Below are 57671 nucleotides of genomic sequence, written 5' to 3' on the forward strand. Positions count from 1 at the left end.
GCGCCGCCGGTCGCTGCTGCCGTACCTGCTGCTCGCCCCGGCCGTCGTGCTGGAGCTGGCGGTCCACGTCGTCCCGATGCTCGTCGGGGCGTGGATGAGCCTGCGGGAGCTGACCCAGTTCCACATCCGCGACTGGTCCACCGCGCCCTTCGTGGGCTGGGATAACTACCGCGTGGTGCTCGACGTCGACTCGGCGGTGGGGGCGCAGCTGCTGCACTCGTTCGGGGTGACCGTCGGCTACACGGTGGCCTCGGTCGGGCTCTCCTGGGTGCTCGGCACCACCGCCGCCGTACTGCTGCAACGCCCCTTCCGCGGCCGGGCCGTGCTGCGCGCGCTCTTCCTCACCCCGTACGCGCTGCCCGTCTACACGGCCGTGATCACCTGGAGCTTCCTCTTCCAGCGGGACACCGGACTGGTCAACCACGTGCTGGTCGACCAGCTCCACCTCCTCGACGACCGGCCGTTCTGGCTGATCGGGGAGAACAGCTTCGTCGCGCTGCTGACCGTCTCGGTCTGGCGGTCCTGGCCGTTCGCCTTCCTCTGCGTCATGGCCGGCCTGCAGAACATCCCCGGCGAGCTGTACGAGGCCGCCGCCATGGACGGGGCCGGATTCTGGCGGCGGCTGCGCTCGGTGACGCTGCCCATGCTGCGCCCGGTCAACCTGGTGCTGGTGCTGGTGCTGTTCCTCTGGACCTTCAACGACTTCAACACCCCGTACGTGCTCTTCGGCGGCTCGGCGCCGGAGCAGGCGAACCTGCTCTCCCTGCACATCTACCGCAGCTCCTTCAAGACCTGGGACTTCGGCGCCGGGTCGGCGATGTCGGTGGCGCTGCTGCTGTTCCTGCTCCTGGTCACCGCCGGCTACCTGCTGGTCACCAACCGCCGGAGGAACGATGCGTGAGACCGCCGCCGAGCGCTGGGCCCGCCGGATCGTGCTGACCCTGCTCGCGCTCTTCGTGCTCGTCCCGCTCTACGTCATGCTCAGCTCGGCGCTCAAGCCGTTGCAGGACGTGCAGGGCGCCTTCACCTGGTGGCCCCGGCGCCCGACCGCGCAGGCCTTCGTCGACATGTGGTCGACCGTGCCGCTGGGCCGCTACCTGGTCAACAGCCTGGTCGTCTCGACCGTGGCGGCGGTCTTCTCGGTCACCGTGGCGATCTTCGCGGCGTACGCCGTCAGCCGGTACCGCTTCCGCGGCCGGGGGCTGTTCTCGGTGACCGTGCTCTCCACCCAGATGTTCCCCGGGATCCTCTTCCTGCTGCCGCTGTTCCTGATCTACGTCAACCTCGGCACCGCCACCGGCATCCAGCTGTACGCCAGCCGCACCGGGCTGGTCATCACCTACCTGACGTTCTCCCTGCCGTTCTCGATCTGGATGCTGGTCGGCTACTTCGACTCGATCCCCCGCGGCCTCGACGAGGCGGCGCAGGTCGACGGCGCCGGCCCGCTCCGCACGCTGTTCCGGGTCATCCTGCCGACGGCGGTGCCGGGCGTCGTCGCCGTCGCCGTCTACGCCTTCATGACCGCCTGGGGCGAGGTGCTCTTCGCCTCGGTGATGACCGACGAGGGCAGCCGCACCCTCGCCGTCGGCCTCCAGGGCTACTCCACCCAGTTCAACGTCTACTGGAACCAGGTGATGGCCGCGTCGCTGGTGGTCAGCGTCCCGGTGGTGGCCGGCTTCCTGGCGTTGCAGCGCTACTTCGTCGCCGGCCTCACCGCCGGCGCGGTCAGGTGAGGCCGTGACGGCCGCACACGAGGCCATGTCGGCCGCACATCCGAAGGAGAGCCCACCCGTGCCGGACCTGTCCACGCTGCCGCCCGACTTCCTCTGGGGGGTCGCCACCGCCGCGTACCAGATCGAGGGGGCCGTCCGCGCCGACGGCCGCGCGCCGTCCATCTGGGACACCTTCTGCGACGTGCCGGGCGCCGTCGACAACGGCGACACCGGCGCGGTGGCCTGCGACCACTACCACCGGTGGCCGCAGGACGTGGCGCTCATGCGGCAGCTCGGGGTGGACGCGTACCGGTTCTCGGTGGCCTGGCCCCGGGTGCGGCCCGACGGCGTCGGCCGGGTCATCCGGAAGGGCCTGGACTTCTACGACCGGCTGGTCGACGCCCTGCTGGCGGCGGGGATCCGCCCGTTCGTGACGCTCTACCACTGGGACCTGCCGCAGGCGTTGCAGGACCGGGGCGGCTGGCCGGAGCGGGACACCGCCGAGGCGTTCGCCGACTACGCCGCCGTCGTGGCCGCCCGCCTCGGCGACCGGGTCGCCGACTGGACTACCGTCAACGAGCCGCTCTGCGTGTCCTGGATCGGGCACCTGGAGGGTCGGATGGCGCCCGGCGAGCGGGACCTGGCCAGGGCGGTGCGCGCCTCGCACCACGTCCTGCTCGGGCACGGGCTGGCCACCCGGGCGATCCGGGCCGCCGCCGCCCGGCCCGCCTCCGTCGGGATCGTGCTCAATCCCAGCCCCTGCGAGCCGGCGAGCGACCGGCCCGAGGACGTGGCCGCCGCCCGGCGGATGGACGGCCACGTCAACCGGTGGTGGCTCGACCCGCTGCACGGACGCGGCTACCCGGCCGACATGGTCGCCACGTACGGCGTCGAGCCGCCGGTGCGGGGCGACGACCTGACGGTGATCGCCACGCCGACCGACTACCTCGGCCTGAACTACTACTTCCGTCAGGTGGTGGCCGACGACCCGGCGGGGCCGGCGCCGTACGCCCGGCAGGTGCCGGTGCCGGGCGCGGTGCACACCGCGATGGACTGGGAGGCGTACCCGGCCGGGCTGGAGCAGCTGCTGGTCGCGGTGACCGAGGAGTACGCCCCCGCGCGGGTGGTCGTCACCGAGAGCGGGTCGGCGTGGCGGGACGAGGTCACCGCCGACGGCACCGTCGAGGACCGGGAGCGCACCGACCACCTGGAGCGGCACTTGGCGGCGTGCGCGGCGGCGGTCGACCGGGGCGTGCCGCTGGCCGGCTACTTCGTCTGGTCGCTGCTCGACAACTTCGAGTGGTCGTACGGGTACGACAAGCGCTTCGGGCTGGTGCACGTGGACTACCCCACCCAGCGCCGGACGGTCAAGGCGAGCGGCCTGCGCTACGCCGACCTGATCCGCGCCCACCGGCGGCGTACCGGACGGCTGACGCCCTCCCGGTGAGCCGGCGACGATCCGCCGGACCCCTCGGAGTCCCGGGTCCCGCCGCCCGGGACTCCGAGGGTCACCCGCCGGGCGGGGTCAGCAGAACCAGCCGTCCTGCACCCAGCCGCGCCGGTTGACGTGCCCGTAGGCGAAGCCGTAGACGTATCCGCCGCTGCGCGGCCCCTCGACGAGGAACGTCTGGCCACGGTAGAGGGTGCCCATCCACGCCCCGACCGGGGCGGTGCGGACGAAGAGGTCCTCGGCGCACACCGTCTCCCGTTGCCCGATCGTCCCGTTCGCGGCGTGCCCGGCCGACGGCGTGACCGCCAGGACGGCGCAGACGGTCGCCAGCAATGCGCCCAGCCGGCGCGGCACTCCCCCGCTCACCACGAGTCGTAGCCCCCGATGCACTCGCTGCGCACGTAGCCCCAGTCGTTGGGCCCGAAGTCGAAGGTGGCGGCCCAGCCGTTGTAGACGGGGTGCGCGCCGGGTGTGTGGCCGATCTTGTTGCCGTACTCCAGCGTGCGCTTGAGCCCGTGCGGGCCGCTCGCCGAGTCGTAGTTGGCGTAGAAGCTGGCGCTCTGGCAGACGATCACGGCGTGCCGCGGCACGACCGGGCCGGCCTGCGCGCCGGTGGCGCCCAGCGTCGCCAGGACCCCGCCCGCCGTCAGGACGCCGACCGCGCGGATCACCTGTGTTCGCATCGACACCTCCGGGGTGGAAACCTTCCTTCCCGCCACCCTAACGAATACGTCGAAAACCTTCTATGCCTGCGATCCCTCGCGTCCTCGTGCCGGTGTCGCGCATGCCGATAGGGTCGGGGCCCATGCGGACGAAGCAGGAACTGGGCGCGGCCATCCGGCGGGACCGGCGGGCCGCCCTCGTCGTCAACGCCCACTCGCGCCGGGGCCGTCAACTGCACGAGCAGGCCCGGGCCCGGTTGACGGCGGCCGGCTTCCGCCTGCTGGGCGACCACCCCGTCGAGCAGCCCGGCCAGCTCGAACGCGTCCTCGCCGCGGCCGTCGACCTCGGGCCGGACCTGCTGGTGGCCGGTGGCGGGGACGGCACCCTCAGCACCGCCGCGCGGCTGCTCGCCCACCGCGACGTGGCGCTCGGCCTGCTGCCGCTGGGCACCACCAACAACTTCGCCCGCACCGTCGGCGTCCCGCTCGACCTCGACCGGGCCGTCGACGTGCTGACCGGCGGCACGGTGATCGACGTCGACCTCGGCCTCGCCGGCGACATGCGGTTCACCAACCACGTCGGCGTCGGCCTCTCCGCCGACATCATGCTGCGGACGCCGCCGCGCCTGAAGCGGGTCACCGGCCGGCTGGCGTACCCGCTCACCGCCCTGGCCCTGCTGGCCCGGCACCGCCCGCTGCGGGTCACCGTCCGGGCCGGGGACGCCCGGCACGAGTTCCGCACCCACCAGGTGTACGTGGCCAACGGCGGCTTCCACGCCGGGCGCCCGATCGCCGCCGACGCCGACGCCGACGACCGGCTGCTGGTCGCGTACCCGGTCGGCGGCGCGAACCGCCGTGGGCTGCTGCGCGACACGGCCCGCAACGCGGCGACCGGGCACCGGCGCTCCGTCGGCGACGCGCCGTTCCTCGCCGTCGGGGAGCTGTGGCTGGAGACCGACCGGCCGGCGCGCGTCGAGGTCGACGGCGAGCTGTGCGGCCGTACGCCGATCCGGATCGGCCTGGACGCCAACGCGCTGCGCGTGATGGCGCCGGCCGGGAGCCCGGACCGCTGACCCGCGCGGCCGGCCGGGGCGCTACTCCGCCCGGTCCGCCGCGTCGAGGGTCGCCAGGAAGTCGGCGACGAGGTCCTCGGTGTCCTCGATGCCGGTGGAGACCCGGACGAGGCCCTCGCCGATGCCGGTGGCGGCCAACTGCTCGGCGTCGACGATCCCGGCCCACATCGAGCGCGGGTGCACCACGAGGGTGCTGACGCTGCCCAGGCTGGCCGCCCGCTTGGCCAGGCGCAGGCCGTCGAGCAGCCCGGCCGCCGCCCGCCCGTCGCGCAGCTCGACGCTGAGCACCCCGCCGAAGCCGGTCATCTGCCGGCCGGCCAGCTCGTGCTGGGGATGCGTCGGCAGCCCCGGGTAGCGGACCCGCCGCACGGCGGGGTGGCCCTCGACCGCCCGGGCCAGGGCCAGCGCGTTGGCGTTGTGCCGGTCCACCCGCAGCGACAGGGTGCGGATGCCGCGCAGCAGCAGCCAGGCGTCGATGGGGCCGAGGGTGCTGCCGGTGACGATGGCGGTCTGCCAGACCCGGTCGACGAGGTCGGCGGAGCCGACGATGACCCCGGCCGAGACGTCGGAGTGCCCGCCGAGGTACTTCGTCCCGCTGTGCCACACCAGGTCGGCGCCGAACTCCGCCGGCCGCTGGTTGACCGGGGTCGCGAAGGTGTTGTCGACCGCGACCAGCGCGTCGTTGGCGTGCGCCAGCTCGACGACGGCGGCCAGGTCGGTCAGTTCGAGCAGGGGGTTGCTCGGGGTCTCCACCAGGACCAGCCGGGTCTGCGGGCGCAGCGCCCGGACGAAGGCCTCGGTGTCGGTCTGGTCCACCTGGGTGAAGGCCACCCCGAAGCGGGCCAGCAGGCCGGTGACCAGGGACGTCGTGCCGCCGTACGTGCTGCGCTGCACGATGACGTGGTCCCCGGCGGAGAGCAGGGCCAGGGCGATCGTGCTGATCGCGCCCATCCCGGAGGCGGTGACCAGGCCCGCCTCGGCGCCCTCCAGCTGGGCGACCACGGCGGCGACCTGCGCGTGGTTCGGGTTGCCGTAGCGCGTGTAGAAGGCGTTGCCCCGGGTCTCGGTGGCGACGGCGGCGAACTGCTCGTCGGACTCGGCGCTGAAGGTGGCGCTCTGCACGATCGGCGGCGACACCGCCCCGCCCGGGCTCAACCCGTCGTCGCCGTGGACAGCGATCGTGCCGGTGCCGGTCACAGGTTCTCCTTACGTGGTGGGCTGCCGGCCGGGGCGGCGGGTCGGACAGGTTCCGCGCGGTCCAAATCGGCCTCGGTAAGCGGGTCCGCGCCGCGCCGGCCCCCCGGTGCCGCGCCGGGTCGGTCAGCCACCCCTGCTGATCCGCAGGGTCAACACGTCCGTACGGACCGTTATGTGGCCGTGGAAGAACGCCACGTCCTGGGCGCTGTAACCGATCTGGGTGGCGCTGATCAGCGGATGCCCGGCCGCCACCCCGAGCCGGGCCGTCGCCACCTCGTCGGCGAGCACGGCGGTGAACTCGATCTCGGCCCGGCGCACCGGCATGCCGGTCGCGTTGGCCAGGAACTCGAACATGTCCAGGTCGATGCTGACCAGGCCGGACGGATCCAGGTCATGCCCGGCGACGCGCATCGGCAGGTGGTCGCAGATCCACACCGCCGGCACCTCGTCGACGGCGAAGAGCCGGTCGACCCGCCACACCGGATCGCCCGGGGCCAGGCCGAGCACCTCCGCGCAGTCGGCCGGGCAGGTGGCCCGGCTGACCTTGGCGTCGGTGAGGGCGGGGCGGTGACCGGAGGCGGTGATCCGGTCCCGCAGAGCCGTGACGTCGCCAAGCGACACCGGCACCCGACCGGCCGGCTCGTGCACGAACGTGCCGATGCCCCAGGTGCGCTTCACCACGCCCTCGGCGGCGAGCTGACCGAGGACCTCCCGGACGGTGGCCCGGCTGACCTCCAGCAGGTCGGCCAGCTCACGCTCGTTGGGCAGCTTGTCCCCGGGCTGGAACTCGCTGCCGATCAGCGCCATCAGCCGACTCTGTGCGGTCTGGAGCGCGGTCTCACGCCGAGCCATCCACCTTCACCTCTTCGCTCCGCGCCGCGCCGCTGCGGCCGTACGGAGTGTAGTAGTAGTCGTCGTGCGCCGACGGGCCCGGCGACCCGGGCCCGCGCCCCGGTCACCAGACCTGTTCGAGCACCCGGATGGTGTTGCCCCCGATGACCTTGGCGATCTCGTCGTCGGAGTAGTCGTGCGTGACCAGCCAGCCGACGATGTTGCCGAACGCCTCGCCCGGGTTCTCCACACCGGCCACGTACTCCACCCGGGGGTGCTCGGGTCGCTTGCCGGCGTCGTGCGCGTAGTTGCCGGCGTAGACGTTGTGCACGCCGACGTGGTCGCCGAACATGGTGTCCGGCCCGAACGTGACGTGGTCGATGCCGACGAGGTCGACGCAGTACGTGAAGTGGTCCATCACCGACTCCAGCGAGTGGTGCGGGTGCGCCGCCGACAGGGTGGTGTGCGGGGCGGCCTCGATACCGATCACCCCACCCCGCTCGGCGCAGGCCCGGATCACCTCGTCCGGCTTCATCCGGGCGATGTCCCAGACCCCCCGCGCCCCCGCGTGGGTGATGAAGACCGGCACCCGGCTCGCCTCGATCGTCTCCAGCGAGGTCCGGTCGCCGGAGTGCGACACGTCGATGGCGATGCCGAGCTTGTTCATCCGGTCCACCGCGCGCCGCCCGAAGTGGGTCAGCCCACCGTCGACCCGTTCGGACAGCCCGCCGCCGAGCATGTTCGCCTGGCTGTAGGCGATGCCGAGCTGCCGGACGCCGAAGCCGTAGAGGATGTCGATGCGGTCCAGCTCGTTCTCGATCGGGCTGCTGCACTCCAGACCGGCGACCAGGGCCAGCCGACCGTCCCGCTTGGCCGCGTGGATGTCGGCCAGCGAGGTCGCCAGCACCACGAAGTCCTGCTTGTACAGGTCACTCAGCCGCATGCCGAGGGCGTAGACCAGGTCGTTCCACTTCCAGCCGTTCTCGCTGGTGACGCAGGACGCCCCGGCCATGAAGTTGTCGAAGACGGCGGTCAGCCCGGACCGGGCCAGCCCCTCGTAACCCGTGCGCTGCCGGGCGGTGCGGTTGTAGGCCCGCAGCTCCCGGACGTCCTCCGGCAGGATCACCGGGTGCTCGTGCAGCGAGATCGCGATCTGCTCGGTCAGCAGCCGGGTGACCCGCTGCCGCTGCGCGTCGGTCAGGCCGAGGTCGTACTCCGGCACCCGGCCGATCTCCGGAGCCAGAGCGAACTCCCGGTAGTCCGAGTGCGGCTCCAGGTACGAGTACGACTTGTGTCCCTGGTACCGCGGGGCAGGCTTCTGTAGCAAGGCTCACTCACTCCTTCGTGGGACGGTGTCGGGCGCGTCACGCGGCCAACGGGTAGTGGCAGGCCACCGGGTGTTCGTCGCCGGCCAGCGGCGGTTCGGTGGTGGCGCAGGCGTCCGTGGCCTGCCAGCAGCGGGTCCGGAAGCGGCACCCGGACGGCGGGTCGACCGGGCTCGGCGGGTCGCCGGCGAGCAGGATCCGCTGCCGCTGCACGCGCCGGGCCGGCTCCGGCACCGGCACCGCCGACAGCAACGCCTTGGTGTACGGGTGGCGGGGCTGGTCGTACAGCGGCGCGCCGGGGCCGGTCTCGACCAGCTTGCCGAGGTACATGACCGCGACACGGTCGGAGATGTGCCGCACCACCGACAGGTCGTGGGCGATGAAGACGTACGCCACCCCCAGCTCCGCCTGGAGCCGTTCCAGCAGGTTGACCACCTGCGCCTGGACCGAGACGTCGAGCGCGGAGACCGGTTCGTCGCAGACGATCACGTCGGGTTGCAGGGCGAGCGCCCGGGCGATGCCGATCCGCTGGCGCTGCCCGCCCGAGAACTGGTGCGGGTAGCGGTCCAGGTGCAGGCTGCCGTCCAGGCCGACCAGGTCGAGCAGTTCCCGGATCCGGTCCAGCCGGCGGGCCTTCGGCAGCACGTCGGGGTGGATCTCGTACGGCTGGAGCAGAATCTCCCGGACGGTGCGGCGCGGGTTGAGCGAGGTGTACGGGTCCTGGAGCACGATCTGGATCCGGCGGCGCAGCGCACGCAGCTCCCGGCCCCGGGCCCGGTGCACCACCGCGTCGCCGAAGCGCACCTCGCCGGCGGTGGGCCGTTCCAACCCGACCAGCATCCGGGCCAGGGTGCTCTTGCCGCAGCCGGACTCGCCGACCACGCCGAGGGTCTCCCCCCGGCGCAGGTCGAAGGAGACCCCGTCGACGGCCCTGACCACGCCGCCGCTGCGCAGCGGCACCCGGCCCTTGACCGGAAAGTGCTTGACCAGGTTGTCGACCCGGAGCACGACGTCATCGCTGGGTGGCATGCAGCACCTCCGCGTGGTGGTGGCAGGCGCTGGCGCGGCCGGCGGGCAGCAGCTCCAGCGCGGGCAGCGCGGTCCGGCACTCGTCGGTGACCCGGTGGCAGCGCAGGTGGAAGGGGCAGCCGGTGGGTAGCCGGGCGGGATTGGGCGGGGCGCCCGGGATGGCGTAGAGCTGCTCGTCGCGGCGGTCGACGCGGGGCATCGAGGCGAGCAGGCCCTCGGTGTAGGGGTGGGCCGGACCGTCGAAGATCTGCTCGACGGTGCCCCGCTCCACGATCCGCCCCGCATACATCACGGCCACGTCGTCGGCCACCTCGGCCACCACGCCCAGGTCGTGGGTGATCAGCAGCAGGGACATCCCGCTGTCCCGCTGGATCTCCGCGATCAGCTCCATCACCTGCGCCTGGACGGTCACGTCCAGGGCGGTGGTGGGCTCGTCGGCGATCAGCACGGCCGGCTCCAGCGCGATCGCCAGGGCGATCATGATGCGCTGCCGCATGCCGCCGGAGAACTGGTGCGGGTAGTCGCGTACCCGGTCCTTCGCCGCCGGGATGCGGACCCGGTCGACCAGCTCGACCGCGCGGCGGCGGGCGTCGGCCCGGGACAGTCCACGACGGACCCGCAGTAGCTCGGTGAGCTGGTCGCCGACGGTGAAGACCGGGTTGAGCGCGGCCATCGCGTCCTGGAAGACCATGCCGATCTCCTCGCCGCTGACCCGGTCGCGCTGCTTCGGCTCGAGCGTGAGCAGCTCGCGGCCGCGCAGCGTGACCGAGCCGGTGACCCGGGCGGGCGGGACGTCCAGGATGCCCATCACCGCCTGCGCGGTGACGCTCTTGCCCGACCCGGACTCGCCGAGGATGGCCAGTGTGCGCCCGGCCGTCAGGGTCAGCGACACGCCGTTGACGGCGTGCACCGGCCCGGTGCCCCCGGGGAACGACACGTGCAGGTCGGTGACCTGGAGCAGCGGGTCCATCAGCGGATCCCCGCCTCGTCGAGGAAGTCCCGGACCACCCGCTGGAACAGCTCCGGTTCCTCCAGCTGCGGGGAGTGCCCGGAGTTCTCGAAGACCACCAGCCGCGCGTCCGGGATCCCGTCGGCGATCGCCTGCGACGCCGCCACGGGGGTACGCCAGTCGTGCCGTCCGACCACGACCAGCGTCGGGCAGGTGATGTCGGCCAGCTTCGGCTTCAGGTCGTAGCGCGGCATGTTCTGCCCGAACGCGGCGTTGTGGGTCCGGTAGTGGAACCGGGTCTGGGCGAGCCGGGCCGCGTCCTTGGCCGGGTCGTGCTGGTGGTCGTAGAGCGGCAGGATCGCCCGCCAGTACTCACGGAGCTGGTCGTCGCTCTCGAACCGGCCGGTGCCGATCCGGTCGATGGCCCACTGCGGGATCACCGTCCGGTCGGTGTTGCGGGCCCGCTCGACGGCCAGGTGGTCGTGGGCGGTGTCGGCGGCGGTGTCCCGCAGGATCAGCGCGGAGACCCGGTCCGGGTGGGCGATCGCGTACTCCAGGGCGATGAAGCCGCCGTACGATCCGCCGGCCATCACGATCTTCTCGTGGCCGAAGTGCTCCCGGATGGCGTCCACGTCGGCCACCCACTGCTCGTGGGTGAAGGGCTCGTCGTCGCTGGACTCCCCCGAGCCCCGGGCGTCGAAGACGATGACGCGCAGCCGGTCGGCGAACGGCCCGAACGACCGCTTCGGCTCCGACCGGGAGCCGAGGCCGGGCGCGCCGTGGTGCACGATCATCGCCGGCCCGTCCTCCGGGCCGAACGCCTCGACCACCAGCTCGGCACCGTTGATCTTCATCGGACCCCCTCAATGACGTTGGACGCGAGATCACGCGGGTAACGGGTCAGTCGGCGCGGCCCGGCGTCGGTGACCAGGACGGTGTCGGAGATGCGGTAGCCGGCGTGGCCGGGCACGTAGACGCCGGGCTCGCTGGAGAGCACCATGCCGGGCGCGAGCACGGTGTCGTCGCCGTCCTCCACCCACGGCGCCTCGTGGTTCTGCAACCCGATGCCGTGGCCCTGCCGGTGCCGGATGTACTCACCCAGGCCGTGCCCGCGCAGCACGTCCAGGCACTCCCGGTTGACCTCGGCGCAGGTCCGGCCGACGCGCATCGCCTCGGTGCCGACGTGCTGGGCCTCCCGGTCCGCCTCGTAGTAGCGGCGCTGCTCGGCGGTGGGCTCACCGATGACGAAGGTCCGTTCGCTCTCCACGAACCGGCTCGCCACCGCCGCGCCCAGCGAGAGGATCAACGTGTCGCCCGGCCGGACGCGCCGCCGGGTCGGCAACCCGTGCGGCAGCGCCGAGTTGGGCCCGGCGTAGACCAACCCGCCGGCCAGCTTCGTGGTGTAGACGACCCGGTCGTAGTCGGCGTACATCCGATCGGTGCCGTAGCCGATGACGTGCCGGGCGATCTCGTCCTCCCGGGGCAGCTCCGTGCCCCGGGCCAGCGCGTCGGCGATCAACTCCCGGCCGGCGGCGAGCATCTCGTCGCAGATCCGCGCCGCCGCCTCGTGCAGCGCGATCTCCTCGGGGAACTTGCACAGCCGCAGCCGGGCCACCGCGTCGGTGGTCACCAGGCTGACGCCGTCGATGGCCCGGGTCAGCTTGCCGAAAGTGCCGATCGTCAGGCCCGCGCCGACCCCGATCCGCCGGGCCCGGCGGCCCGAGAGCGCGGCGGCGAGGGTCTCCTCGGGGGTGACCACGCCCGGGAACTCGGCGTAGCTGACCGTCTCGACGGTGATCTCCTGCTGGGCCGCGTACTCCTCGTCGAGGCGCGGGATGACCAGCAGCGGGTCGCCCTCACGCGGCATCCAGAGGTAGACCGGTCGCTCGGTGGCGATGTAGAAGAAGCCGGCCAGGAAGGCCACGTCGGCCGGTGCCGTGGCCAGGAAGCCGTCCAGGTCGCGCTCGGCGAGCGCGTCACCGAGCCGGGCCCGGACGGTGGCGTAGAAGGTGTCGGGCAACCGCATCGGGTCAGCCTCCGTTCCGGCGGGGGTCACGAACGTCGTTGAACCGCATTCCGGCGACCGTCGCGGCGAGCACCAGGAAGAGGATCGCCAGCGACGGGAAGAGCGTCTGCCACCAGGCGATGGCCACCACGCCGCTGCGCTGGGCGTTGAGCAGGATCCGGCCCCAGGACCAGGCGTCCGGGTCGCCGAGGCCGAGGAAGCTCAGGCCGGCCTCGGAGATGACGGCCCGGGAGGCGGTCAGCAGCACGCTGACCACCATCAGCGGGATGACCGCCGGCAGGATCTCCCGGGTGACGATCCGCCAGCCCCGGGCCCCCAGCACCCGCGCGCCGTCGATGTACGGCATCGCCGACACCACCAGGCCCTGCGAGCGGATCAGCCGGGCCACCTCGGGCCAGGCGAAGACGCCGATGATGACGGTCAGCGTCCAGACACTCGGGTTCACCACGGCCGCCAGCATGATCATCAGTGGCAGGGTGGGCAGGGCCAGCATGACGTCGGTGATCACCGTGGCCACCGCGTCCACCGGCCGGAAGTACGCCGACGCCAGCCCGATCGCGGCGCCGAGCACGAGCGCGATGAGCGAGGCCGCGACGCCGATCACCAGACTGGTCCGGGTGCCCCAGACCACCTGGGCGAAGATGTCCTGCCCGAGGTCGTCGGTGCCGAACCAGTGCCCGCCGGACGGGGACTGGAGCACGTCGGCGCTGGTGCCGCCCGGCTCGTCGGCGATCAGCGGCGCGGCTACCGCGAGCACCACCATCACCACCAGCACGAGCACCGCGATCAGCGCCGACGGCTGCCGCAGGTAGCTGCGCCAGGCCGGCACCACGGGGGCCTCCCGCACCGGTACGGTCTGCTCGGTCAACACCGGCGCGCTCATCGGACCACCCTTTCCGTCACGACCGCGGGGCTCCGCCCCGCCGCGTCTGGCATCTCGGCACGACCGCGCCCCACCGGGGCCGCCCCGCGCCGCCCGCTCCCCGCGCTCACAGCCGGATCCTGGGGTTGAGGACGGCGTAGAGCAGGTCCGTGAGGGCGTTGGCGATCACCACGGTGACGGCGAGCATGATGAACGCCCCCTGGAGCACCGGGTAGTCCCGCTGCCCGACCGCCTCGAAGATCAGTCGACCGACGCCGGGATAGGCGAACACGGTCTCGGTGAGCACGGCGCCGCCGACCAGCGTGCCCAGTTGCAGACCCATCAGGGTCAGCGCCGGCAGGATCGCGTTGCGCAGCCCGTGCTTCCACACCCGGCGCCGGGTGGACAGGCCACGGGCCCGGGCGGCTCGGATGTAGTCCTCGCCGAGCACCTCGAGCATGTTGGTGCGCAGGGTCAGCGCGTACGGGCCGAGCTGCACCAGCACCAATGAGAGCACCGGGAGCACCAGGTGGTGCGCCAGGCTCAGGTAGGCGCCGATGCCCCGGGTGTCCGGGTCGATCGCCCCGCCGATCGGGAACCAGCCGAGGCGGGCACCGAGGTAGACCATCAGGAGCATCGCGACGCTGGGCACGAAGAGCGCGTGCCCACCGATGCCGAGCACCTGGAGCACCTTGTCCGGCCAGCGGCCCCGGTGCACCGCCGCGTAGACCCCGATCGGGATGCCGACCGCGATGGTCAGCAGGAACGCCGTGCCGGCCAGCAGCAGGGTCCACGGCAGCCGCTCGACGAGGATGTCGGTGACCGGTTGGATCTGCCGGAACGAGATGCCCAGGTTGCCCTGGGTCAGCTCGCGCAGGTACGACACGTACTGCTCGGACAGCGGCCGGTCCAGGCCGTACGTCTTGAGCAGCGCGGCCTGCATCTCCGGGGTCATGTCCCCCTCGACCATCAGGGTCGTGGGGTCCCCGGGGAGCAGCCGGAGCAGGAAGAACGTCGCGGTGATCGCGATCCAGATGGTCAAGACGGCCTTCAGCGCCCGGCTGAGCACGAAGCGTGCCACGGGGACCCCCTCCCTTCTTTCGTCAGCCCGCCGTCAGCTGGCCGGCTTGACCTGGGCCAGCGAGTACGCGGTGACCATGCCGAGCAGGTCCGACGGCGACGCGACGAAGCCGGTGAACTTGCTTGCGTTGTAGGCGAACTGGAAGTTCTCCACGTACAGCGGGGTGAGGTAGGCCTGCTCGTGCACCACCCGGTCGATGTTCTTGATCTTCTGCGTGAAGGCCGCCGGGTCGGTGGTGGCCGCCGCGTCGTTGATCAGCCGGTCCATCTCGTCCGACTTGAGCAGGTTGTAGTTGATGCCGCCCGGGTTGCTGGAGAGGTAGGTGCTCCGCAGCTGGTCCATCGGGTTGTCGAAGACACCCCACTGGGACGCGTCGATGTCGTACTCACCGCTCTTGGTGCGGGACAGGAACGTGTTGCGCTCCACGCACTCGTTCTCGAGCTTGATCCCGGCCTTCGCCGCGCTCTCCCGGAACAGCTGCACGACCCGGGTCAGGTTGGCGTTCGACTGGTCGCACGCCACGCCGAGGGAGAGGTTGTCGAAGAAGCCGTCGCCGTCGCCGTCCCGGTAGCCCGCCGAGGCCAGCTTCGCCTTGGCTCCGGCCGGATCGAACGCGTACGGCTGGAGGTCGGTGTTGTCGTAGTCGGAGAAGATCGGCGAGATCGGCCCGGACATCTGCTGCCCGTCGCCCTGGAGCACGGCGGAGATGATCGCCTTGGTGTCGACCGACATGGAGAGCGCCTGGCGGACCTCCTGCTTGGCAAGGTCCTTGTTGTTCATGTTGTACGTCAGGTGCGCGAAACCGAGCGCACCGACCTTGTTGAGCTTGATCTTCTCGTCGTTCTCGAACGTCTTCGCCGCCGACGCGGGCACCGGGGTGCCCATCATGTCGATGTCGCCGTTGCGCAGCGCCAGCATCATCGTGTTGACGTCCGGGTAGACGCGGTACTCGACCTGGCTGACGGCCGCCTTGCCGCCGGGTGCCAGCGGGTACTTGTCGTTGCGCTTCATCACGTAGCGCTGGCCCTTGGTGGCGCTCTCCAGCACGAACGGCCCGGCCCCGACCCAGTTCGAGTCGTTGGCGAACTTCGACAGGTCGCCGGCGCCCTCGAAGATGTGCTTGGGCACGATCGACATCCAGAAGCCGATGCCCTCGGCGAACGGCGCGTACGGCTGGGACAGCTTGAACTTCACCGTGGTCGCGTCCGGCGCCTCGATCGACTCGACCCAGGTCAGCTTGGCGGCGACGTTGCCCAGCTTGTACTTCATGATCATTTCAGCGCTGAACTTGACGTCCTCGGCGACGACCGGCTTGCCGTCGGTCCAGGTGAAGTCGTCACGCAGCTTGAACACGGCGGTCTTCCCGCCGTCCTCGTAGGTGTACTCCTTGGCCAGCTCCGGCGCCTTCTTGGCGTTCTCGTCGATCCGCAGCAGGTGCGGGTACATCGCGTTGAGGATCCAGGAGTCGGTCTTGCTCAGCGACTGGAGCGGGTTGAAGTTGGAGACGTCGGTGGTGGTGCCGATGCGCAGCACCGAGGTGCCACCGGACGTGTTGCCGGAGGACGAGTTGCCCTCGTTGAGGCCGCAGCCGGCCAGGCCGATCGCGGCCACCGCGCCGATCGCGGCGACGATGCGCCAGCGGCCGGGGCGGCGGTTGTTGGACGTGCTCACCAGACCTCCTGAAGAACCCGAATGATGTTGCCGCCGATGACCTTGGCGATCTCGTCGTCCGAGTAGTCGTGCGTGACCAGCCAGCCGACGATGTTGCTGAAGCACTCCGCTGGGTTCTCCATGCCGGAGACGTAGGGCACCCGGGGATGGTCCACCGCGCCGTGTGCCTGTCCGATCGCAAGGTGTTGGGTGAAACTGTCGTGCAGCCCGACGTGGTCACCGAAGTTGGTGTCCGGGCCGAAGGCGACGTGGTCGATGCCGACCAGGTCGACGCAGTAGGTGAAGTGGTCCATCACCGACTCGATCGAGTGGTGCGGGTGGGCGGCGGAGAGGGTCGTGTGCGGTGCCGCCTCGATGCCGATCACCCCGCCGCGCTCGGCGCAGGCCCGGATCACCTCGTCCGACTTCATCCGCGGCGTGTCCCACACCGCCCGCGCCCCGGCGTGCGTGATGAACACCGGCACCCGGCTCGCCTCGACGACCTCCAGCGACGTCCGGTCGCCCGAGTGCGACACGTCGATCGCCACACCCAGCTTGTTCATCCGGTCCACCGCCCGCCGGCCGAAGTGGGTCAGCCCACCGTCGACCCGTTCGGAGAGCCCGCCGCCGAGCATGTTCGCCTGGCTGTAGGCGATGCCCATCTGCCGCACGCCGAAGCCGTAGAGGATGTCGATGCGGTCCAGCTCGTTCTCGATCATCGTGGCCGCTTCCAGGCCGGCGACCAGCGCGAGCCGCCCCTCCCGCTTGGCCGTGAGGATCTGATCCAGGGTGGTCGCCACCACCACGTAGTCCTGCTTGGCGACGTCGGCGAAGCGCAGGCCGATGTCGTAGATGACGTCGTCCCACTTCCAGGCGTGCTCGCTCGTGACGCAGCCCGTGCCGTTCATGAAGTTGTCGAACACGGCGGTCATCCCGGAGCGGGCGAGCCCCTCGAAACCGAAGGAGTTGCGGCCGGTGCGGTTGTAGTCGCGCAGCTGCGAGACGTCCGCCGGGAGGATCTTCGGGTGCTCATGCAGCGAGATGGCCACATGTTCACGCAGCAGCCGGGAGACCCGGCCGCGCTGCTCGTCGGTCAGGCCGAGGTCGTGTTCGGGTACCCGGCCGAGCTGCGGTGCCAGCTCGAAGACTTTGTAGTCGACCCGGGGCTCCAGGTAGTCGAACGACCGGTATCCGTCGTAGCGGGGGGCAACTTCCTGCACGTGCCAGCTCACCTCGCCCAGCTCAAAGGTATGAGGAAGGAGGTCTGACCTCCTGCCTCGCACAGTAGGCCGCCCTGAACCTCGTGGGAATCCCTCGTGACCCGACCGTTACCCGCACTCCCCCATTCGGCGGACGCCGGCCAGGTGGGCCGATCGCCGCACGACCACCGGGGGCGCCGGAAGCAGCAGGCCAACCCGCGCGAGCGAACTTCCACCGGGTCGAGGGAAAGCGCTTACCATTGCCATTGACATAGACACGGGTGGATTGGCTGCGGGCCGACGACGCCATCCCCCCGGCCGGACAGCTCTCGAAGGAGCCTGATGACACCTCCCACCACCAACAGACCCTTCCGCCGCCGCCGGCTCCCGCTGGTGGCCACGGCAGTGCTGACGCTCGTCGGCGCCGCCGTGGCCGTCGGTCCGCGACCCGCCGCGGCGGCCACGGTCGACCCCGGGGCCACCTACGTCCTCGTCAACCGGCACAGCGGCAAGGCCATGGACCTGTGGGGCTGGTCCACCGCCGACGGCGCGCCGGTCAACCAGTTCACCCGCAACGACCTGGCCGTGCAGCAGTGGCGGTTCGTCGACGTGGGCGGCGGATACCACCAGATCCGCTCCGCGCACAGCGGCAAGGTGCTGGAACTGCCGAGCGCCGAGGACGGGGTCCAACTCGTCCAGAACACCGCCGCCAGCGGCAACACCCGGCAGCACTTCCGGCTCGCCGACTCCGACGGCGGCCACGTCCGCCTCGTCAACCGGCACTCGAACAAGGCCCTCGACGTGTGGCAGTGGTCGACCGCCGACGGCGCGATGATCTCCCAGTACCAGGACCTCGGCGGCACCAACCAGCAGTGGCAGTTGGTCAACCTCGGCTCCGGCGGCACCGCCTGCGGCAGCGGAACGTTCCACGCCGAGGCGGTGCTCAGCGGCGGCACCTGGACCGCCCGCAACGGCGCCAGCACGGTCTACACCGGCAGCGACATGCGCGCCGCCGTCCAGGCCGCCGTGAACAGCCTCAGCGCCGGGCGGACCAGCAAGCAGCGCGTCGTCGTACGCGGCTCCGGCTCGATGAGCGCCGGCTCACGGATCTCCCTGCCCAGCCACACCGCGATCGACGTCTGCGGCACCATCAACGTCACCGGCTCGGGCAGCGGCGACCAGGCGCCCATCTACTCCCGTGGCACCAGCAACATCGAGGTCGGACACCTCACCGTCACCGGCACCCCGCTCTACGGGATCTTCCTGCGCAACGTGACAAACGTCGTCCTCGGCCGGATCGACATGCGGCTGGGCGGCGGGCTCGGGATCCGGATCGACAACCGCGGGGACACCAGCCAGTGGACCCGCAACGTCCGGATCGACAGCGCGTACGTCTCCGGCGCCAGCTCCCACGCGGTCGAGACGTACGGCGTGGACGGGCTGACCATCGGCACCGTCACGGCGCGCGACGTGGGCGAGTCGGGCCTGCTGCTCAACCAGACGATCAACGCCACGGTCACCACCGTCGACGCCGAGAACGCCGGCGCCGGCACCGGGTACGCCGCCTTCCGGATGGCCAACCGCAACGGGCGCGTGGGCTCCGGCTACCCGACCAACGTCCGGGTGGGTACCGTCCGGGCGCGCGGCGGCGGCCGGGGGATCTTCTGCGTCTCCGAGTCCGGCGGCGCCGTCATCGACCGGGTGGACATCGCCAACACCGGCAACAACGCCATCCTGATCGAGAACTGCCAGGGCGTGGACATCGCGGCCGGCGGCGGCACGATCAGCGGCGGCGGCGAGGTGCGGCTGGCCGAGCGCACCGAGTTCCCCGGCAACCGGGACGTCACGCTGCGCAACTTCACCCTGGTGAACAGCCGGATCGTCGAGAACCCCTGCGCGGACAACCTGACCATCAGCAACGTCGGGCTGAGCAACTCCTCGATCGTCCGGTGCTGACCGGGCGGCCCCGGCGCGCTCGCCGGGGTCGCTCCGGCCGTCCGGCGTCGGCGGTCGACCGGGACGCCGGATGGTCGGACGGGGCACGGACGCCGCGCGGGCGACCGTGCCCCGTCCTCCCGCCCTGCACGCTCCCGGCCCCGAGGGGGGGGCGGGACCGGGAGCGCCCGGACGCAGAGCGCGTCGGTCAGCCCGCGACGGAGCGGAAGACCGGGTAGTAACCGCCGGACTGGCCGGCCGCGGTCGGGTGGTACGAGATGCCGAGGTTGGCGAAGTTGAGGGCGTGCAGCCACTTCGTGCCGGAGCTGCACAGCTGGTGCCCGACGAACTGCGACCGCACGTCGGCGAACTTGAAGCCGGCGGCGACGGCGGCGGTGCGGGTGAGGTCGTCGACCAGGTTGATGCCCTCGTTGATCTTCGCCCGGGAGGTGGCGCTCAGCCCGATGCAGGTGGTGCCGAGCTGGTAGAAGACCGGGTATCCGACGACCACCACCCGGGCCGAGGGCGCCCGGGTCTTGATGCCGTTGTAGACGTTGCGCAGCAGGCCGGGCAGCTGGGCCCGAGCCTTGTCCTCGGCGGCCTGCACGGCGGCCACGCACTGGGTGGTGCCCTGGAGCACGCAGGTGGACATGATGTTGCCGAAGCCGACGTCGTTGCCGCCGATCGTGACGCTGACCAGGGTGGTGGTGGAGCTCAGCGCCGACAGCTGCGTGTTGATCAGGCTGGTGGTGGTGGCACCGGAGCAGGCGACCGAGCGGTACGACGCGGGCTTGATGTTGGCGGCGTACAGGGCCGGGTACGCGTTGGTGCTGCGCTGGCAGGAACCGCTCTCGCTGGTGTAGCTGCCGGCGCCCACGCCCGAGGCGTACGAGTCACCGAGCGCCACGTAGCGGTCGGTGGCGGCGGCCTGGGCGGGGGCTGCCATGGTGAGGCTGACGCCGAGAGCCGTAGCCAGGCTCAGGGCGAGGGAAACGAGACGGGTTCTCCGCACGTCGCACTCCGGGGGTAGAGGAATCGAGTGCGGAATTGATATCACCGAATATTCGTGAACGAAAGATCTTGCCGGAACATTTAGGGGTGCGGGTAAAGACCTACCGGGTTTAGGCGCCGACACCGGTGCTCCACAGGGGTCGCGCAGGGCGCTACCGGGGTCGCGGCCCGTGCCGCGCGGCACGGTGGACGCGACCCCGGTCGGGGCGTACGCGGACGGGACGGAACCTCAGCGGGACGAGCCGCCCCCACCGGTGGCCGTCGCCACGAACATGGTCTGCACCTGCTCGGCGGCGTCGAGCCCGGGCACGGCGTGCGCCCGCACGTCGACGAAGCCGGCCCGGCCCAGGGCGGCCCGCCAGCCCGCCACGTCCAGCAGCGGGGACGCCGGCACTCGCGGCTCGTCCTCCGCGTGCCGCCACCAGCCCTCGGCCAGGCCGAAGGTCAGCGTGTTGTAGTCGAGGCGGCTGGTCATCTCGTTGATCACCAGGATGCCGCCCGGCTTGAGCAGCGCGTGGCAGTGCCGCAGCGCGGCGGAGATCCGCAGGGTGGCGTGCAGGACGTTGCTGGCCAGCACGACCTCCATCGAGCCGGGTTCGAAGCCCTGGTCCTCGGGTACGCCCTCCACGTTGTAGCGGGCGAAGTCGACGTGTGGCCGGTCGACACCGAAGCGCTGCCGCCCCAGCCGCAGGAACGCGGGCCCCACGTCGGTGTAGAAGTACCGCAGCCGCTCCGTCCGGTCCGCCAGGGCGTCGAGCACCGGGCCGCTGGTGCCACCGGTCCCCGCGCCCACCTCCATGACGTGGGCGTAGGACCGCGGGTAGCGCCGCAGGAACTGCCGGACGTGCTCCCGCACCCGCGCCGCGCAGAGCCGGTTGTAGAAGTCCAGCTGGACGTTGTCCCGGTAGATCGCGGAGACCAGGTCGGCGGAACCGCCCGGGAAGAGCACCTCGTTCGCCGGCCGGTCGCCCCGCACCACCTCGACGAGCTGCGTCTGGCAGGCGACCAGCAGCGGCACGTATCCGGCGGCCTCCGGGTGCTCCCGGCGCAGCGTCGCCGCCGCCGCGTCGACCGCGTCGTCCTCGGCGAACGCGGCCGCCTCGGCGACCCGTCCGGTCACGGCGAGCCCGTCGCCGTGCCGACGCAGCAGGCCGGCGTCCGCCAGCAGGTCGAGCAGGGCGTCGCCGAGCCGCTGGTAGCCGGAAGCCACCGCGAGCCGGGCCAGGATCTCCTCCCGGCCGGCGACGGCCCCGGGGGCGGGCAGGACGCCCGCGGCGGCCAACCGGGCCGCCAGCAGCCGGCGCCCGAAGTCCGTCACCGCCTCGAAGGAGGTACGGAACCGCGCGTGGCGTTCCTGGTCCACGTCCACGAGCGGCTGTGGCGTCGCCTCGACGTCCGGTGCGGTCACGATGCGCCCTCCAGGTGCGAATCCGGCGGTGCCGGTCAGGTCAGGTGCGCGGCCACGGATGCCGCGGCACGGGAAACGGACGGCCGGCCGGCGAGCTGCGCGGTCAGGTCCGCGAGCAGCTCCGCCCGCGCCGGCACGAGATAGAAGTGGTCGCCGGGGAACGCCCGCAGCCGGAAGCCGCCGGTGGTCAGCTCCGCCCAGGCGGAGACCGACTCCCGGTCGCAGGCCGGATCCCCCGTGCCGAGGTACGCCGTGATCGGCGCGGACACGGTCCGGGGCGCGCGCGGCAGGTAGCCGTGGATCAGCCGCAGGTCGGCCCGGAGCGCCGGTACGACCAGCTCCCGCAGCTTCCGGGAGCGGAAGACCATCGGATCCACCTCGCCGAGCGCGGCGATCCGGGCGAGGAACTCCTCGTCGTCGAGGTGGTCGGGGTGCTGGTCGATCCGGGTGACGTGCGGTGCCCCGTGCCCCGAGACGAACAGGAACGCCGGCACGACGCCGAACCGCTCCTCCAGCCGGGCGGCCACCTCGTAGGCGACCGAGGCGCCCATGCTGTGGCCGAACAGGGCGAGGGGACGGTCCAGGTACCCGGTGAGCGCCTCGGTGACCCGGTCGGCGAGCACGTCCATCCGGTCGACGCACGGCTCGGAGAGCCGGTCCTGCCGGCCCGGGTAGCGGACGGCGAGCACATCGACGGAGTCCGGCAGCCGCGCTGCCCAGGTCTGGAAGAACCCGGCCGAGCCGCCGGCGTGCGGCAGGCAGACCAACCGCAGATCCGGGTGCGCGCCGCCCCGGAACACCCGCAGCCAGGGATCGCCGCCGGTCGGACGGGGCAGGGACATCTGGGGCACTTCCCGGTCGCGCCGCTCAGTCCGACATCGCCACCAGCACCCGGCGGTCACCTGTGTACGGGCGCCGGCCGTGCGCGGTGAGCACGTTGTCGATCAGCAGCAGGTCGCCGACCCGCCAGTCGACGTCGACCGCCGCCTCCAGGCCCCGGTCGCGGATCTGGGTGACGTACTCGTCGGGGATCGGGGAGCCGTCGGCGAAGGTCACCGACTGGGGCAGCTCGTCCGGGCCCATCACCTGGGTCATCACCCTGGCGATGTCGTCGTCCAGGCCGGCCGGGTGCCACTGGTCGGCCTGGTTGAACCACACCTCGGCCCCGGTGACCGGGTGCCGCAGCGTGGCCGGCCGGAGCTGGATCACCCGCAGCCCGTCGGCGGTCCACTCCCAGGTGGCGCCGGCGCCGGCGAGGAACTCCTCGACCTCGTCGCGGCTGTCGGTCTCGAACGTGTCCCGCCAGCTCTTGCCCAGCCCCATGCCGTCGTGCAGGTTCTGCTGGTACCGCAGGCCACCGGCGAAGTCGGCGCGCAGCTGCGGGTCCAGGGAGTCGAGCCACAGTTCGGCGTCGACGACGGGGGTGGCGCCGCCGGTCTCGGCGGCGATCTGGCAGAAGAAGAGCAGCCGGGCCGGCCACCGCGCCGCGTACGACAGCTCGTTGTGCATTGAGATGGTGTAGCGGGACGGGTACTCGGTGGAGGTGTAGACGTTGCGGCCCACCTTGGTGCGCGGCGAGTTGCCGTGCACGTACGCCAGTCGCCTCGGCAGCAGCAGGTCCATCACCGGGTCCAGGGTCTCCGGCCGCACCCCGAAGCCACGGAAGACGAGCGCCTTCTCGGCCGTGAGCACCTCCGCCAGGTCCAGCTCGCGCAGGTGGCCGACCAGTCCCTCGGCGCTCGGCGCGCAGCCGGCGCTCTCCGGGGTGATCTCCAACGGCTTCCAGCTCGCGTGCTCGTTCATTCCGGGGCTCCTCACCGTCCCAAGCTGTGCGATCCCTCCCATGCTCTGCCGCTCCGCTATATTCCGTCCATATCGCCGCCGTCCCGGGTCGCCCGGCCCGCCCGCTCGGCGGCCTCCGCCCGCTCCGCCTCGGCCCGGGCGCGACCGCCGAAGCCGAGCACCGCGAGCACCGCGATCACCCCCATCGCCCCGCCCACGATCAGCATGGCCTTGGTGATGCTCGTCAGGTCGAGCAGGAAGCCCGCGAACAGCGCTCCGAGGGAGTTGGCCCCCGAGCTGAGCAGCATGACGATCGAGCCGGCCCGCCCGCGCAGGTGGTCGGGTGCGCTCTGGAGCACGTACAGCATCCCGGCCACGTTGCTGATGCCGGCGCCGTAGTGGATCAGGGCGAAGATCGCGCCGAGGACGACGAGTCCCGGTGCCAGCGCGAGCAGCGGCATCAGCACCGCCCAGGCGATGTTGACCCCCATGATGATCCGCCGGATCCCCCAGCGGCTCAGGTAGAAGTTGCTGGTCATCGCGCCGGCCATGCCGAACACGCTGTTCACCACGAGCAGCATCCCGACCGTGGGTGGCGAGCCGCCCTGGTTCTTGACGATCACCACGAGGCCCAGGCCCAGCACCTGGAACAGGATGTTGCTCGCCGCGAAGAGGCCGAGGGCTCGGCGCAGGTAGGTCTGGCCCCAGACGAAGACGAAGCCCTCCCGTACCCGGGCCAGCAGGCCACCGGGCTCGTCCGCGCGCGCCTTCGGCGCCTGCAGGTCCCGCCGCACGAACAGCAGGGTGACCAGCGAGATCACGTGCATCAGCACGGCGAAGCCGAACGGCGCCCAGCGGGTGAGCGCGTAGAGCAGGGTGCCGGCCGGCTGGCCGAGGATGCTGGCCGCGTTGGCCCGCGACTCGTTCGCCGCCGTCGCGGCGCCGTACCGGTCGGCCGGAACCACGTTGAACACCGCGGCGCGTTCGGCCAGGGCGTAGCAGATGCCCAGGCTGGCCTCCACGAACGCGACCGCCATCAGGTGCGGCAGCCACACCGAGTCCCGGGCCACCGCGACCGCGACGCTGCCGATCGCGACGATCCGCCCGACGTTGCAGAGCACCATGGTCCGCCTGCGGTCCCAGCGGTCGACAAGCGCGCCGGCCGGCAACTGGGTGACCAGGTTGGGCAGCAGCGCGGCGAAGGTGACCAGGCTGGCCGCCGTGGCCGAGCCGGTCGACCAGAAGACCAGCAGGGTGTAGCTGATCGAGGTGGCCCGGGAGCCCAGCGCCGAGACCCCGGAACCGACCCAGAGCAGCAGGAAGTCACGGTTGTCGGTCAGGCGGCCCGGCTGCCGGGACGTGTCCGCCGGGTGCCCGACCGCGCTCACGACGCGGACCCGGCGGGGGTGGCCCGGCACCAGTCGAGCACGGCCATCGCGCTGTAGAGCTTGTTCTCCGCCTGCTGGAAGGCGATGCTGGCCGGCCCGTCCAGGACCTCGGCGGTCACCTCCTCCCCGCGGTGCGCCGGGAGGTCGTGCATGAAGACCGCGTGCGGGCTGCGCCGCCACAGCTCCCGGTCCACCCGGAACGGGGCGAAGCGCGTCCGCCAGTCGGGGTCGGGCTTGCTGGTGCCGGTGGTCTGCCAGCGGGTGGTGTAGATGGCGTCCAGGTCACCCGGCAGGTCGTCCATGTGGTGCCGTTCGACGAGGTGGGCGCCGCAGCGCTGGGCCTGCTCCCGCGCGACCGTCGCGATCTGCGCCGGCAGCCCGTACCCCGCCGGGGTGCGCAGCTCCAACTCGACGCCGGGAAAGCGGGTCAGCGCCAGGGCCAGTGCGGTCGCGGTGTTGTTCGCCTCGCCCAGGTAGAGCAGCCGCAGGTGTTCGATGCGGCCGAAGCGCCGCAGCAGGGTGGTCAGGTCGGCCAGCGCCTGCGTCGGGTGCTCCTCGGCGCTCATCGCGTTGATCACGGCCATCCGGTGCTGGCGCGACCAGTCGCGCATCTCCTCCGGGTCGGCGGCGGTCCGCGCCACCAGCACGTCGAGCATGCCCGACAGCACCCGGCCGGTGTCCTCGCTGGACTCCCCGGTGTTGACCTGGAGGTCGTTCGGCCCGTACTGGATGGTCTTCGCGCCGAGCCGCAGCGCGGCCACGGTGAACGCGGTCCGGGTCCGGGTCGACGTCTTCACGAAGTAGGTGCCGACCACCCGGTCGGCCAGCGGGCTGGCGGATTCGCCGGCGGCGAACCTCGCCCCCCGCGCCACGATCGAGTAGAGGTCGTCGTCGGTCAGGTCGCGGATCGACACCAGGTGCCGCACCTGCCGGGTCGGTGGGTCGGTGACCGTGGCAAGGATGCTCGGTACGGTCGTCATCACATTTCCTCCGTCAGTGCGATGTCGGACGCCAACCGCGACACGACCTCGGGGCCCTGGTCGCCGTTGGTCAGCACCACCAGCCCGGAGCCGTCGGGCACCCGGCCGGCGGTGAGCGCCTGGTAGCCGGGGATGCGGCCCCGGTGGGTGAACTCCACCCGTGTCCCGGCGGGCCCGTCGATGCGGTCCACCATGCAGCCGAGTCCGAAGACGCCGCCCGTTCCGGTGGTCAGTTGGGCCACCGCCAGCTCCCGGCTGAGCAGGGCCGGGTCGCCCCGGTGCGCGAGGTGGATCTCCCTGACGAGCTGGGCCAGGTCGGTGGCGGTGGTCCAGAGGCCGGCCGCCGCCAGGTCCGTACGCACCTGCCAGCCGCCCGGGAGCGGCTCGCCCCGCACGTCGTGCCCGACGGCCACCGGCCGGCCGGACGTCTCCGGGAAGCTCTGGTCGAAGCTGCTGCCGGTCATCCCCGCCGGTCCGAAGACCAGCTCGGCCATCAGGTCGGCGAAGGGCGTCGCGGTGACGTCCTCCATGAGCTGCTGCACCACCACGAAGTGGCTGTTGCGCTCCACCGCCACCGTGTCGGGCGCGTCGAGCGCCCGGACCGGTCCGGTGGGCACACCCCGGCCGTGCAGCACGTCCGACAGGCTCGGCACGGGGCCGCCACGCGGGTGCCCGGTGCTGCCCGTCGGGGTCAGCCCGGCGACGTGGGAGAGCAGCTGCCGCAGGCTCACCGGTCGGTCGGCCGGCAGCTGCCAGCCCTTCAGGTACGCGTTGACGTCCGTGTCGAGCTGGAGCTGCCCCCGCCCGACAAGGACCAGCGCGCCCACCGCGGTGACCAGCTTGCTGACCGAGCCGACCTGGAAGATGGTCGCCGGGGTCACCGGGGCGTCGCCGCCGGCCGCGCGGTGCCCGGCGGCGCGGACCTCCACCAGCTCACCGTCCGCGAGCAGGGCCAGCGAGGCGCCGGGCACCCGGTGGGCGGCGAGCAGCGGCTCGACGGCCGGCAGCACCGGCACGGCCCGCGCCACGCCGGCGCGTACCGCCGGATTCGCCGCTTCGACGGGCGCCGCCGCCCCGGTCGGGGCGAGCGAGGCGGCCAGCTCGGCCAGCGTCCGGTCGAGCATCGCCGCCCGCAGCGTCAGCGGAACTCCGGCCTGCCGGGCCGCCGTGACCACCGGTACGACCAGCAGCGAGTGCCCGCCCAGGGCGAAGAAGCGGTCGTGCCGGCCCACCCGGTCGACCTCCAGGACCCCGGCCCAGATCTCGGCGACCACCTGCTCCAGCCCCGGGCGGGGCGGGGTGTGGTCGGCCGCCCCGGCCAGGTCCACCGGGGGCAGCGCCCGACGGTCGACCTTGCCGTTGGCGTTGAGCGGAATGGCCGGCACCGGGACGAAGACGCTCGGGACCAGTTGGCTCGGCAGCCACCGGGCACAGTGCGCGGCCAGGTCCGGCGCGTCGCCGACGTGGTAGGCCACCAGGCGGGGTCCGCCGGCGCCCGTCGACTCGACGGTCACCACCGCGTCCCGCACGCCCGGATGCGCCACCAGCACCGCCCTGACCTCGCCGGGCTCCACCCGGTGGCCTCGGATCTTCACCTGGTCGTCGACCCGGCCGAGCAGGTCGAGCTGCCCGTCCGGCAGCCAGCGGCCCAGGTCGCCGGTCCGGTACAGCCGCCCGCCGCCCGCGGCGAACGGGTCGGGCACGAACCGGTCGGCGGTCAGGGCCGGCCGGCCGGCGTAGCCCCGGGCGAGACCGGGGCCGCCGAGGTGGACGTGGCCGACCACGCCCACCGGCACCGGTTGCAGGTCGGCGTCGAGGACGTACGTCCGCATCCCGGCCATCGGCCGGCCGATCGGCGCCACGTCGCCCGGCAGCGGCCCGGTGACCGGGTACCGGCTGACGGCCACGGTCGCCTCCGTCGGCCCGTACTCGTTGAGCAGCACGCTGCCCGGCGCGAGCGCGTGCCAGCGGTCGCAGACCTGCCGGGTCAGCGCCTCGCCGCCCAGGACCAGCAGCGGGGTCAGGGCCGCCGCCTGCTCCGCGCCGAGCTGGCGGGTCAGCAGGTCGAGGTGGCCGGGGGTCAGCTTGACGAAGCTGAACGGGCCGGCGTCGGCCAGCCTCGGACCCAGCTCGTCCAGCCCGGCGTCGGGCGGCAGCAGCCACAGCCGCTGCCCGGTGACCAGCGGCGCCCAGATGCTGGTCACCACCATGTCGTACGCGACCGACGAGAAGAGCGCGGCGCCGCCGGTGCGGTCCCCGATCAGCTCCTCCGCCGCCCAGCCGAGGTAGTTGGCGAGGCCGCGGTGGCTGATCTGCACGCCGTTCGGCCGGCCGGTCGAGCCGGAGGTGAAGATGACGTACGCGAGGTGGTCCGGGTCGGGGCGGCCGGCCGGCGGGTCGGCGGGCAGCGCGGCGATCCGCTCGGCGTCGCGGTCGAGCAGCACCAGCTCTACGCCGGTGAGCCGATCGGCGTGGCCGGTCGAGGTCACCACCACCGTCGCCCCGGCGTCGGCGAGCATCGCGGCGACCCGCTCGACCGGGTGCCCCGGGTCGATCGGCAGGTACGCGCCGCCGGCCCGCCACACCCCGAGCAGGGCGGCGACGAGGTCGGCGCCCCGGTCCAGCAGCACCCCGACGACCCGCTCCGGGCCGATCCCCGCCGCGCGCAGGTGGTGGCCGATCCGGTTGGCCGCCGCGTCCAGCTCGGCGTAGGTCGTACCGTCGACGGCCTCCGCGTCGGGGGTGGCGGCGGCCCGCGCCGCGACCCGGTCCGGGACGAGGTCGACGCATCCCGGCGCGGCCGAGGCGTTCCAGCCCACCAGCACGTCGTGTCGCTCCCCGGCGGGCAGGTACGTCGCCCGGGGGTCGCCGTCGGGGTCGGCCACCATGGCCTCCAGCACCAGCCGGTACATGCCGCCCAGCCGCGCGGCGTCGGCCCGGCCCATGGCGTGGCTGTCGGTGCTCAGTTCGAGCCGGCCGGCGCCCGCGGCGACGGCGAGCGCGAACTCGGAGGTGCTCGCGCCGATCCGCTCCACGGGCGCGGTGCGTCCGCCGTCGACCTCGGTGAAGTCGAGGTAGCTGAAGTAGACGTCGGTGAGGGTGGCACCCCGGCCGGGGGTGCGGATGGCCGGTGCCGGGTAGCGCCGGTGCGGCCACAGGTCGGCCTCCCGGGCGTGCACCCGCTGGATGAGTTCGCGCCAGCTGCCCGCCGTCCGGTCGTGCGGGAACGGCAGGGTGTTCAGCGACATGGCGTAGACCCGCTCGCTGCCCACCACGTCGGGCCGGGTGTTGCAGACCAGCCCACTGTAGAAGGCCGGCTCGTCGGTGAGCTGGCTGAGCACCTTCAGGTGCGCGGCGTGCAGCACCGCCTTGAGCGAGACCCGGGCCGCCGAGGCCAGGGCCCGCAGCCGCGGCTCCAGGTCCGCGTAGGACACCACCTCGGTGTACGGCTCCCGGGTGGCCGGCGCGGGCGGCGCCCACGCGGCGGGGAGCAGGAACCTCGGGTGCCGCTCGACCACGTCCTGCCAGTACCGCTGGTCGGCCGCCGAGTCCAGGGCGCGCAGCTCGCCGGCGACGAAGTCGGCGAAGCGCACCCCGGGCGGGGCGGTGACGTCGGGTTCCGCGCCCGCCCGCCGCGCGTGGTACCGGTCCAGGATCTCCATCACCAGGGCGTGCAGGCTCCAGCCCTCGATGATGACGTGGCAGATGGTGAGCACCAGCCGCCAGCTCCGGTCGGTCTCCAGGCAGACGGTGAACCGCAGCAGCGGCGCCCGCTCGACGTCGAACAGCTCGGCGTACTCCTCGCCGACGAGCCGGCGCACCAGGGCCGTCCGGTCCGCCTCGGCGACCCCGCGCAGGTCGCGGGTGTGGACCGGGACGTCCACCGCGCGGTGCACGAGCTGCATCGGCACCGAGTAGCCGCTCGTGTCCACCGAGGTACGCAGCACGTCGTGCCGGGCCACCACCTCGGCGACGGCGGTCCGCAGCGTCGCCAGGTCGAACGGCTCGTCGTCGGGGATCAGGAACGAGACGACGTTGTGGTAGTGGTTCTGGCCGTTGTCGGCCAGCATCTCCAGCAGCATCCCCAGTTGCACCCGCGACAGCGGGTACGCGTCGTCCAGCCCGGCCGGCAGCAGCGGCAGGTCGGCGGGGGCGACCAGCTCGAAGGGCTCGACGGGGCGGTCGGTCGGCGCCGGCGCGTCCCGGCTCGCCAGCACCTCGCCCAGCGCCCGGACACTCGGGTGCCGGAAGATGTCCGCCACCGTCACGTCCAGCCCGGCCGCGCGCATCGTGCCGGCCAGCACCAGCGCCGTGATCGAGTGCCCGCCGAGGTCGAAGAAGCCGTCGGTGACGCCGACCGCCGGCAGGCCCAGCACGTCGGCCCAGACGGCGGCCACCCGCTCCTCCAGCGGGCCCGCCGGGGCGACGAAGTCCCGGCCCGCCAGCGTCGCGCCGGTGGGGGCGGGCAGCGCCCGCCGGTCCAGCTTGCCGCTGTTGTTGCGCGGCAACTGCTCCAGCACCACGAACGCCGACGGGACCATGTACTCCGGCAGGCTGCGCCCCAGCCGCTCGCGCAGCGAGGCGACCTGCGGCGGCTCCCCGCCGCCGGCCACCAGATACGCGGTCAGCCGGGGATCGGCCGGGTCGTCCGCGCGCAGCACGACGACCGCCTCCGCGACACCGGGCAGCGCGGTCAGCGCCGCCTCGATCTCGCCCGGCTCGATCCGGTAGCCCCGCAGCTTCACCTGGTCGTCGAGGCGGCCGAGGAACTCCACGCTGCCGTCGGGCAGGCGGGTGGCCAGGTCGCCGGTGCGGTACATCCGGCTGCCGGCCGGGCCGTACGGGTCGGGCAGGAACCGCCGGGCGGTCAGCTCGGGCTGGTGGAGGTAGCCGCGGGCCACCCCGTGCCCGGCCAGGTACACCTCGCCGGGCACCCCGATGGGCGCCGGGTGGCCGTACTGGTCGAGCACGTACATCCGCACGCCGGACAGCGGCCGGCCGATGCGGCTGCCCACCCCCGGCGCGAGGTCGGCCCGGGTGATCCGGTGGTAGGTGGAGTAGACGGTGGTCTCGGTGATCCCGTACATGTTGACCAGCGCCGTGCGGGCCAGCCCGAGGCGGGACGCCCACGGGGCGAGGTCGGCGAAGTCGAGCTTCTCCCCCGCGACCACCACCGCCCGCAGCGACAGGTCCCGGATCCCGGGGGCGTCCTCGGCGGCGAGCCGGACCAACCCGCGCAGCGCCGTCGGGGTCTGCGCCAGCATGGTGACCCGCTGCGTCACCAGCAGGTCCAGCAGGTCCTGCGGCACCCGGGCCACCTCGCGGGGCACCAGCACCAGCCGGCTGCCGTGCAGCAGCGCGCCCCACAGCTCCCAGACGGAGACGTCGAAGGCGTACGAGTGGAACAGCGCCCACACGTCGGTCTCGTCCACCGCGTAGTGCTCCTGCGCGGCGTCGAGCAGGCGCAGCACGTTGGCGTCGCTCACGCAGACGCCCTTGGGCCGGCCGGTCGAGCCGGAGGTGTAGATGACGTAGACCAGGTCGTCGGGGTCGCGGGCGATCCCCGGATCGGTCTCCGGGAGCCCGGCCAGGTCGCCTGCGTCCAGCAGCACCCGCCGCCCGTCGAAGCCGGCGAGCACCTCCGCCTGCGCGGAGGTCGTCACCACGGTCCGCGCCCCGGCGTCGGCCAGCATGTAGCCGATCCGCTCGGCGGGCTGGGCCGGGTCCAGTGGCAGGTACGCCGCCCCCGCCTTGAGCACGCCGAGCAGCGCGGGCACCAGGTCCGCGTCCCGGTCGAGGCAGACCCCGACGATGGTCTCCCGGCCGGCGCCGGCCGCGCGCAGGTGGTGCGCGAGCCGGTTGGCGGCGGCGTCGACCTGGGCGTACGTCAGCTCGACCGCGCCGGCCACCACGGCCACCGCCTGCGGATCGCGGGCCAGCTGAGCCTGGAACAGCTCGACCATGGTGCCCGTGACCGGCTCGTCCGCGCCCGCGTCGGTGACGCCGAGCAGCCGGTCGCGCTCGCCCCCGGGCACGCAGACCGCCTGGCAGTCGCCGTCGGGGTCGGCGACCATCGCCTCCAGCACCGCCCGGTACATGCCGGCGATCCGGTCCAGGTTGGCCTGGCTGACCAGCCCCGCCCGCGCGGAGAGCGCGTAGCGGCCCCGCTGGGCGAAGCACGAGAGGTCGAACTCGGTGGCGCCCTCGCCGGCGGCGCCGGTGACCACCGGGCCGGACCCGTCGCCGCCCTGCGTCGCGCGGGTGAAGTCCTGGTAGTTGAACAGGACGTGCAGCAGCCGGTGGCCGGCCTCGCGCTGCATCTCGGCCAGCGGGAACCGCCGGTGCGGCCACAGCGCGACCTCCCGGTCGAACACCGCGGCGACGAGGTCCCGCCAGGTGCGGGCCGACCGGTCGTACGGGAACGGCACCGTGTTGAGGTACATGCCATGCACCTCGTCGGCGCCGAGCACCTCGGGCCGGGCGTCGCAGACGAGGCCGGCGTGGAAGCCCGGCTCGCCGGTGAGCTGGCTGAGCACCTTCAGGTGCGCGGCGTGCAGCACCGCCTTCACCGACACGTCGGTGTCTCGGGCCAGGGCGCGCAGCGCCTCGTCCAGGTCGTCGAAGTCGACAGTGGCGTCCACCGTGGCGTCCGGCGCGTCCGGCTCGCCCCAGCCGGCGGGCAGGGTGAACGGGGCACGCCCGTCCCACACCGACCGCCAGTGCTCCCGGTCGGCGGCCGACTCCAGCGCGGCGATCTCGGCGGCGATGAAGTCGGCGTAGCGCACGGGCGGCACGGCTGCCGGCGCCGGGGTGCGGCCGTCGGCCAGCTCGGCGTAGCAGTCGAGCACCTCGGTGACCAGCCGCGCGCTGCTCCAGCCCTCGGTGACGGTGTGGGAGATGGTGAAGGTGAACCACCAGCTCTCGTCGCTGTCCACGTGCGCCGTGACCCGCAGCAGCGGCGCGACCGACACGTCGAACGGGCGGGCCCGCTCGGCGGCGATGAACTCCGCGAAGAGCGCGACGTGCCGCTCGGCCGGGACGCCCCGGCCGTCCTCGACGCGTACGTCGGGTGCCGCGTCGGCGTGCACGAGCTGCATCGGCACCGAATAGCCGACCAGGTCGAACGACGTGCGCAGGATCTCGTGCCGGGCGACCACGGCGCGGACCGCGCCGCGCAGCGCCTCCGCGTCGAACGGCCGCCCGTCGCGGACCTGGTGGGCCAGGACGCTGTGGTAGACCGCGCGGTCGCCGCTGACGGCCGACTCCACCAGCATGCCGAGCTGGGTACGCGACGCCGGGTAGGCGTCGACCAGGCCGCCGGGCAGCCTGGCGCGGTCGGCGGCGCCGATCAGCGCGTACGGGGCGACCGGGCGGAACTCGTCGGTGTCGGCGTCGGTCAGCGCGGCGGCCAGCCGGCGTACGGTGCGGTGGGCGAAGACGTCCCGCACGCTGGTGGGGTGCCCGGCGGCGCGCAGCGTGCCGACGAGGGTGACCGCGAGCATCGAGTCGCCGCCGAGGTCGAAGAAGCTGTCGGTGACGCCGACGCGGGCCACGCCGAGCACCCGCGCCCAGATCCCGGCGATCTCCTCCTCCACGTCGCCGGTCGGGGCCTGGTAGTCCCCGGTGGCGTACGCGCCGGCATCGGGGGCCGGGAGCTGGCGCCGGTCGACCTTGCCGTTCGGGTCCTTGGGGATGGCGTCGAGGGTGACGTAGGCGGCCGGCACCATCGCCTCGGGCAGCGCGGCGAGCAGCCGCTCCCGCAGCCCGGACGGGGTCGGTGCGTCGCCGGGGGTCGGCAGCACGTACCCGACGAGGGTGCGGCGGCCGTCGTGCTCGCGGACGGCGGCGACGGCGTCGGCCACGCCGGGGCAGGCGCGCAGGGCCGTCTCGATCTCCCCCAGCTCGATGCGTACGCCGTGCAGCTTCACCTGGGAGTCGAGCCGGCCCAGGAAGTCGACGGTGCCGTCCGGCCGCCACGCCGCCGCGTCCCCGGTGCGGTACAGCCGCGATCCGGGCGGGCCGTAGGGGTCCGGCACGAACTTCTCGGCGGTCGGCCCGGGCCGGCCCAGGTAGCCCCGGGCCAGCCCCGTCCCGCCGATGCACAGCTCGCCGGGCACGCCCAGCGGCACGAGGTCGAGCCGCTCGTCGAGCACGTACAGCCGCAGGTTCGGGTGCGGGGTGCCGAGCGGCACCCGGGACAGCCCGGCCACGGCGTCGGCGGTGCACTGCCAGCTGCTCACGTCGACGGTGGCCTCGGCCGGGCCGTACGTGTTGTGCAGCTCGCAGCCGGGCAGCGCGGCCAGGAACGCCCGCGCCACGTCGACGCCGATCTCCTCGCCGCCCACCGCCACCGACCGCAGCGACCGGCAGCCGGCCAGCCCCTCGGCGAGCAGCGCAGGCAGCATCGACGGTACGAAGTGGACGGTGGTGACGCCCTCGCGGGCCATCAGCTCGCACAGGTACGCGGGGTCGCGGTGCCCACCGGGGCGGGCCACCACGATCCGGGCGCCCGCCGACAGGGCCGCGTAGACCTCGCCCGGCGAGACGTCGAAGCCGATCTCGGTCTTCTGGAGCACGACGGCGTCGGAGTCCAGCCGGTAGACCCGCGCGCCGACGTGCCCGGTGCGGTTGACCAGGGCCCGGTGCGAGAGCAGCGAGCCCTTGGGGCGGCCGGTGGAACCGGAGGTGTAGATGACGACGCTGCCGTTGTCGGGGTCGGTCAGCGGCTCCGGGTCGGTCGGCGACCGGTCGGCCCAGGCGTCCGGCTCGTCGAGCAGCACCACCGTGGCGTCGACCGGCGGCAGTTGCGCCCGCAGCTCGGCGGTGGTGAGCAGCACCGGGGCCGCCGCGTCGGCCAGCATGAACGCCAACCGCTCCGCCGGGTACGACGGATCCAACGGCAGGTACACCCCACCCGCCTTGTGCACCGCCAGCATCCCCACGACCTGCTCCACCGACCGGTGCGCACACACCCCGACCAGGACCTCCGGCCCCACCCCCAGCTCCCGCAGGTGATGCGCCAACCGGTTCGCCCGGCCGTTGAGCTGCCCGTACGAGAACGACACGCCCTCGGCCGTGACCGCCACCGCGTCCGGCCGCCGCGCGGCCTGCGCCTCGAACGCGGCCGGCACGTACCCGCCGACCTCGACGGTCCGGCCCGGGGCGAACCGGGCGATCTCCTCGCGCTCCCCGGCCGGCAGGCGCGGCGCCGCCGCGTCCCCGTCCGGGTCGGTCACCATCGCCGTCAGCACCTCGCGGAACATCGCCCCGATCCGCACCAGGGCGGCCGGGTCGGCGGTCCGGCTGTCGCTGACCAGGCGGACGGTGCCGCCGCCCGCCCCGACCGACAGGCCGAACTCGGTGGCCCCGGGCCCGCCGACCTCGACGAGGTCAGTGCCGGCTGACTCGGCCGCCGCGCCGCCGTCCTGCCGGGTCTCCACGTAGCCGAAGACGACGTCGATCGGCCGGGACCCGGCGTCGGCCAGCCGCGCCACGGCCGGCAGCGGGTAGCGCCGGTGCGGCCACAGCTCCACCTCGCGGTCGAAGACCGAGCGCACCAGCTCCCGCCACGTCCCCGCCGCGCGGGCGTGCGGGAACGGCAGCACGTTGATGTACATCCCGTGCACCCGCTCCGCGCCCCGCACCTCGGGCCGCGCGTCGCACACCAGGCCCGTGTAGAAGGCGGACCCGCTGGTGAGCTGGCTCATCACCTTCAGGTGCGCGGCGTGCAGCACCGCCTTGACCGAGGTGCCGGTGTCGCTGGCGAGGCGTCGGACCGCCGCGTCCAGGTCGTTGACGTCGACCGTGTACCGGCAGACCGTTGCCGTGCCGGACCGGTCGCCGAAGGCGTCCGGGAGGGTGAGCTTGGGCCGCCCGGTCACCACCGCCCGCCAGTGCTCGGCGGTCTCCGGCGAGCGCAGCGCCGCCAGCTCGCCGGCGACGTGGTCGGCGTACCGGACGGCGGGGGGCTCGTCCTGCTTCGGCGCCTCGCCGCGGCTGCGCCGGGCGTACTCGCCGAGCAGCTCGGCGAGCAGGGCGTTGAGGTCCCAGCCGCCCGTCACCAGGTGACTCACGGCGAGGGTCAGCCACCAGGCCCCGGCGCCGTCGGCGTACGCGGCGACCCGCAGCAGCGCGGCGTCCGAGTCCAGGTCGAAGGGGGTACGCCGCTCGGCGGCCAGGTGCTCGGGGTGCGCGGCGGCCGGGTGTACGGCGACCGGTACGGCGGCGCTCGCGCGCACCAGCTGCATCGGCACCGAGTAGCCGGTCAGGTCGACCGAGGTGCGCAGCGTCTCGTGCCGGGCGACCAGCGCGTCGACCGTCGCCTGGAGCGCGCGGGCGTCGAACGGCCGCCCGTCGTCGACCCGGATCGACTGCACGATGTGGTACAGCGACCTCTCCGGGTCCTTCTGGATCTCCACGGCCATGCCGACCTGCGCCTGCGTCGCCGGGTACGCGTCGACCAGGCCGCCGGGGAGCCTGGCCCGGTCGGCGGCGTCGATCAGCGCGTACGGCTCGACGGGGCGAAAGGCCCCCTCCTTGGCGGTGTCGGCCTCGGCGAGCGCGGTGACCAGGCGGCGGATCGTGCGGTGCGCGAAGATGTCCCGCACGGTGACGTCGTGGCCGGCGGCGCGGAGCGACCCGACCAGGGTCACCGCCGTCATCGAGTCGCCGCCCAGGTCGAAGAAGCTCTCGGTGACGCTGACCCGGTCGAGGTCGAGCACCCACGACCAGACGCCGGCCATCGCCGACTCCACCGGGCCGTTGGGCCGCTCGTAGCGGCCCCGGGCGTAGGACCGCGCGTCCGGCGCCGGCAGTTGCCGCCGGTCGACCTTGCCGTGCGGGTCCACGGGAACGGCGTCGATCGTGACGTACGCGGCCGGTACCGTCGCCTCGGGCAGCTCGGCCAGCAGCCGCTCGCGCAGCTCACCGGGGGTGGGCGCGGGCCCGCCGTCGGTGACGAGGTAGCCGACCAGGGTGCGCCGGCCGTCCTGCTCGCGGACCGCGGCAACCGCGTCGGTCACCCCGGGGCAGCCGCGCAGGGCCGTCTCGATCTCCCCCAGCTCGATGCGTACGCCGTGCAGCTTGACCTGGGAGTCGATGCGACCCAGGAAGTCGACGGTGCCGTCGGGCCGCCACGCCGCCGCGTCCCCGGTGCGGTACAGCCGCGATCCGGGCGCGCCGTACGGGTCCGGCACGAACCGCTGCGCGGTCGTTCCCGGCGCCCCGAGGTAGCCCCGGGCCAGCCCCGTCCCGCCGATGCACAGCTCGCCGCGCACCCCGACCGGCACCGGTTGCAGGTGCTCGTCGAGCACCCGGACGGTGAGGTTGGTGAACGGGGTGCCGAGCGGCACCCGGGTCAGCCCGGCCAGGGCGTCGGCGGTGCAGAGCCAGCTCGTGACGTCGACGGTGGTCTCGGCCGGGCCGTACGTGTTGTGCAGCTCGCAGCCGGGCAGCGCGGCCAGGAACGCCCGCGCCACGTCGACGGCGATCTCCTCGCCGCCCACCGCCACCGACCGCAGCGACCGGCAGCCGCCGATCCCCTCGGCCAGCAGCGCCGACAGCATGCTCGGCACCAGCTCGACGGCGGTGACGCCCTCGCGGACGATCAGCTCCCGCAGGTACGCGGGGTCGCGGTGCCCGCCGGGGCGGGCCACCACGATCCGGGCGCCCGCCGACAGGGCCGCGTAGACCTCGGCCGGGGAGACGTCGAAGCCGATCTCGGTCTTCTGGAGCAGCACCGCTTCTTCGTCGAGGCGGTTGATCCGCCGGCCGGCGTACGCGGAGCGGTTGACCAGCGCCCGGTGCGGCACGAGGACGCCCTTGGGCTGGCCGGTCGAGCCGGAGGTGTAGATGACGTAGCAGCCGCCGTCCGCGTGGGTGACCGGCTCGGGGTCGGTGGCCGGCTGGCCCGCCCAGGCGTCCGGGGCGTCCAGCAGCACGGTGGCCGCCTCGGCCGCCGGGAGTTGACCGCGCAGCTCGGCGGTGGTGAGCAGCACCGGGGCCGCCGCGTCGGCCAGCATGAACGCCAACCGCTCCGCCGGATACGACGGATCCAACGGCAGGTACACCCCACCCGCCTTGTGCACCGCCAGCATCCCCACGACCTGCTCCACCGACCGGTGGGCGCACACCCCGACCAGGCCCTCCGGCCCCACCCCCAGCTCCCGCAGGTGGTGCGCCAACCGGTTCGCCCGGGCGTTCAGGTCCCGGTAGCTGACGCGGGTGCCGTCGCAGGTGATCGCCACCGCGTCCGGCCGCCGCGCGGCATGTGCCTCGAACGCCGCCGGCACGTACCCGCCCACCTCGGCGGTGCCGCCGGACGACCAGCCCTCGATCTCCCCGCGTTCCGCCGCCGGGAGGCGGACGGCGACCGCGTCGCCCTCGGGGTCGGCCACCATCGCCGTCAGCACCTCGCGGAACATCGCCCCCACCCGGGCCAGCGCGACGGGACCGAAGACGTGGCTGTCGCCGACCAGGTCGAGGAAGCCGCCGGCGGCGGTCACCTGGAGGGCGAACTCGGTGCCGCCCTCCCCGGCGATCGCCTCGAAGTCGACGGACTCGTCGGCGACCGCCCCGGCCCGGCGGAACTCGGTGTAGTCGAAGACGACGTCGATCGGGCGGGACCCGGCGCCGGCCATCCGCTGCACCGCCGGCAACGGGTACCGCCGGTGCGGCCACAGCTCCACCTCGCGGTCGAAGACCGACCGCACCAGCTCCCGCCACGTGCCGGCACCCCGGGCGTGCGCGAACGGCAGCACGTTGATGTACATCCCGTGCACCCGCTCCGCGCCCCGCACCTCGGGCCGCGCGTCGCACACCAGCCCGGTGTAGAACCGCCCCTGGTCGGTGAGCTGGCTCATCACCTTCAGGTGCGCGGCGTGCAGCACCGACTTGGGCGACACGTCGAGGGTCGACGCGAGCGCGCGCAGCTTCGGCTCCAGGTCCTGGTAGGTGACCCGGGTCCGCAGGCTCTCGCGCGGGCCGTCGGTGCGGCCCCAGCCGTCCGGGAGGGTGAAGCCGGCGTGCCCGTCGACGATGCCCCGCCAGTACGCCTCGTCCTCGCCGGCCTTGAGCGCGGCCAGTTCGGCGGCGACGAAGTCGGCGTACCGGACGGCCGTCGGCTCCGGCGACTCGGGCACCATGCCGGCGCTGCGCCGCTCGTAGCAGCCGATCAGCTCGACCAGGAGGGTGTTCAGGTCCCAGCCGCCGGTGACCAGGTGGCTGACGGCGACGGTGAGCCACCAGCCCCGCTCGTCGGTGCGGTGGGCGGCGACCCGCAGCAGCGGCGCCGGCTGGTCCAGCGCGAAGGGCCGCGCCCGCTCCGCGTCGACGTACGCCCGCAGCCGCGCCTCGACGTCGTCGCCGGTCAGCTCCGTCACCCGTACGTCGACGGGCGCCTCGGCGTGCACGAGTTGCATCGGCACCGAATAGCCGGTGAGGTCGAACGAGGTACGCAGCGTCTCGTGCCGGCCGACCACGTCCCGTACGGCGGCCCGCAGCGCGTCGGCCGAGAACGGCCGTCCACTGTGCACCCGGAAGCAGCGCACGATGTGGTACAGCGACTTGCCGGGGTCCTTCTGGATCTCCACGGCCATGCCGACCTGTGCCTGCACGGCCGGGTAGGCGTCCACGAGGCCGGCGGGCAGCGTGGCCCGGTCGGCGGCGGTCAACAGGGAGAAGGGCGCGACGGCCTGGAAGGCCGGGGCCGCCGGGGCGGCGTCCGTGGCGGAGAGGTGCCCGGCCAGGGCGGCGACCGTGCGGTGCAGGAAGACGTCCCGGACGGCCACCCCGAAGCCGGCCGCCCGCAGCGCGCCGACCAGGGCGACCGCGCGCAGCGAGTCGCCGCCGAGGTCGAAGAAGCTCTCCCGGGTGCTGACCTGTTCGAGGTTGAGCACCTGGCCCCAGATCCCGGCGAGCTGGGTCTCCAGCTCGGTCTCCGGGGCGACGTGTGCCCGCTCGACCGGCACCGCCGCCTCCCAGAGGGCGGCCCGGTCGACCTTGCCGTTGGCGTTGAGTGGGATGGCCTCCACGGCGACGAACTCGGCCGGGATCATGTACTCCGGCAGGTGCTCCGCGCACCGCTGCCGAATCCGGTCCAGCAGGCCCGGCGTCGCCGGCTCGGCCGGCCGGTAGAACGCCACCAGCCGGGCGTCGCCCTCGGCGGCCGAGCCGGAGACCAGGGCGACAGCGTCGGCCACGCCGTCGGTGCCCTCCACGACCGACTCGATCTCGCCGAGTTCGATCCGGTAGCCACGGATCTTCACCTGGTGATCGACCCGCCCGACGAACTCCACCGCGCCGTCGGGCAGCCGCCGCACCAGGTCGCCGGTGCGGTACATCCGCGCCCCGGCCGTGGTTCCAGCGGCGGCTGCGGTTCCGGCTCCGGCGGCTGCCGCAGTTCCAGCAGCGGCTGCGGTTCCGGCTCCGGCTGCGGCGAACGGGTCGGGCACGAACCGCTCCGCCGTCAACGCCGGCTGACCCGCGTAACCGCGAGCCACGCCGACGCCACCCACGTACAGCTCGCCGACCACACCCACCGGGGCGAGATGCAGGTCCCGGTTGAGCACGTACATCGTCATGCCCGGCAGGGCACGACCGATCGGCACCACCGGACCCGCCTGCTCGACCTCCACCGGGAAGATGCACGTGCCCACACTCGCCTCGGTCGGCCCGTACTCGTTGACCAGACCGCCCGCACCCAACAACCCCAACCACCGGTTGGCGAGGGCCGCAGGCAACGCCTCACCCGCGACCACCACCACCGCCGCCAACGACGCCAACGCCTCATCCGACAACTGCCGACCAAGAATCTCCAGATGACCCGGCGTCAACTTCAAGAAACTGAACGGCCCCGACGACGCCAACACCGCACCCAACTCGGCCAGATCCACATCCTGACCCACCATCACCACACGCTGACCCGCCACCAACGGCGCCCACAAATTCGGCACCTGCAAGTCGAACGCCACCGACGAGAACACCGCACAACCACCCGCACCACGCGACACCAACTCACCCGCCGCCCACCGCACATGATTCGCCAACCCCCGGTGCGACACCTGCACACCCTTCGGCCGACCCGTCGACCCCGACGTGAAAATCACATACGCCAACTCGTCGAGGTCGATCGGCCCGGGCAGGGCCGCGCGCGCGGCACCGTCGGCCGTGGTCTCCTCGGCGCCGTCGTCCACGGTCTCGTCGACCCGGAGCACGTCGACTCCGGCGCCGGCGAACCGGTCCGCGTACCGCTGCGAGGTGATCGCGACCCGGGCGCCCGCGTCGGCGAGCATGGCGGCGATGCGACCCGGCGGGTACGACGGATCCACCGGCACGAACGCCGCGCCCGCCTTCCACACCCCCAGCATCGACGCCACCAGCTCCACACCACGGTCCAACAGCACACCCACCACCGCGCCGGCACCCACACCCCGGCCGACCAGGCGCCGCCCGATCACGGCGGCGCGGGCGTCCAGGCCCGCGAAGTCGATCGACCGACCGTCCGGTTCGGACACCGCCTCCGCCGACGGCGCCTCGGCCGCCCGCGCCTCGAACTCCGCCAGGACCGAACGCGACACCGGCGCCACCGCCGACGCCCCGTCGGCCAGCACCACCGATGCCTCACCCGGAGGCAGGCACGTCAACGACGCGTCACCGTCCACATCGGCGACCATCGCCTCCAGCACCGCCCGGTACATGCCGCCGAGGCGCAAAACGTTGGGGTAGCTGACCTGGTGCGGCCGGGCCAGGATGTTGAGCACGCCGCCGAGGGTGGAGACGTGCAGGCCGAACTCGCCGCTGGCCTCGTAGATGGCGTCCTCGAAGTCGACCCGTTCGGTGTCGACCTGTTCGAAGTCGAGGTAGTTGAAGAGGATCTCGATCGGCCGGCGCCCGTCGCCCAGGCGCTGCACGGCCGGCAGCGGGTAGCGGCGGTGCGGCCACAGCTCCAGCTCCCCGGCGAAGGTGTTGCGGATCAGCTCCCGCCAGGTACGCGCGCCCGCGTCGTGCACGAACGGCAGCGTGTTGAGGTGCATGCCGTAGACCCGGTCGGCGCCGGTCACCTCGGGCCGGCCGTGGCTGACCAGGCCGCTGGTGAACACGGGCTCGGCGGTGAGCTGGCTCATCACCTTCAGGTGCGCGGCCAGCAGCACGCTCTTCAGCGACGTGTCGGTACGGCTGGCCAGTTCGCGCAGGTCGTCCATCAGGTCGTGCAGGGGGACGCGGGTGCCGCACTCGTACTCCGGGACCGACTCGTCCTCGCCCCAGCCGGCGGGCAGCTCGAAGACCGGCCGGGCGACGACGCCCTGCCAGTAGTCGCGGTCCTCGTCCGACGCCAGCGCCTCGATCTCGCCGGCGACGAAGTCGGCGTAGCGGACCGGGGGCGCCTCGAACGCCGCCGGCACACCGGTGTCGCGCAGGCTGCGGTAGTTGTCGAGGATCTCCATGAGCAGCGAGTGGTGGCTCCAGCCCTCGAGGATGCCGTGCGACATGGTCAGCACGAACCACCACGTGTCGTTGCGGCCGGCCGCCCCGGCGATGCGCATCTGCGGGACCTGGTCGGGGGTGAACGGCCGGGACCGCTCGGCGGCCAGGTACGCCCGCAGCCGGCTCTCGGCCTCCTCGTCCGTGCCGTCGCGCAGGTCGAGCAGCGTGACGTCGACGGGCACCTCGGCGTGCACGAGCTGCATCGGCACCGAGAAGCCGGTCAGGTCGAACGAGGTACGCAGGATCTCGTGCCGGTCCACGACGGTCCGTACGGCCCGGCGCAGCGCGTCGCCGTCGAAGGCGTGCTCGTCGCGGATCGGGAACGCCGACACGTTGTGGTAGGTGCGCCGTTCCGAGTCGGAGAGCGTCACCACCAGCATGGCGAGCTGCACCTGCGCGCACGGGTACGCGTCGGCGAGCCCGGCGGGCAGCGTGGCCCGGTCGGCGTCGTCGAGCAGGCTGAACGGGGCGACGGCCCGGAAGGCGGGTGCCACCTCCGTGTCGTCGCCGCCGGCGAGGTGCCGCGCGAGGGCGGCGACGGTCCGGTGCACGAAGACGTCGCGTACCGAGACCGGGTGCCCGGCGCCGCGCAGCGCGCCCACGAGCGCGATGGCACTGATGGAGTGCCCGCCGAGGTCGAAGAAGCTGTCCTGGGTGCTGACCTGTTCCAGCTGGAGCACCTGGCCCCAGATCTCCGCCAGCCGTTCCTCCAGCTCGGTCGCCGGGGCGACGTGCTGCCGCTGCGCCGGCACCGCGGTGTCCCAGAGGGCGGCCCGGTCGACCTTGCCGTTGGCGTTCAGTGGGATCGCCTCCACGGCGACGAACTCGGCCGGGATCATGTACTCCGGCAGGTGCTCCGCGCACCGCTGCCGGATCCGGTCCAGCAGGCCCGGCGTCGCCGGCGCGGCCAGGCGGTAGAACACCACGAGCCGGTCCGACTCGCCGACCAGGGCGACGGCGTCGCCGACGCCGTCGGTGCCCTCCAGGACCGCTTCGATCTCGCCGAGTTCGATCCGGTAGCCGCGGATCTTCACCTGATGGTCGACGCGCCCGACGAACTCCACCGCCCCGTCGGGCAGCCGCCGCACCAGGTCGCCGGTGCGGTACATCCGCGCCCCGGCCGCGGTTCCGGGCTCGATGCCGGCTGCGGCTGCGGCGAACGGGTCGGGCACGAACCGCTCCGCCGTCAACGCCGGCTGACCCGCATAACCCCGGGCCACACCCACGCCACCCACGTACAACTCACCGACCACACCCACCGGGGCGAGATGCAGGTCCCGGTTGAGCACGTACATCGTCATGCCCGGCAGGGCACGACCGATCGGCACCACCGGACCCGCCTGCTCGACCTCGATCGGGAAGATGCACGTGCCCACACTCGCCTCGGTCGGCCCGTACTCGTTGACCAGACCGCCCGCACCCAACAACCCCAACCACCGGTTGGCGAGGGCCGCAGGCAGCGCCTCACCCGCGACCACCACCACCGCCGCCAACGACGCCAACGCCTCATCCGACAACTGCCGACCAAGAATCTCCAGATGACCCGGCGTCAACTTCAAGAAACTGAACGGCCCCGACGACGCCAACACCGCACCCAACTCGGCCAGATCCACATCCTGACCCACCATCACCACACGCTGACCCGCCACCAACGGCGCCCACAAATTCGGCACCTGCAAGTCGAACGCCACCGACGAGAACACCGCACAACCACCCGCACCACGCGACACCAACTCACCCGCCGCCCACCGCACATGATTCGCCAACCCCCGGTGCGACACCTGCACACCCTTCGGCCGACCCGTCGACCCCGACGTGAAAATCACATACGCCAACTCGTCGAGACCCGTGGCGCGGGCCGGCAGGGGCGCGTCCGTCTCCCCGATCTCCTCGACGCGCACCACCTCCACGCCGACCGGGGCGAACCGGTCGGCGTACCGCTGCGAGGTGATCGCGACCCGGGCGCCCGCGTCGGCGAGCATGGCCGCGATGCGACCCGGCGGGTACGACGGATCCACCGGCACGAACGCCGCACCCGCCTTCCACACCCCCAGCATCGACGCCACCAACTCCACACCCCGGTCCAGCAGCACACCCACCACAGCACCGGCACCCACACCCCGGGCGGCCAACCAGCGGGCGACCTGCCCGGCCCGGGCGTCCAGCACCGCGAAGTCGAGCCCCGCGCCGCCCGGCACCGACACGGCCTCCGCCGACGGCACCTCGGCCACCCGCGCCTCGAACTCGTCCAGCACCGAACGCGACACCGGCTCCACCGCCGACGCCCCGTCGGCCAGCACCACCGACACCTCGCCCGCCGGCAGACACACCACCGACGCGTCACCGTCCACGTCGGCGACCATCGCCTCCAGCACCGCCCGGTACATGCCACCGAGGCGGGCGACCTGCGCGACGCCGAGGTGGCGCAGGTTGGCCTCCAGCGTGAGGAAGCCGAGCCGGCTGATCACGCCGAGCGGGAACTCGTTCGGGCTGTCGTCGATCGAGTCGGCGTAGTCGATCTCGTCGGTGTCGATCTGGTGGAAGTCGTGGAAGCTGAACCGGACGTCCAGCATCCGGCCGCCGTCACCGACCTCCCGCTGGAGCACCGGCAGCGGGTACCGGCGGTGCGGCCACAGCTCCAGCTCCCCGGCGAACGTCCGCCCGATCAGCTCCCGCCAGGTCCGCGCGCCCGCGTCGTGCACGAACGGCACCGTGTTCAGGTGCATGCCGTAGACGCGGTCGGCGCCGGCGACCTCGGGGCGGATGTTGGACACCAGCCCGGTGAAGAACGACCCCGACCCGGTGAGCTGGCTCATCACCTTCAGGTGCGCGGCCAGCATCACCGACTTGAACGGCACGCCGGTCTGGCGGGCCAGCGCCCGCAGGCCCGGCTCCAGGTCGTGCAGCGGCACCCAGTGGTCGTACTGGGCGCCGTCGGCGGCGGTCGGGTCGCCCCAGCCCTCGGGCAGCACGAACCGGTCCCGGCCGGCGACCCGGTCGTGCCAGAAGGCGCGGTCCGTCCCGTCGCCAGTGGAGCGCAGCTCGGCGGCGACCGCGTCGGCGAAGCGCACCGGCGGCGCCGGGCGCGGCTCGACCGGCAGCCCGTCGCGGATCCGGTGGTACGCGCCGACCAGCTCCATCATCAGCGAGTGGTAGCTCCAGCCGTCCATGATCGGGTGGCACTCGGTGAGGGTGAGCCACCAGCTCCCGTCGGCGCAGACGCGCGCGTGCAGCCGGAACAGCGCCGGCTCGCCGAGGTCGAACATGTCGGCCCGCTCGGCGGCGATGAAGTCGCGCAGCTCCCGCTCCAGGCCGGCCCGGTCGTCGGCCTGCGCCCGGTCCATGCCGACCCGCATCTCGGCGGTGGCGTGCACGAGCTGCATCGGCACCGAGTAGCCGGTCAGGTCGAACGACGTGCGCAGCACCTCGTGCCGCCGTACCAGCAGCGCGGCGGCCTCCCGGAACGCGTCGAGCGAGAACTCGCCGGCGTCGGGGATGCGGTAGGTGGTGGCGTTGAGGTAGTGGTTGTGCTCGTCGGCGAGCATCTCCGCGAGCATGCCGAGCTGCACCTGGGTGCACGGGTACGCGTCGACGACGCCGTCGGGCAGCGCGGCCCGGTCGGCCTCGGAGATCAGCGCGAACGGCTCGACGGCCGGCTCCGGCGCGGCCGGCGCGGGGCGGCCGGTGAGGAACTCCGCCAGCTCGGCGATGCTGCGGCGCTCGAAGAGGTCGCGCACCTGCACGTCGAAGCCGGCGGCCCGGATGGCGGCGGCGAGCGCCACGGCGCGGATCGAGTCGCCGCCGACGTCGAAGAAACCGTCCTCGACGCCGACCCGCTCCAGGCCGAGCAGTTCCGCCCAGATCGCGGCGAGCCGCTCCTCCACCTCCGTACGCGGCGCCAGGTAGGGCCGGTCGGTGGCGGTGACGGCCCGGTCGGGTGCGGGCAGCGCCCGCTTGTCGAGCTTGCCGTTGACGGTCAGCGGCAGCCGGGCCAGCGGGACGAACGCCGCCGGGATCATGTACTCGGGCAGGGTGCGGGCCAGCGCCGCGCGCACCTGTCCCGGCCGGGGCAGCTCCGCCTGCTCGTCGACGACCGAGTACGCCACCAGCCGCCGGTCGCCGGGGGTGTCCTCGCGGACGACGACCACGGCCTCGCGTACCCCGGGCAGGGCCGAGATGGCGGCCTCGATCTCGCCCAGCTCGACCCGGTAGCCCCGGATCTTCACCTGGTCGTCGATGCGACCGACGAACTCCAGGCTGCCGTCGGCGCGCCGGCGGGCCAGGTCGCCGCTGCGGTAGAGGCGGGCGCCGGGCGGGCCGAACGGGTCGGGCACGAACCGCTGGGCGGTCAGCTCGGGCCGGTTCAGGTAGCCCCGGGCCACGCCGGGCCCGCCGACGTGGATCTCGCCGGTGACGCCGACCGGCACCGGATTGCCGTACGGGTCGAGCAGGTGGATGCTCAGGTCGGCCAGCGGGACGCCGACCGGGTTGGCGGTGCCGGTCAGGTCGTCGGGGCGCACCTCGTAGTAGGTGGCGTGCACCGTGATCTCGGTGATCCCGTAGAGGTTCAGCAGCCGGGGCGCGGCCAGCCCGCGCCGGGCCACCCAGGGGCCGAGGTCGCCGTACTCCAGCTTCTCCCCGGCGAAGATGACCGCGCGCAGCGCGAGCCGGTCGATGCGGGGGTCGCCGTCGCGGGCCAGTCCCACCAGGCCGCGGAAGGCCGTCGGGGTCTGGTTGAGTACGGTGACCTGCTCCTCGACGAGCAGGTCGAGCAGGTCGCCGGGGGAACGGGTGACCTCGCGGGACACGATCACCAGCCGGCCGCCGTGTAGCAGCGCGCCCCACAGTTCCCACACGGACACGTCGAAGGCGTACGAGTGGAACAGCGGCCACACGTCGGCGGGGCCGAAGTTCAGGTCGTCCTGCGCCACGGTCGTCAGGCGCAGCACGTTGGCGTGGGTCAGGAAGACGCCCTTGGGGCGGCCGGTGGACCCGGAGGTGTAGATGACGTAGATCAGGTTCTCGGGGTCGACGGCGACGCCCGGGTCGGCGCCGGAACGCCCGGCGATCTCCCCGGCGTGCCCGGGATCGTTCAGCACCACCAGGGCGCCGTCGAAGTCGGCGAACCGCGCCCGGTGGGCCTCGGTGGTCACCACGATCCGCGCGCCCGCGTCGGCGAGCATGAAGTCGAGCCGGTCGGCGGGGACGCCGGGCTCCACCGGCAGGTACGCCGACCCGGACTTCAGCACGCCCAGCAGGGTGGAGACCAGCTCCGCGCGGCGGTCCAGGCAGACCGCCACCAGCCGCTCCGGGCCGGCGCCGAGGGCCCGCAGGTGGTGCGCGAGCCGGTTCGCGGTGGCGTCCAGTTCGGCGTACGTCCAGCGTCGCGCGCCGTCCACGACGGCGGTCGCGGCGGGGTGCGCGGCGGCGGTGGTGGCGAAGACGCCGTGCACGGTGCCGGTCACCGGCGTGGTGGGGCGGGCCGGGGCGGGGGTCGCCGCCGCGAGCTCGGCGTCGTCGAGGATGCGCAGCTCGGAGATCCGGGCGTGCGGGTCGGCCCCGACGTGCTCCAGCAGCCGGCCGAGGTGGTCGGCCATCCGCCGCACGGTGGCGTCGTCGAACAGCGCGGTCGCGTACTCCAGGTGCCCGCGCAGCCGGCCGTCGGCGCCCTCGACGACGTGCAGTTGCAGGTCGACCTTGGCGACCCGGGTGGGCAGCCAGAGCGTCTCGGCGGCGAGGCCCGCCGGCCAGGTGCCGCTGGGAGCGTCGTCGCCCAGGGTGAAGGCGACCTGGTAGAGCGGGGTGCGGGACAGGTCCCGTTCCGGTTCGAACTCGTCGACCAGCAGCGCGAACGGCACGTCGGCGTGGGCGAAGGCGTCGCGCACCGTGGCGCGGGTGCCGCGCAGCAGGTCGGCGAAGGTGGGGTCCCCCGTCCAACTGCCCCGCAGGACGAGGTTGTCGATCCCGTACCCGACCAGGTTGCGCAGCTCGGCGCGGTCGCGCACCGACGTCACGCTGCCCACGGGGATGTCGGTCCGGCTGGTGTAGCGCGACAGCAGCGCCTGGAAGGCGGTGAGCAGAGTGACGAAGAGGGTGGTCTCCGCGCCGCGGGCGATCTCCCGCAGCGCGGCGGAGAGGTCGGCGGAGAGCGCGAACGGGACCGACGCGCCCCGCCAGTCACGCACGCGGGGCCGGGGCCGGTCGGCGGGCAGCTCCAGCGGGGCGATGCCGGCGAGGCGGTCGCGCCAGTGCTCCAGGTGCCGCTCCAGCGGCTCGCCGCGCAGCCGGTCGCGCTGCCACGCCGCGAAGTCGGCGAACTGCACGGCCGGCGGCGTCAGCGGCGAGGACTCGCCCCGGACGTACGCGCCGTACAGCTCGGCCAGGTCGCCGAGGAGCACCGCCGTGGAGGGCGCGTCGCAGGCGATGTGGTGGATCACCAGCACCAGCAGGTGCTCGGCCTCGTCCAGGCGCAGCAGCGTCGCCCGTACCGGCCACTCGGTGGCCAGGTCGAAACCGGTGGCGGCCAGCTCGGCCGTCGCCTCGGCGACCCGGTCGTCGCGCTCGGCCCCGGCCACCCCGGAGAGGTCGACCAGCGGCAGCTCCTGCGGGCGGGGCTCGTCGACGACCTGCACCGGCGTCAGGTCGGCCATCGCGTACCGGGTGCGCAGGATCTCGTGCCGGGCGATCAGCGCGTCCCACGCCCGGCCCAGCGCGGCCCGGTCCAGCGGGCCGCGCAGCCGCAGCGCCGAGGAGACCAGGTACTCCGGGCTGGAGGGGTCCAGCCGGTTGAGGAACCACATCTGCTGCTGGCCGAAGGAGAGCGGCAGGTCGCCCGAGCGGTCGACGGTCGGGATCCCGGCCCGTCGACCGGCGGCCCGGCCCGCCAGCCGGCGTTGGACGAGCGACTCGCGCAGGTTGGGCTGGTTCGCGGTCGAGGTCATGCCTGGTGCTCCTTGGTCTGCCGCAGGTCTTCGGTCAGGTCGGCGTCGGAAAGCGCGTCCACCTCGGCCCGGATGAGGTCCTCCACCGCGCCCGCCATCGCCTCGACGGTCGGGTGCTCGAAGACGAGCCGGAGCGACACGTCGAGGTCGAACTCCTCCTGCAGGCCGGCGACCAGCCGGCCCGCCAGCACGGAGTGCCCGCCCATGGCGAAGAAGTTGTGCCGTACGCCGACGGGCACGCCCAGCAGGTCGCTCCAGATCGCGCAGAGGCGTTCCTCGACGACCGTGCGCGGCGCGACGAGGCCGTCCTCGGTGCCGGCGGCGCCGGTAGACACGGCGTCGGAGAGCAGGCCGAGCAGGGCGGCGCGGTCCACCTTGCCGTTGGCGTTGAGCGGGATCTCGGCCACCGGCACGAGCAGGGTCGGCGTCATGTAGTCGGGCAGCAGCCGGGCGCAGTGCGCGGCCAGGTCGGGCGCCTCGCCCCGGTGGAAGGCGACCAGCCGCTCCTCGTGGACGATGACCGCGCACCGGGTCACCCCGGGGTGTTCCTCGACGACGGCGCGGATCTCGCCGAGTTCGATGCGGTAGCCGCGCACCTTCACCTGGTCGTCGACCCGGCCGACGAAGTCCATCACCCCGTCCGGGCGCATCCGGACCAGGTCCCCGCTGCGGTACAGCCGGCTGCCCGGCGGCCCGTACGGGTCGGGCACGAACTTCTCCGCGGTGAGGTCCGGCCGGCCGGCGTACCCGGTGGCCAGGCACTCCCCGCCGATGTACAGCTCGCCGACGACCCCGACCGGCAGCAGCCGCAGCGCGTCGTCGAGCACCCGGACGGTGGTGTTCGCCATCGCCCGGCCGATCGGCACGATGTCGGTGGTCTGCGGCGTCTCGACCGGGTGGGCCGTCATGATGACGGTGGTCTCGGTCGGCCCGTAGCTGTTGGTGAGGCCACCCGGCCCGAGCCGGTCCAGCCACCGGTTGGCGATCTCCTTGCGCAGCGCCGCGCCGGCCGTCCAGATCAGACCGGAGAGCTGACCCGCCTGCTCGTCGTCGAGCTGCTCGGTGAGCAGTTCCAGGTGCGGCGGGGTCATGATGAACCGGTCGAACGGGCCGGCCTTGACGAGCAGGCCGCCCAGCTCGGCGATGTCGAGGGCGGCGGGCAGCAGGGTCACCGCCTGACCCGAGACCAGCGGGCTGAACAGGTTGGGGATGGACAGGTCGAAGGCGATGGTGGTGAACAGCGGCGCGCCGCCGCCCCGTCCCCCGCGCGGCCCCCGGTCGCCCAGGGCCTCGGTCTCGACGGCGCAGGCGAGGAAGTGGGACACCGCCCGGTGCGGCAGCGCCACGCCCTTGGGGCGGCCGGTCGAGCCGGAGGTGAACAGCACGTAGGCCGTCTCCTCCGGGTGGGTGTCCCGGTCCGGCCGGTGGGTGGGGCCGGCGCAGACCATCAGCCGGTGGGTGTCCACGTGCAGGGTCGGCACGGTGAACCTGGGCGCGTACGTCGCCTGGGTGACGCCCAGCTCCACGCCGGCGGTGGCGAGCATGTGCCCGATCCGCTCGGCGGGGTACGACGGGTCGAGCGGCAGCACGGCCGCCCCCGCCTTCCAGGCGCCGAGGATCGCCGCGACCAGGTCGACGCCCCGGTCCAGCAGCACGGCCACCACCGCGCCCCGGGCGACCCCGGAGCGCCGCAGGTGGTGGGCGAACTGGTTGGCCCGGTCGTCCAACGCCGCGTAGGTGGTGGTGAGGTCGCCGTGCCGCAGCGCCACCGCGTCCGGCGTCCGGCGTCGCTGGGCCTCGAAGAGGTCGCAGACGGTCGCGGCGGAGCGGGGCACGGTGGGCCCGTGCACCTCGTGCAGGAGCAGGTGGCGCTCGCCCGGCGAGAGCAGGTCGAGGTCGTCGAGCGGGGTCCCCGGCTCGGCCACCGCCGCGGCGAGCAGCCGGACGAAGTGCTCGGCCATCCGCCGTACGGTCGACTCGTCGAACAGGGCGGTGGCGTACTCCAGGCTGCCGGCCAGGGTGCCGTCGGGGCGGGGCCAGACGTGCATCGTGAGGTCGGTCTTGGCGATCCGGGCCGCCCGGCGCAGGGCGTCCAGCAGGGCCTCGTCGTCGGTCGACTGGCCGGTGATGCCGCCCTCCTGGGCGTTGAGCATCACCTGGTAGAGCGGGGTGCGGGAGAGGTCGCGGACGTCGACGAGGTCGTCGACCACCCGCTCGAAGGGCAGGTCCTGGTGGGCGAGGGCGGCCAGGGTCCGGGACCGCACGGCCCGCAGGGCCGCCTCGAACGGGGCGGCCGGGTCCAGGGTGCAGCGCACCACCACGGGGTTGAGGAAGACCCCGGCGATCTGTTCCGCCTCGGCGGGGCGTCGACCGGAGGTGGGCGCGCCGACGGCGACGTCCCACTGCCCGCTGTAGCGGGCCAGCAGCGTGGCGAAGCCCGCCAGCATGGTCATGAACGGGGTCGCCGAGCAGCGCCGGCCCAGCGCGGTCAGCTTCTCGGCGAGCTCCGCCGGCACCTCGAACTCGACGTGCGCCCCGCGCGGGTCGCGCTCGGCCGGCCGGGACCGGTCCAGCGGGAGGGTCAGCTCGGGTACCCCCGCCAGGTGTTCGCGCCAGAAGCCGAGTTCCCGCTCGACCCGGTCGTCGGTGAGGTATTGGCGCTGCCAGGCCGCGTAGTCGGCGTAGTGCACCGTCAGCTCCGGCAGGTCGGGCTCCCGGCCGGCGGCGCCGGCCGCGCAGAGTTCCCGCAGGTCCCGCTCCAGGACCCCGGCGGTGGTCGCGTCGGAGGCGATGTGGTGCAGCGCCACCAGCAGCAGGTGGTCCGACCCGGCCGAGGTGACCAGGGTGGCCCGCCACAGCGGCCCGGTGCGCAGGTCGAAGCCCTGACCGAGCTGCGCGTCGACGAGGTCGACGAGCGGGGCCTCGGTCGCGTCGCGGATCGTGAGGTCGACGGGGCCGGGCGGATCGATGCGCTGGTGCGGCTCACCGTCGTGGGTCAGGTAGCGGGTGCGCAGCGCCTCGTGCCGGGCCTCGAGAGCGGTCAGCGCCGCCCGTACGGTGTCGGGGGTCAGCGAGCCGGGCAGCCGCAGGTAGAGCGGCACCACCCACTCGGGGCTGCCCGGGTGCAGCTGGTCCAGCAGCCACAGCCGCCGCTGGGCCGGGGAGAGCGGCAGCGCGCCGGTGCGGGGCACCGGGACCACCGCCGGCGTCGCGGGGTCGCCATCGGTCAGCAGGGCGGCCTGCGCCTCGACGGTGCTCGCGGCGAGCAGCTCCCTCAGCTCGATGCGCACGCCGGACTCGGCGGCGAGGCGGCTGGCGAGGCGGACGGTCACCAGCGACGAACCGCCGAGCTGGAAGAGGTCGTCGTGCACCCCCACCCGGTCGACGTCGAGCAGCTCCTGCCAGAGCCGGGCGACCAGGCGCTCGGCGTCGGTGCGCGGGGCCAGGTAGGCCGTGCGGTCGGTGGTCTCGACGGGCGGCAGCGCGGCCCGGTCGACCTTCCCGCCGGTGGTCAGCGGGAACTCCGCCACCGGGACGAACACGGCCGGCACCAGGGCGTCGGGCAGCCGGTCGGTCAGGAAGGCCCGCAGCTGCGCGGCGGTCAGGGGGCGCCGGCTGGCGACGTACGCGGCCAGCCGGGGGCTGCCGCCGGGCTCGGCGAAGCCGACGACGACCGCCCGCCGGACGTCCGGGTGGGCGGCCAGCGCCGCCTCCACCTCGCCCGGCTCGATGCGTACCCCATTGATCTTGAGCTGGTCGTCGGCGCGGCCGACGAACTCCAGGCTCCGGTCCGAGCGCCACCGGACCTGGTCGCCGGTGCGGTAGAGCCGCGCTCCGGGCGGCCCGTACTCGTCCGGCACGAACCGCTCGGCGGTGAGGTCGGGGCGGCCGAGGTAGCCGCGGCCGAGCCCGGCCCCGCCGACGTAGAGGTCGCCGACCACACCGATCGGCACTGGCCGCCGGTTGGCGTCCAGCACCTGGAGGCGGAGGTTGTCCAGCGGCCGGCCGATCGGCACCGGCCCGCTGCGCTGGGCGAGGTCGACCTGCTGGGCGGTCACGTCGATGGCGCACTCGGTCGGGCCGTAGGTGTTCCAGACCCGTGTCCCGGGCGCCACCGCCAGGCGCTGGCACAGCTCGGCGTGCAGCGGCTCGCCGGCGGAGAAGACCAGCCGCAGCGAGGTGCACCTCGGCCAGTCCGGCTCCTCCGTCACCAGTTGCAGCACCGACGGCACGCCCTGGAGCACGGTCGCCCCGGACCGGACGACCGCCGCCACCAGGGCCGCCGGGTCGCGTTCGGCGCCGTCCGGCGCGAGCGCCACCGTCGCCCCGCAGATCAGCGGGGCGAAGAACTCCCAGCCGGCCGCGTCGAAGCTCACCGCCGTCTTCTGCAACACCCGGTCCGCCGGCGACAGGCCGTGCCGCCGGACCGTCCAGGCCACCCGGTTGCCGATGGCCCCGTGGGTGACGACCACGCCCTTGGGCCGACCGGTCGACCCCGAGGTGTAGATGACGTACGCCGCGTTGTCGGGGTCGACGCGGACCGGCGGCGCGGTGTCCGGTCCGGCCGCGATCCGCGCCCGGTCGGCGTCGAGGCAGACCACGTGCGACGGCCCGGCCAGGGAGTCGTCGCGCAGGTCGGTCTGGGTGAGCACGACGTCCACCCCGGTGTCGGCGACGATCCACCGGCGCCGGTCCACCGGGTGCGCCGGGTCCAGCGGCAGGTACGCGCCGCCGGCCCGCCACACCCCGAGCAGGGCGACCACGAGGTCGACCCCCCGGCGCAGGTACACGCCGACCGTCGACTCCGGACCGACGCCCAGCCCGACCAGGTGCTGGGCGAGCTGGTTGGCGCGCCGGTCGAGTTCGGCGTAGCCGACCCGTACGTCGCCGGCGAGCACCGCGGTCGCGTCGGGCGTCGCCGCGGCCTGGCGGGCGATCAGGTCCGGCAGGACGACGGGATCGACCGTGCCCGCTCCGGCGGCCGGCAGGGTGGACAGAGGGGTGCTCATCGGGGTGCTCCTCCGGGGTGGGGGGTCGATCGCGGACGGCCGGGGGTCACGCCTGCCGGGGCCCGTCAGACGGACGCGCCGTCCATGCGCAGGCGCAGGCTCTTCGGCCGCATGTCGGTCCAGAGCTCGTTGATCCGGCTGAGGCACTCGTCCCGGGTGCCCTCGGTGCCCTCGGCCCGCCAGCCGGCCGGCAGCGCCCGGTCGCTCCACCAGATCGAGTACTGCTCCTCGTCGTTGAGCACCACCAGGTAGCTGCGGTCGTCGTCGCTCATGTTCTCTCCCTCGTGGGTCGCGCGGTCGCCACGGCGGCGGCCGGTACGGGTGTGAAGTCGTCGATCCGCACGCCGAGGCCCCGCTGGGCCGCCGCGCGGTGGACGTGGTCGGCCAGGGCGATGTCCAGCACGCCCAGCCCGAACGGCGAGATCACCACCGGCCCGTCGCCCGGGGGCAGCGCCGCACCGCCGGCCAGCCGGCCGATGGTGGTGTGGATGAAGTCCCGGCCGCCGGTGAGCTGCTCGGCCAGGTGCAGCGAGGTCCGCTCGCGGCACACGTGGTCGGGGTCGTCGACGACGTTGCGGGCCGCCAGCACCGCCCGGGGGTGCAGGTCCCGCAGCGACAGGTGCAGCACCACGCTCCCCGGCTGGCAGGCGGTCAGCTCCAGGTGCGGTTCGCTGGCGGTGGTGGCGATCGAGACCAGCCGGTGGGCGGCCAGGGCCTGCTCGGCGCTCGCCGCCACGCTGATCGTCGTGGCCGGCAGCAGGGCCGCCGCGCGGGCGGCGAACGCCTCGGCCCGGCGCGGGTCGGTGTCGTGCAGCACCAGGGAGGCCGGCGGGGTCAGGGCCACCGTCAGGAAGCGCAGCACCTGCTCGTTGATCAGCCCGCAGCCGATCAGCGCCAGGCCGTCCGGGCGGCGCTCGGCGGTCAGCAGCTGCGCGGCGAGGGCCGCGCCGGCCGCGGTGCGCCGGGCGGAGATGACCGATCCCTCGATCACCGCCTCGGGCTGGCCGGTCTCCAGCGAGTTCAGCACGATGGCGGCGCTGGCGCGGTCCAGGCCCCGCTCGATGTTCGCCGGGAACGAGGAGATCCACTTCATGCCGGCGGCCGGCGGATCGGACCCCAGGTACGCGGGCAGGCCGATGATGCGGTTGCGGGCGGCGTCCGGGAAGCGCAGGAAGACCGAGTGCGGCACGCTGGTGCGGCCCTGCTCGTGCAGGAGGTACGCCTGCCGGACGAGGTCGATGACCCGGGCCTCGTCGCCGTCGAGCACGTCCCGGACCACGGCATGGCCGATGATCAGCATTTTTCGCCCTTCCACAGGTGGCTGACCTCGCCGAACTGTTCGGTCACCCAGCGATCGGAGTAGATGGTGTCGAGGTAGCGGTCGCCGTTGTCCGGGAAGATCAGGACGCTGGTGCTCCCGGCGGGCAGGTCCGCCATCCGGCGCCGCAGCGCGGCCACCGTCGCCCCGGAGGATCCGCCGGCGAGGATGGCCTCGCGGACCGCCAGCAACCGGCAGCCGACCACGCAGTCGAGGTCGGAGACGTGCAGCACCTCGTCCGGCCGGGCGTTGGCGGCCAGCGGCGGCACCACCGAGGCGCCGTGCCCGGGGATCAGCCGGGGCGCGGGCGGGTGGCCGAAGATCGCGCTGCCGACGGCGTCGACCGCGACGATCCGGGTGCGGTGGCCGTTCTCGCGCAGGTAGTCGGCGCAGCCGACCAGGGTGCCGCAGGTGCCGGTGGAGCAGAACAGGTAGTCGACCCGGCCGTCCAGCTCGGTCATGATCTCGGCCATGGTCTGCCGCTGGGCGCGGGCGTTGAGCGGGTTGGTGTACTGGTCCGGGCGGTAGGCGCCGGGCACGGTCTCCACCAGCTCGCGCACCCGGCGGCGCCGGACCGCGAGATACTCGCCGGTCACCGGGTCGGGATGCTCGATCATGTCGATCTCGGCCTGGTACGCGGCCAGCACCGCCAGGTTCTGCCGGGTGGTCTTCGGGTCCACCACGCAGATGAACCGGATCCCGAAGTACGCGCAGATCTGGGCCAGGCCGATGGCGAGGTTGCCGGAGCTGGACTCCACCACCACGGACCGTCCCGGCACCAGTTCGCCGGATTCGATCTTTCCGCGCAGCATGTTCAGCGCGGCCCGGTCCTTGATGCTCCCGCCCGGATTGAACTGTTCGAGTTTCGCGTACGCCCGGGCGGGAAATTCGGGAAACAACCGGTCCAGGCGCACCAGGGGCGTGTTGCCGACCGTGGAGAGAATTCCCTGATCCATTTCAACCCCCTCTCCGGGCTGACGGAAGGTCGCCCGCATCCGCCGTGCGGGCGCTGTGCGGCACCCGTCGACGACGGGCGCCGGATGACCGGGGTGCTCAGCTCATGCCGAGTTCGAGCAGCATCCGCTCGTCGACGTCGCCGGCCAGGCGGGCGTCGGCCACCGTCGCGGCCGGGTCGGCGCAGGCCGCGCCGAGCAGGACCAGGTACTGGTCGAAGAGCCGCTCGACGGTGGCGCGGTCGAGCAGGTCCCGGTCGTAGTTGAACTCGGTACGCAGGGCCAGGTCGGGCAGCTGGTGCACCGTCACGGCCAGGTCGAACTGCCCCTCGTCGTACGGCACCACCAGCTGGCGGACCCGGTGCCCGACGAATCCGTTGCTGGTGTCGGACAGGGTGTCGCCGTGCTGCCGGGTGAGCAGCGTGATGGTGACCCGCACCAGCGGGTCCCGGTCCCGGCGGGCCGCCTGGACCAGGGGGAACGGGTAGGCGGCGCGTGCCACGCCGTCCGAGAGCTGGCGTCCCGCGGCGGCGATCGCCGTCGCGAACGTGGTGCCCGGGGTGAACGACGACCGCAGCACGACCGGGTTCACCAGCATCCCGACGACCTCCCGCAGCGCCCGCCCCCGCCGCAGCGAGACCGGGCAGCCGATGGTGAACTCGCCCTGCCCGGTGCACCGGTGCAGCAGCGCCTCGAAGACGCCGAGCAGGACCGTGAACGGGGTCACCGCCAGGGTGGCGGCCGTGGCGCGTACCTGCCGGGCGACGTCGTCCGGCAGCATCCGGGCCACGGACGCGCCCCGGTACGAGCGGGTGGCGGAGCGGGGCCGGTCGGTGGGCAGGGTGGCGGCGGTGGCGCCGGCGCAGGTGCGGGCCCAGTGCTCGGCCAGCTCGGCGCGCCGGGGCCCGGCCAGCATGGCCTGCTCGCGGGCGACGAACTCGTCGTAGCTGGGCCGCGTCGGCCAGTCCACCGTGTCCCCGCCCCGACCCGCCCGGTACGCGTCGCCGAGGTCCCGCCAGATCAGATACTGGGAGAGCCCGTCGGTGGCGATGTGGTGGATGACCAGCACCAGCGCGCAGTCCGCGCCCCGCCGCAGCAGCACCGCCCGCAGGGGACCGTCCTGTTCGAGCCGGAGCGGCTGCTCGCCGACGGCGTGGATGAGCGTACGCAGGGTCGCGTCGTCCACGTCGCCGACGTCGCGGACCTCGATCGTGCCCGAGCCGGCGGAGTCGACGAGCCGCACCGGCCCCGCTCCGGTCTCGGCGAACCGGGACCGGAGCAGGTCGTGCCGAGCCTGGACGGCGACGAGGGCGGCCCGCAGCACGTCGGTGTCGAGGACCGGCTCGGCGAGCACGGCCGTCACCACGTTGCTGGTCGAGCTCTCGGGCGCGAGTCGGTACAGCGCCCACTGCGCGGCC

Annotated in this window: 30 protein-coding genes (2 of these 30 only partly in view); 5 read left to right on the plus strand and 25 right to left on the minus strand. The window is 73.4% G+C overall.

Annotated features, from left to right (window positions below; all coding sequences use genetic code 11):
- The 3 genes in view from ACPXCB_RS06470 to ACPXCB_RS06480 are tightly spaced (at most 25 nt apart) and all read left to right on the plus strand, a layout consistent with a single transcriptional unit that may run on beyond the window.
- On the plus strand, positions 1-901 hold the 3' portion of the coding sequence (locus ACPXCB_RS06470; protein WP_425873083.1) for a carbohydrate ABC transporter permease. 86 nt of this gene lie to the left of the window's left edge; the window shows 901 of its 987 coding nt (coding positions 87-987); its start codon lies off the left edge, out of view; it ends in the stop codon at positions 899-901.
- Positions 894-1733, plus strand: a complete 840-nt coding sequence (locus tag ACPXCB_RS06475) for a carbohydrate ABC transporter permease (RefSeq protein WP_151453922.1) — start codon at positions 894-896, stop codon at positions 1731-1733. The genes ACPXCB_RS06470 and ACPXCB_RS06475 overlap by 8 nt, the downstream gene beginning before the upstream one ends.
- 25 nt (positions 1734-1758) lie before the next feature.
- The gene (locus ACPXCB_RS06480; RefSeq protein WP_425873419.1) at positions 1759-3159 is read left to right on the plus strand and encodes a GH1 family beta-glucosidase; all 1401 of its coding nucleotides are present in this window, start codon (positions 1759-1761) and stop codon (positions 3157-3159) included.
- Positions 3160-3237: 78 nt separating this feature from the next.
- On the opposite strand, the gene ACPXCB_RS06485 is transcribed toward ACPXCB_RS06480, so the two are convergent.
- Positions 3238-3528 (minus strand): hypothetical protein, encoded by a 291-nt coding sequence (locus ACPXCB_RS06485; protein ID WP_425873086.1) that lies wholly within the window; start codon positions 3526-3528, stop codon positions 3238-3240.
- Entirely contained in the window at positions 3525-3845 is a 321-nt protein-coding gene (locus ACPXCB_RS06490) for a hypothetical protein (RefSeq protein WP_425873088.1), read from the minus strand. The genes ACPXCB_RS06485 and ACPXCB_RS06490 overlap by 4 nt, the downstream gene beginning before the upstream one ends.
- A 122-nt stretch (positions 3846-3967) precedes the next feature.
- Between ACPXCB_RS06490 and ACPXCB_RS06495 the strand changes: the two genes are divergently transcribed.
- Positions 3968-4897, plus strand: coding sequence for a diacylglycerol/lipid kinase family protein (locus ACPXCB_RS06495; protein WP_425873089.1), 930 nt, complete (start codon positions 3968-3970; stop codon positions 4895-4897).
- Between the two features lie 21 nt (positions 4898-4918).
- Here the strand turns inward: ACPXCB_RS06495 and ACPXCB_RS06500 are convergent, their stop codons facing one another.
- From ACPXCB_RS06500 to ACPXCB_RS06550, 11 genes are all read right to left on the minus strand, one after another.
- Entirely contained in the window at positions 4919-6094 is a 1176-nt protein-coding gene (locus ACPXCB_RS06500; RefSeq protein WP_425873091.1) for a trans-sulfuration enzyme family protein, read from the minus strand.
- Positions 6095-6217: 123 nt separating this feature from the next.
- On the minus strand, positions 6218-6946 hold the full coding sequence (locus ACPXCB_RS06505) for a GntR family transcriptional regulator (RefSeq protein WP_425873093.1): 729 nt from the start codon (positions 6944-6946) through the stop codon (positions 6218-6220).
- Positions 6947-7049: 103 nt separating this feature from the next.
- Complete coding sequence (locus tag ACPXCB_RS06510; RefSeq protein ID WP_425873095.1) at positions 7050-8252, minus strand: dipeptidase; 1203 nt, start codon at positions 8250-8252, stop codon at positions 7050-7052.
- Positions 8253-8289: 37 nt separating this feature from the next.
- Positions 8290-9279, minus strand: a complete 990-nt coding sequence (locus ACPXCB_RS06515; protein ID WP_425873097.1) for an ABC transporter ATP-binding protein — start codon at positions 9277-9279, stop codon at positions 8290-8292.
- A complete protein-coding gene (locus tag ACPXCB_RS06520; RefSeq protein ID WP_425873099.1) occupies positions 9263-10249 on the minus strand; it encodes an ABC transporter ATP-binding protein in 987 nt (328 codons plus the stop codon). Before ACPXCB_RS06520 ends, ACPXCB_RS06515 begins: the two co-directional genes overlap by 17 nt.
- Positions 10249-11082, minus strand: coding sequence for an alpha/beta fold hydrolase (locus ACPXCB_RS06525; RefSeq protein WP_425873101.1), 834 nt, complete (start codon positions 11080-11082; stop codon positions 10249-10251). The genes ACPXCB_RS06520 and ACPXCB_RS06525 overlap by 1 nt, the downstream gene beginning before the upstream one ends.
- On the minus strand, positions 11079-12254 hold the full coding sequence (locus ACPXCB_RS06530) for a M24 family metallopeptidase (protein ID WP_425873103.1): 1176 nt from the start codon (positions 12252-12254) through the stop codon (positions 11079-11081). Before ACPXCB_RS06530 ends, ACPXCB_RS06525 begins: the two co-directional genes overlap by 4 nt.
- A 4-nt stretch (positions 12255-12258) precedes the next feature.
- Positions 12259-13137 (minus strand): ABC transporter permease, encoded by an 879-nt coding sequence (locus ACPXCB_RS06535; RefSeq protein WP_425873105.1) that lies wholly within the window; start codon positions 13135-13137, stop codon positions 12259-12261.
- Positions 13138-13243: 106 nt separating this feature from the next.
- The gene (locus ACPXCB_RS06540; protein WP_425873107.1) at positions 13244-14197 is read right to left on the minus strand and encodes an ABC transporter permease; all 954 of its coding nucleotides are present in this window, start codon (positions 14195-14197) and stop codon (positions 13244-13246) included.
- Between the two features lie 33 nt (positions 14198-14230).
- Complete coding sequence (locus ACPXCB_RS06545) at positions 14231-15868, minus strand: ABC transporter substrate-binding protein (RefSeq protein WP_425873109.1); 1638 nt, start codon at positions 15866-15868, stop codon at positions 14231-14233.
- Entirely contained in the window at positions 15865-17067 is a 1203-nt protein-coding gene (locus tag ACPXCB_RS06550) for a dipeptidase (protein WP_425873111.1), read from the minus strand. Before ACPXCB_RS06550 ends, ACPXCB_RS06545 begins: the two co-directional genes overlap by 4 nt.
- A gap of 321 nt (positions 17068-17388) precedes the next feature.
- Between ACPXCB_RS06550 and ACPXCB_RS06555 the strand changes: the two genes are divergently transcribed.
- Positions 17389-19002, plus strand: a complete 1614-nt coding sequence (locus tag ACPXCB_RS06555; RefSeq protein WP_425873113.1) for an RICIN domain-containing protein — start codon at positions 17389-17391, stop codon at positions 19000-19002.
- A 187-nt stretch (positions 19003-19189) separates the two neighbouring features.
- Here the strand turns inward: ACPXCB_RS06555 and ACPXCB_RS06560 are convergent, their stop codons facing one another.
- From ACPXCB_RS06560 to ACPXCB_RS06615, 12 genes are all read right to left on the minus strand, one after another.
- Positions 19190-19993, minus strand: coding sequence for an SGNH/GDSL hydrolase family protein (locus ACPXCB_RS06560; protein WP_425873115.1), 804 nt, complete (start codon positions 19991-19993; stop codon positions 19190-19192).
- Between the two features lie 228 nt (positions 19994-20221).
- A complete protein-coding gene (locus ACPXCB_RS06565) occupies positions 20222-21400 on the minus strand; it encodes a class I SAM-dependent methyltransferase (protein ID WP_425873117.1) in 1179 nt (392 codons plus the stop codon).
- Positions 21401-21435: 35 nt separating this feature from the next.
- On the minus strand, positions 21436-22242 hold the full coding sequence (locus tag ACPXCB_RS06570; protein WP_425873119.1) for a thioesterase II family protein: 807 nt from the start codon (positions 22240-22242) through the stop codon (positions 21436-21438).
- A gap of 25 nt (positions 22243-22267) precedes the next feature.
- Complete coding sequence (locus ACPXCB_RS06575; protein WP_425873121.1) at positions 22268-23203, minus strand: TauD/TfdA family dioxygenase; 936 nt, start codon at positions 23201-23203, stop codon at positions 22268-22270.
- Positions 23204-23259: 56 nt separating this feature from the next.
- Positions 23260-24570, minus strand: a complete 1311-nt coding sequence (locus tag ACPXCB_RS06580; RefSeq protein WP_425873123.1) for an MFS transporter — start codon at positions 24568-24570, stop codon at positions 23260-23262.
- Complete coding sequence (locus ACPXCB_RS06585) at positions 24567-25550, minus strand: ornithine carbamoyltransferase (protein ID WP_425873125.1); 984 nt, start codon at positions 25548-25550, stop codon at positions 24567-24569. The genes ACPXCB_RS06580 and ACPXCB_RS06585 overlap by 4 nt, the downstream gene beginning before the upstream one ends.
- Positions 25550-48973, minus strand: coding sequence for a non-ribosomal peptide synthase/polyketide synthase (locus ACPXCB_RS06590; protein WP_425873127.1), 23424 nt, complete (start codon positions 48971-48973; stop codon positions 25550-25552). Before ACPXCB_RS06590 ends, ACPXCB_RS06585 begins: the two co-directional genes overlap by 1 nt.
- The gene (locus ACPXCB_RS06595) at positions 48970-53982 is read right to left on the minus strand and encodes an amino acid adenylation domain-containing protein (protein ID WP_425873129.1); all 5013 of its coding nucleotides are present in this window, start codon (positions 53980-53982) and stop codon (positions 48970-48972) included. Before ACPXCB_RS06595 ends, ACPXCB_RS06590 begins: the two co-directional genes overlap by 4 nt.
- Positions 53983-54047: 65 nt before the next feature.
- Positions 54048-54254, minus strand: coding sequence for an MbtH family protein (locus ACPXCB_RS06600; RefSeq protein ID WP_121401347.1), 207 nt, complete (start codon positions 54252-54254; stop codon positions 54048-54050).
- A complete protein-coding gene (gene sbnB, locus ACPXCB_RS06605; RefSeq protein WP_425873130.1) occupies positions 54251-55282 on the minus strand; it encodes a 2,3-diaminopropionate biosynthesis protein SbnB in 1032 nt (343 codons plus the stop codon). The genes ACPXCB_RS06600 and sbnB overlap by 4 nt, the downstream gene beginning before the upstream one ends.
- The gene (gene sbnA, locus ACPXCB_RS06610; RefSeq protein WP_132240746.1) at positions 55276-56256 is read right to left on the minus strand and encodes a 2,3-diaminopropionate biosynthesis protein SbnA; all 981 of its coding nucleotides are present in this window, start codon (positions 56254-56256) and stop codon (positions 55276-55278) included. Before sbnA ends, sbnB begins: the two co-directional genes overlap by 7 nt.
- 97 nt (positions 56257-56353) lie before the next feature.
- On the minus strand, positions 56354-57671 hold the 3' portion of the coding sequence (locus ACPXCB_RS06615) for a condensation domain-containing protein (protein ID WP_425873132.1). The gene runs 44 nt beyond the window's last position; 1318 of the gene's 1362 nt are visible here — the last part of the coding sequence; its start codon lies off the right edge, out of view; its stop codon occupies positions 56354-56356.

The organism is Micromonospora sp. DT62, from assembly GCF_049847285.1.
Taxonomy (GTDB): Bacteria; Actinomycetota; Actinomycetes; order Mycobacteriales; family Micromonosporaceae; genus Micromonospora; species Micromonospora reichwaldensis.

Coding starts and splice junctions, on each gene's coding strand:
- ACPXCB_RS06475 (WP_151453922.1), top strand. CDS start 894: ATGCGTGAGACCGCCGCCGAGCGCTGGGCCCGCCGGATCGTGCTGACC.
- ACPXCB_RS06480 (WP_425873419.1), top strand. CDS start 1,759: ATGTCGGCCGCACATCCGAAGGAGAGCCCACCCGTGCCGGACCTGTCC.
- ACPXCB_RS06490 (WP_425873088.1), bottom strand. CDS start 3,845: ATGCGAACACAGGTGATCCGCGCGGTCGGCGTCCTGACGGCGGGCGGG.
- ACPXCB_RS06495 (WP_425873089.1), top strand. CDS start 3,968: ATGCGGACGAAGCAGGAACTGGGCGCGGCCATCCGGCGGGACCGGCGG.
- ACPXCB_RS06505 (WP_425873093.1), bottom strand. CDS start 6,946: ATGGCTCGGCGTGAGACCGCGCTCCAGACCGCACAGAGTCGGCTGATG.
- ACPXCB_RS06515 (WP_425873097.1), bottom strand. CDS start 9,279: ATGCCACCCAGCGATGACGTCGTGCTCCGGGTCGACAACCTGGTCAAG.
- ACPXCB_RS06520 (WP_425873099.1), bottom strand. CDS start 10,249: ATGGACCCGCTGCTCCAGGTCACCGACCTGCACGTGTCGTTCCCCGGG.
- ACPXCB_RS06525 (WP_425873101.1), bottom strand. CDS start 11,082: ATGAAGATCAACGGTGCCGAGCTGGTGGTCGAGGCGTTCGGCCCGGAG.
- ACPXCB_RS06530 (WP_425873103.1), bottom strand. CDS start 12,254: ATGCGGTTGCCCGACACCTTCTACGCCACCGTCCGGGCCCGGCTCGGT.
- ACPXCB_RS06535 (WP_425873105.1), bottom strand. CDS start 13,137: ATGAGCGCGCCGGTGTTGACCGAGCAGACCGTACCGGTGCGGGAGGCC.
- ACPXCB_RS06555 (WP_425873113.1), top strand. CDS start 17,389: ATGACACCTCCCACCACCAACAGACCCTTCCGCCGCCGCCGGCTCCCG.
- ACPXCB_RS06570 (WP_425873119.1), bottom strand. CDS start 22,242: ATGTCCCTGCCCCGTCCGACCGGCGGCGATCCCTGGCTGCGGGTGTTC.
- ACPXCB_RS06575 (WP_425873121.1), bottom strand. CDS start 23,203: ATGAACGAGCACGCGAGCTGGAAGCCGTTGGAGATCACCCCGGAGAGC.
- ACPXCB_RS06585 (WP_425873125.1), bottom strand. CDS start 25,550: ATGACGACCGTACCGAGCATCCTTGCCACGGTCACCGACCCACCGACC.
- ACPXCB_RS06590 (WP_425873127.1), bottom strand. CDS start 48,973: ATGACCTCGACCGCGAACCAGCCCAACCTGCGCGAGTCGCTCGTCCAA.
- ACPXCB_RS06595 (WP_425873129.1), bottom strand. CDS start 53,982: ATGAGCACCCCTCTGTCCACCCTGCCGGCCGCCGGAGCGGGCACGGTC.
- ACPXCB_RS06600 (WP_121401347.1), bottom strand. CDS start 54,254: ATGAGCGACGACGACCGCAGCTACCTGGTGGTGCTCAACGACGAGGAG.
- sbnB (WP_425873130.1), bottom strand. CDS start 55,282: ATGCTGATCATCGGCCATGCCGTGGTCCGGGACGTGCTCGACGGCGAC.
- sbnA (WP_132240746.1), bottom strand. CDS start 56,256: ATGGATCAGGGAATTCTCTCCACGGTCGGCAACACGCCCCTGGTGCGC.